62 protein-coding genes and 1 pseudogene (2 of these 63 only partly in view) are annotated in these 54,599 nt (G+C 57.0%); 33 read left to right on the top strand and 30 right to left on the bottom strand.

Going from position 1 to position 54,599, the window contains the following annotated elements; all coding sequences use genetic code 11:
* Positions 1-764, bottom strand: the 5' portion of a protein-coding gene (locus tag ACR0EL_RS00895; protein WP_480497415.1) for a sarcosine oxidase subunit beta family protein. Its footprint begins 481 nt before the window's first position; the window shows 764 of its 1,245 coding nt (coding positions 1-764); its start codon is at positions 762-764; its stop codon lies off the left edge, out of view.
* A 176-nt stretch (positions 765-940) separates the two neighbouring features.
* On the opposite strand from ACR0EL_RS00895, the gene ccmI reads away from it, so the two are divergent.
* From ccmI to ACR0EL_RS00880, 3 genes are read left to right on the top strand one after another with little or no spacing between them, the layout of a single operon-like run.
* Entirely contained in the window at positions 941-2,170 is a 1,230-nt protein-coding gene (gene ccmI / locus ACR0EL_RS00890) for a c-type cytochrome biogenesis protein CcmI (RefSeq protein WP_480497413.1), read from the top strand.
* A complete protein-coding gene (gene ruvX, locus ACR0EL_RS00885; RefSeq protein ID WP_480497411.1) occupies positions 2,167-2,631 on the top strand; it encodes a Holliday junction resolvase RuvX in 465 nt (154 codons plus the stop codon). Before ccmI ends, ruvX begins: the two co-directional genes overlap by 4 nt.
* A gap of 17 nt (positions 2,632-2,648) precedes the next feature.
* On the top strand, positions 2,649-2,882 hold the full coding sequence (locus ACR0EL_RS00880) for a DUF1289 domain-containing protein (RefSeq protein ID WP_353006321.1): 234 nt from the start codon (positions 2,649-2,651) through the stop codon (positions 2,880-2,882).
* Positions 2,883-2,886: 4 nt separating this feature from the next.
* Here ACR0EL_RS00880 and ACR0EL_RS00875 read toward each other — a convergent pair whose 3' ends face one another.
* The 6 genes from ACR0EL_RS00875 to ACR0EL_RS00850 all read right to left on the bottom strand — a co-directional run bounded on the left by ACR0EL_RS00875 (position 2,887) and on the right by ACR0EL_RS00850 (position 7,542).
* On the bottom strand, positions 2,887-3,108 hold the full coding sequence (locus ACR0EL_RS00875; protein ID WP_353006320.1) for a hypothetical protein: 222 nt from the start codon (positions 3,106-3,108) through the stop codon (positions 2,887-2,889).
* Between the two features lie 303 nt (positions 3,109-3,411).
* Entirely contained in the window at positions 3,412-4,140 is a 729-nt protein-coding gene (locus ACR0EL_RS00870) for a SpoIIAA family protein (protein ID WP_353006318.1), read from the bottom strand.
* A 34-nt stretch (positions 4,141-4,174) separates the two neighbouring features.
* Complete coding sequence (locus ACR0EL_RS00865) at positions 4,175-4,960, bottom strand: hypothetical protein (RefSeq protein WP_480497407.1); 786 nt, start codon at positions 4,958-4,960, stop codon at positions 4,175-4,177.
* Positions 4,954-5,778: a sulfite exporter TauE/SafE family protein gene (locus ACR0EL_RS00860; RefSeq protein ID WP_480497405.1), complete on the bottom strand. Its 825-nt coding sequence runs from the start codon at positions 5,776-5,778 to the stop codon at positions 4,954-4,956. The genes ACR0EL_RS00865 and ACR0EL_RS00860 overlap by 7 nt, the downstream gene beginning before the upstream one ends.
* 37 nt (positions 5,779-5,815) lie before the next feature.
* Positions 5,816-6,796: a tRNA dihydrouridine(20/20a) synthase DusA gene (gene dusA / locus ACR0EL_RS00855; protein WP_480498395.1), complete on the bottom strand. Its 981-nt coding sequence runs from the start codon at positions 6,794-6,796 to the stop codon at positions 5,816-5,818.
* 137 nt (positions 6,797-6,933) lie between these two features.
* Positions 6,934-7,542, bottom strand: a complete 609-nt coding sequence (locus ACR0EL_RS00850; protein ID WP_480497403.1) for a TetR/AcrR family transcriptional regulator — start codon at positions 7,540-7,542, stop codon at positions 6,934-6,936.
* Positions 7,543-7,678: 136 nt separating this feature from the next.
* Between ACR0EL_RS00850 and ACR0EL_RS00845 the strand changes: the two genes are divergently transcribed.
* The 7 genes from ACR0EL_RS00845 (at position 7,679) to ACR0EL_RS00815 (ending at position 16,557) form a co-directional block, all read left to right on the top strand.
* Positions 7,679-8,143 (top strand): (2Fe-2S)-binding protein, encoded by a 465-nt coding sequence (locus ACR0EL_RS00845; protein WP_170530716.1) that lies wholly within the window; start codon positions 7,679-7,681, stop codon positions 8,141-8,143.
* Between the two features lie 2 nt (positions 8,144-8,145).
* Positions 8,146-10,332 (top strand): xanthine dehydrogenase family protein molybdopterin-binding subunit, encoded by a 2,187-nt coding sequence (locus tag ACR0EL_RS00840; protein ID WP_480497400.1) that lies wholly within the window; start codon positions 8,146-8,148, stop codon positions 10,330-10,332.
* A 150-nt stretch (positions 10,333-10,482) separates the two neighbouring features.
* A complete protein-coding gene (locus ACR0EL_RS00835; protein ID WP_480497398.1) occupies positions 10,483-11,802 on the top strand; it encodes a glutamine synthetase family protein in 1,320 nt (439 codons plus the stop codon).
* A gap of 60 nt (positions 11,803-11,862) precedes the next feature.
* The gene (locus ACR0EL_RS00830; protein WP_480497396.1) at positions 11,863-12,543 is read left to right on the top strand and encodes a type 1 glutamine amidotransferase; all 681 of its coding nucleotides are present in this window, start codon (positions 11,863-11,865) and stop codon (positions 12,541-12,543) included.
* Entirely contained in the window at positions 12,543-13,901 is a 1,359-nt protein-coding gene (locus tag ACR0EL_RS00825; RefSeq protein ID WP_480497394.1) for a glutamine synthetase family protein, read from the top strand. Before ACR0EL_RS00830 ends, ACR0EL_RS00825 begins: the two co-directional genes overlap by 1 nt.
* A gap of 19 nt (positions 13,902-13,920) precedes the next feature.
* Positions 13,921-15,225 (top strand): NAD(P)/FAD-dependent oxidoreductase, encoded by a 1,305-nt coding sequence (locus tag ACR0EL_RS00820; protein WP_480497391.1) that lies wholly within the window; start codon positions 13,921-13,923, stop codon positions 15,223-15,225.
* 117 nt (positions 15,226-15,342) lie between these two features.
* Positions 15,343-16,557 (top strand): DegT/DnrJ/EryC1/StrS family aminotransferase, encoded by a 1,215-nt coding sequence (locus ACR0EL_RS00815; protein ID WP_480497389.1) that lies wholly within the window; start codon positions 15,343-15,345, stop codon positions 16,555-16,557.
* Positions 16,558-16,605: 48 nt separating this feature from the next.
* On the opposite strand, the gene phaR is transcribed toward ACR0EL_RS00815, so the two are convergent.
* From phaR to ACR0EL_RS00800, 3 genes are all read right to left on the bottom strand, one after another.
* On the bottom strand, positions 16,606-17,157 hold the full coding sequence (phaR, locus tag ACR0EL_RS00810; RefSeq protein ID WP_480497387.1) for a polyhydroxyalkanoate synthesis repressor PhaR: 552 nt from the start codon (positions 17,155-17,157) through the stop codon (positions 16,606-16,608).
* A 136-nt stretch (positions 17,158-17,293) separates the two neighbouring features.
* Positions 17,294-17,740: a phasin family protein gene (locus tag ACR0EL_RS00805; protein ID WP_170530732.1), complete on the bottom strand. Its 447-nt coding sequence runs from the start codon at positions 17,738-17,740 to the stop codon at positions 17,294-17,296.
* Positions 17,741-17,870: 130 nt separating this feature from the next.
* Complete coding sequence (locus ACR0EL_RS00800) at positions 17,871-19,673, bottom strand: PHA/PHB synthase family protein (protein WP_480497385.1); 1,803 nt, start codon at positions 19,671-19,673, stop codon at positions 17,871-17,873.
* A gap of 112 nt (positions 19,674-19,785) precedes the next feature.
* Here ACR0EL_RS00800 and phaZ point away from each other — a divergent pair, with 112 nt between their 5' ends.
* Positions 19,786-21,057 (top strand): polyhydroxyalkanoate depolymerase, encoded by a 1,272-nt coding sequence (gene phaZ, locus ACR0EL_RS00795; protein WP_480497383.1) that lies wholly within the window; start codon positions 19,786-19,788, stop codon positions 21,055-21,057.
* Positions 21,058-21,061: 4 nt separating this feature from the next.
* A complete protein-coding gene (locus ACR0EL_RS00790; RefSeq protein ID WP_480497381.1) occupies positions 21,062-21,646 on the top strand; it encodes a DUF6151 family protein in 585 nt (194 codons plus the stop codon).
* Here ACR0EL_RS00790 and ACR0EL_RS00785 read toward each other — a convergent pair.
* The 5 genes from ACR0EL_RS00785 to ACR0EL_RS00765 form a co-directional block, all read right to left on the bottom strand.
* Positions 21,637-22,353: an alpha/beta fold hydrolase gene (locus ACR0EL_RS00785; RefSeq protein ID WP_480497379.1), complete on the bottom strand. Its 717-nt coding sequence runs from the start codon at positions 22,351-22,353 to the stop codon at positions 21,637-21,639. The two genes, ACR0EL_RS00790 and ACR0EL_RS00785, sit on opposite strands and share 10 nt — an antisense overlap.
* A gap of 85 nt (positions 22,354-22,438) precedes the next feature.
* A complete protein-coding gene (locus ACR0EL_RS00780; RefSeq protein WP_480498393.1) occupies positions 22,439-23,053 on the bottom strand; it encodes a hypothetical protein in 615 nt (204 codons plus the stop codon).
* A gap of 20 nt (positions 23,054-23,073) precedes the next feature.
* Positions 23,074-23,499, bottom strand: a complete 426-nt coding sequence (locus tag ACR0EL_RS00775; RefSeq protein WP_480497377.1) for a VOC family protein — start codon at positions 23,497-23,499, stop codon at positions 23,074-23,076.
* Positions 23,499-24,491 carry an alpha/beta hydrolase gene (locus ACR0EL_RS00770; protein WP_480497375.1) on the bottom strand — a complete coding sequence of 331 codons (993 nt, stop codon included), beginning with the start codon at positions 24,489-24,491 and terminating at the stop codon, positions 23,499-23,501. The genes ACR0EL_RS00775 and ACR0EL_RS00770 overlap by 1 nt, the downstream gene beginning before the upstream one ends.
* Positions 24,491-25,234 (bottom strand): alpha/beta hydrolase, encoded by a 744-nt coding sequence (locus ACR0EL_RS00765; protein ID WP_480497373.1) that lies wholly within the window; start codon positions 25,232-25,234, stop codon positions 24,491-24,493. Before ACR0EL_RS00765 ends, ACR0EL_RS00770 begins: the two co-directional genes overlap by 1 nt.
* Before the next feature lie 125 nt (positions 25,235-25,359).
* Between ACR0EL_RS00765 and ACR0EL_RS00760 the strand changes: the two genes are divergently transcribed.
* The 7 genes from ACR0EL_RS00760 to ACR0EL_RS00730 all read left to right on the top strand — a co-directional run bounded on the left by ACR0EL_RS00760 (position 25,360) and on the right by ACR0EL_RS00730 (position 31,360).
* Positions 25,360-26,103, top strand: coding sequence for an ArsR/SmtB family transcription factor (locus ACR0EL_RS00760; RefSeq protein ID WP_480497371.1), 744 nt, complete (start codon positions 25,360-25,362; stop codon positions 26,101-26,103).
* Complete coding sequence (locus ACR0EL_RS00755; protein WP_480497369.1) at positions 26,103-26,513, top strand: MAPEG family protein; 411 nt, start codon at positions 26,103-26,105, stop codon at positions 26,511-26,513. Before ACR0EL_RS00760 ends, ACR0EL_RS00755 begins: the two co-directional genes overlap by 1 nt.
* 161 nt (positions 26,514-26,674) lie before the next feature.
* Complete coding sequence (thrS, locus tag ACR0EL_RS00750) at positions 26,675-28,633, top strand: threonine--tRNA ligase (RefSeq protein ID WP_480497367.1); 1,959 nt, start codon at positions 26,675-26,677, stop codon at positions 28,631-28,633.
* Positions 28,634-28,854: 221 nt separating this feature from the next.
* Complete coding sequence (locus ACR0EL_RS00745; RefSeq protein WP_170530749.1) at positions 28,855-29,157, top strand: BufA1 family periplasmic bufferin-type metallophore; 303 nt, start codon at positions 28,855-28,857, stop codon at positions 29,155-29,157.
* A 72-nt stretch (positions 29,158-29,229) separates the two neighbouring features.
* Entirely contained in the window at positions 29,230-30,087 is an 858-nt protein-coding gene (gene bufB, locus ACR0EL_RS00740) for an MNIO family bufferin maturase (protein ID WP_480497364.1), read from the top strand.
* A complete protein-coding gene (locus tag ACR0EL_RS00735; protein WP_480497362.1) occupies positions 30,084-30,845 on the top strand; it encodes an HvfC/BufC family peptide modification chaperone in 762 nt (253 codons plus the stop codon). Before bufB ends, ACR0EL_RS00735 begins: the two co-directional genes overlap by 4 nt.
* Positions 30,842-31,360, top strand: coding sequence for a DoxX family protein (locus ACR0EL_RS00730; RefSeq protein ID WP_353006255.1), 519 nt, complete (start codon positions 30,842-30,844; stop codon positions 31,358-31,360). The genes ACR0EL_RS00735 and ACR0EL_RS00730 overlap by 4 nt, the downstream gene beginning before the upstream one ends.
* A gap of 1 nt (position 31,361) precedes the next feature.
* Here ACR0EL_RS00730 and ACR0EL_RS00725 read toward each other — a convergent pair whose 3' ends face one another.
* A complete protein-coding gene (locus ACR0EL_RS00725; protein ID WP_480497360.1) occupies positions 31,362-31,730 on the bottom strand; it encodes a hypothetical protein in 369 nt (122 codons plus the stop codon).
* 41 nt (positions 31,731-31,771) lie between these two features.
* Positions 31,772-32,089 carry an ArsC/Spx/MgsR family protein gene (locus ACR0EL_RS00720; protein ID WP_480497358.1) on the bottom strand — a complete coding sequence of 106 codons (318 nt, stop codon included), beginning with the start codon at positions 32,087-32,089 and terminating at the stop codon, positions 31,772-31,774.
* Positions 32,090-32,303: 214 nt separating this feature from the next.
* Here ACR0EL_RS00720 and ACR0EL_RS00715 point away from each other — a divergent pair, with 214 nt between their 5' ends.
* Positions 32,304-32,510: a cold-shock protein gene (locus ACR0EL_RS00715; protein WP_008758035.1), complete on the top strand. Its 207-nt coding sequence runs from the start codon at positions 32,304-32,306 to the stop codon at positions 32,508-32,510.
* Positions 32,511-32,595: 85 nt separating this feature from the next.
* On the opposite strand, the gene ACR0EL_RS00710 is transcribed toward ACR0EL_RS00715, so the two are convergent.
* The gene (locus tag ACR0EL_RS00710) at positions 32,596-32,904 is read right to left on the bottom strand and encodes a hypothetical protein (RefSeq protein WP_480497356.1); all 309 of its coding nucleotides are present in this window, start codon (positions 32,902-32,904) and stop codon (positions 32,596-32,598) included.
* Positions 32,905-32,960: 56 nt separating this feature from the next.
* Entirely contained in the window at positions 32,961-33,872 is a 912-nt protein-coding gene (thyX, locus tag ACR0EL_RS00705; protein WP_480497354.1) for an FAD-dependent thymidylate synthase, read from the bottom strand.
* A 176-nt stretch (positions 33,873-34,048) separates the two neighbouring features.
* Here thyX and ACR0EL_RS00700 point away from each other — a divergent pair, with 176 nt between their 5' ends.
* Both ACR0EL_RS00700 and ACR0EL_RS00695 read left to right on the top strand, forming a co-directional pair.
* Complete coding sequence (locus ACR0EL_RS00700) at positions 34,049-34,477, top strand: VOC family protein (RefSeq protein ID WP_480497352.1); 429 nt, start codon at positions 34,049-34,051, stop codon at positions 34,475-34,477.
* Positions 34,474-35,277, top strand: coding sequence for a DUF1194 domain-containing protein (locus ACR0EL_RS00695; protein WP_480497350.1), 804 nt, complete (start codon positions 34,474-34,476; stop codon positions 35,275-35,277). The genes ACR0EL_RS00700 and ACR0EL_RS00695 overlap by 4 nt, the downstream gene beginning before the upstream one ends.
* Here the strand turns inward: ACR0EL_RS00695 and ACR0EL_RS00690 are convergent.
* From ACR0EL_RS00690 to ACR0EL_RS00680, 3 genes are all read right to left on the bottom strand, one after another.
* Positions 35,216-35,713, bottom strand: a complete 498-nt coding sequence (locus tag ACR0EL_RS00690; RefSeq protein ID WP_480497348.1) for a MarR family winged helix-turn-helix transcriptional regulator — start codon at positions 35,711-35,713, stop codon at positions 35,216-35,218. The two genes, ACR0EL_RS00695 and ACR0EL_RS00690, sit on opposite strands and share 62 nt — an antisense overlap.
* A 78-nt stretch (positions 35,714-35,791) precedes the next feature.
* The gene (locus ACR0EL_RS00685) at positions 35,792-36,049 is read right to left on the bottom strand and encodes a succinate dehydrogenase assembly factor 2 (protein WP_480497346.1); all 258 of its coding nucleotides are present in this window, start codon (positions 36,047-36,049) and stop codon (positions 35,792-35,794) included.
* Positions 36,046-36,438 carry a helix-turn-helix domain-containing protein gene (locus ACR0EL_RS00680; protein ID WP_480497344.1) on the bottom strand — a complete coding sequence of 131 codons (393 nt, stop codon included), beginning with the start codon at positions 36,436-36,438 and terminating at the stop codon, positions 36,046-36,048. Before ACR0EL_RS00680 ends, ACR0EL_RS00685 begins: the two co-directional genes overlap by 4 nt.
* A gap of 90 nt (positions 36,439-36,528) precedes the next feature.
* Here ACR0EL_RS00680 and ACR0EL_RS00675 point away from each other — a divergent pair, with 90 nt between their 5' ends.
* Both ACR0EL_RS00675 and ACR0EL_RS00670 read left to right on the top strand, forming a co-directional pair.
* Positions 36,529-37,731: a pyridoxal phosphate-dependent aminotransferase gene (locus ACR0EL_RS00675; protein ID WP_480498391.1), complete on the top strand. Its 1,203-nt coding sequence runs from the start codon at positions 36,529-36,531 to the stop codon at positions 37,729-37,731.
* Positions 37,732-37,743: 12 nt separating this feature from the next.
* Positions 37,744-38,145, top strand: coding sequence for a hypothetical protein (locus tag ACR0EL_RS00670; RefSeq protein ID WP_480497342.1), 402 nt, complete (start codon positions 37,744-37,746; stop codon positions 38,143-38,145).
* Positions 38,146-38,148: 3 nt separating this feature from the next.
* Here ACR0EL_RS00670 and ACR0EL_RS00665 read toward each other — a convergent pair whose 3' ends face one another.
* Together ACR0EL_RS00665 and ppk2 are read right to left on the bottom strand one after the other, a co-directional pair.
* On the bottom strand, positions 38,149-39,513 hold the full coding sequence (locus tag ACR0EL_RS00665; RefSeq protein WP_353008353.1) for an MATE family efflux transporter: 1,365 nt from the start codon (positions 39,511-39,513) through the stop codon (positions 38,149-38,151).
* A 122-nt stretch (positions 39,514-39,635) separates the two neighbouring features.
* A complete protein-coding gene (gene ppk2, locus ACR0EL_RS00660; protein WP_480497340.1) occupies positions 39,636-40,556 on the bottom strand; it encodes a polyphosphate kinase 2 in 921 nt (306 codons plus the stop codon).
* 123 nt (positions 40,557-40,679) lie between these two features.
* Between ppk2 and ACR0EL_RS00655 the strand changes: the two genes are divergently transcribed.
* The gene (locus tag ACR0EL_RS00655; protein ID WP_480497338.1) at positions 40,680-41,555 is read left to right on the top strand and encodes an alpha/beta fold hydrolase; all 876 of its coding nucleotides are present in this window, start codon (positions 40,680-40,682) and stop codon (positions 41,553-41,555) included.
* A gap of 4 nt (positions 41,556-41,559) precedes the next feature.
* Here the strand turns inward: ACR0EL_RS00655 and ACR0EL_RS00650 are convergent, their stop codons facing one another.
* Positions 41,560-42,168 (bottom strand): carboxymuconolactone decarboxylase family protein, encoded by a 609-nt coding sequence (locus ACR0EL_RS00650; RefSeq protein ID WP_480497336.1) that lies wholly within the window; start codon positions 42,166-42,168, stop codon positions 41,560-41,562.
* Positions 42,169-42,335: 167 nt separating this feature from the next.
* Between ACR0EL_RS00650 and ACR0EL_RS00645 the strand changes: the two genes are divergently transcribed.
* The 3 genes from ACR0EL_RS00645 (at position 42,336) to ACR0EL_RS00635 (ending at position 46,090) form a co-directional block, all read left to right on the top strand.
* Positions 42,336-43,328: a Hint domain-containing protein gene (locus tag ACR0EL_RS00645; RefSeq protein ID WP_480497335.1), complete on the top strand. Its 993-nt coding sequence runs from the start codon at positions 42,336-42,338 to the stop codon at positions 43,326-43,328.
* Between the two features lie 160 nt (positions 43,329-43,488).
* Entirely contained in the window at positions 43,489-45,447 is a 1,959-nt protein-coding gene (parE, locus tag ACR0EL_RS00640; RefSeq protein ID WP_480497333.1) for a DNA topoisomerase IV subunit B, read from the top strand.
* Positions 45,440-46,090, top strand: a complete 651-nt coding sequence (locus ACR0EL_RS00635) for a hypothetical protein (protein WP_480497331.1) — start codon at positions 45,440-45,442, stop codon at positions 46,088-46,090. Before parE ends, ACR0EL_RS00635 begins: the two co-directional genes overlap by 8 nt.
* Before the next feature lie 105 nt (positions 46,091-46,195).
* Here the strand turns inward: ACR0EL_RS00635 and ACR0EL_RS00630 are convergent, their stop codons facing one another.
* On the bottom strand, positions 46,196-47,035 hold the full coding sequence (locus ACR0EL_RS00630) for an EamA family transporter (protein ID WP_480497329.1): 840 nt from the start codon (positions 47,033-47,035) through the stop codon (positions 46,196-46,198).
* A 187-nt stretch (positions 47,036-47,222) separates the two neighbouring features.
* Between ACR0EL_RS00630 and ACR0EL_RS00625 the strand changes: the two are divergent.
* Positions 47,223-47,969 (top strand): annotated as a pseudogene (locus tag ACR0EL_RS00625) (hypothetical protein); the annotation flags it as partial.
* A gap of 7 nt (positions 47,970-47,976) precedes the next feature.
* Here ACR0EL_RS00625 and ACR0EL_RS00620 read toward each other — a convergent pair.
* A complete protein-coding gene (locus ACR0EL_RS00620) occupies positions 47,977-48,651 on the bottom strand; it encodes a TIGR04283 family arsenosugar biosynthesis glycosyltransferase (RefSeq protein ID WP_480497327.1) in 675 nt (224 codons plus the stop codon).
* 73 nt (positions 48,652-48,724) lie between these two features.
* On the opposite strand from ACR0EL_RS00620, the gene ygfZ reads away from it, so the two are divergent.
* Both ygfZ and ACR0EL_RS00610 read left to right on the top strand, forming a co-directional pair.
* Complete coding sequence (gene ygfZ / locus ACR0EL_RS00615; RefSeq protein ID WP_480497325.1) at positions 48,725-49,462, top strand: CAF17-like 4Fe-4S cluster assembly/insertion protein YgfZ; 738 nt, start codon at positions 48,725-48,727, stop codon at positions 49,460-49,462.
* A 111-nt stretch (positions 49,463-49,573) separates the two neighbouring features.
* Positions 49,574-50,515, top strand: coding sequence for an ABC transporter transmembrane domain-containing protein (locus ACR0EL_RS00610; RefSeq protein ID WP_480497323.1), 942 nt, complete (start codon positions 49,574-49,576; stop codon positions 50,513-50,515).
* A gap of 63 nt (positions 50,516-50,578) precedes the next feature.
* Here the strand turns inward: ACR0EL_RS00610 and efp are convergent, their stop codons facing one another.
* The gene (efp, locus tag ACR0EL_RS00605) at positions 50,579-51,142 is read right to left on the bottom strand and encodes an elongation factor P (RefSeq protein WP_480497321.1); all 564 of its coding nucleotides are present in this window, start codon (positions 51,140-51,142) and stop codon (positions 50,579-50,581) included.
* A gap of 218 nt (positions 51,143-51,360) precedes the next feature.
* Here efp and ACR0EL_RS00600 point away from each other — a divergent pair, with 218 nt between their 5' ends.
* Positions 51,361-51,681, top strand: a complete 321-nt coding sequence (locus tag ACR0EL_RS00600; protein ID WP_008757056.1) for a DUF6280 family protein — start codon at positions 51,361-51,363, stop codon at positions 51,679-51,681.
* A 64-nt stretch (positions 51,682-51,745) separates the two neighbouring features.
* Here the strand turns inward: ACR0EL_RS00600 and ACR0EL_RS00595 are convergent, their stop codons facing one another.
* Positions 51,746-52,315 (bottom strand): cobalamin biosynthesis protein CobQ, encoded by a 570-nt coding sequence (locus tag ACR0EL_RS00595; RefSeq protein WP_480497319.1) that lies wholly within the window; start codon positions 52,313-52,315, stop codon positions 51,746-51,748.
* Positions 52,316-52,374: 59 nt separating this feature from the next.
* Between ACR0EL_RS00595 and ACR0EL_RS00590 the strand changes: the two genes are divergently transcribed.
* Positions 52,375-53,832 carry a cobyric acid synthase gene (locus ACR0EL_RS00590; RefSeq protein ID WP_480497317.1) on the top strand — a complete coding sequence of 486 codons (1,458 nt, stop codon included), beginning with the start codon at positions 52,375-52,377 and terminating at the stop codon, positions 53,830-53,832.
* Between the two features lie 4 nt (positions 53,833-53,836).
* Here the strand turns inward: ACR0EL_RS00590 and ACR0EL_RS00585 are convergent, their stop codons facing one another.
* On the bottom strand, positions 53,837-54,599 hold the 3' portion of the coding sequence (locus ACR0EL_RS00585; RefSeq protein WP_480497315.1) for a hypothetical protein. It continues 74 nt past the right edge of the window; 763 of the gene's 837 nt are visible here — the last part of the coding sequence; its start codon lies off the right edge, out of view; its stop codon occupies positions 53,837-53,839.

Raw genomic sequence — 54,599 nt, 5'->3', positions numbered from 1 at the left:
GCTTCCAGCGGCAGACGGAAACCCGCCATCTCGGCCAGCTGACCGGAATGCCCGGCAACCACGATGCCCAGCTTGTCACAGTCAATAGCACCTTTGGTGGTGTCGACACCAACGACGCGACCGTTTTCCGACCGAACCCCGGTAACCTCGCATTTCTGGATGATGTCCATGCCCATGGCCGAACACGCCCGCGCATAGCCCCAGGCCACAGCATCATGGCGCGCGGTTCCGCCGCGCTCTTGCCACAGCGCCCCCAGAACCGGATAACGCGGACCATCGATATTGATAATCGGCACCAGCTGCTTGACGCGGTCAGGCCCGATCCATTCGGTTTTCACCCCTTGCAGGGCGTTCGCATGCGCCGTGCGCTGATAGCCGCGAATTTCGTGCTGGGTCTGCGCCAGCATCATTACGCCGCGCGGGCTGAACATCACGTTATAGTTCAGGTCCTGGCTCAGATCCTCATACAGGCTGCGCGCCTTTTCATACAAAGCGGCCGATGGGTCCTGCAGATAGTTCGACCGGATGATGGTCGTGTTCCGACCGGTGTTGCCACCACCCAGCCAGCCCTTTTCGATGATCGCGATGTTCTGGATGCCGTAGTTCTTGCCCAGATAGTAGGCCGTCGCCAGACCATGCCCCCCTGCACCGACGATAATCACGTCATAACGTTTCTTGGGTTCAGGGGACCGCCACGCGCGTTCCCATCCTGTGTGATAGCGCAACGCTTCGCGCGCAACAGCAAAGGCTGAATAGTGTTTCATATGCGAATCCATCCGGTTCGGTGATTGGGCGCAGATATGCCTTGAAGCCGCAGAATATCTCTGCCGCACAACGCCGCAATATCGCACTATTGCGACATGTCGTCGATTCGCGGCCATTTGTCCCTTTTGTCAAACGACTGGCAGGTCTAAGTCAGATTAGCTACTTCGGAGGAGCCATGACGTTCTGGGTTCTGATACTGTCCATCGCGCTGCTGATTGCAGCCTTTCTAAGCTACAGCTTGCTCCGTGGTCGCCGCGATGCAGAGCCCGCCGCAGCTTATGACCTTCGTGTCTATCGGGAACAACTGGTGGGCGTTGACCGCGATCTGGCCCGCGGCGTGATCGGCGAGGCAGATGCCGAGAGGGTGCGCACCGAAATCTCTCGCCGTATTCTGGCGGCAGATGCCCAGATGAACAAAAAGACTTCCGAGGTCGGTCCTTCGCGGGTCGTGTCCTTGATTGTGATTGGCGGACTGGCAATGATACTCGTCGGCGGCGCGGCGTTTATGTACCAACGTCTAGGAGCCGTAGGTTTGCCGGATATGCCGCTTCAGGCGCGGATCGAATTGGCGGAAGACGTCCGCGAGAACCGGCCATCGCAAGCCGTCGTCGAAGAAATGACACCTGCGCCTCCACCAAGGCAGTTGGATGAAAGTTATGCCAGCCTTCTCGGTCAGTTACGTGAAACAGTTGCAGCACGCCCGGACGATCTGCAAGGGCAGATGCTGCTGGCACAACATGAAACAAATGCCGGGAATTTTCGCGCGGGGTATGCAGCGCAGCAGCGGGTGATTGAACTGTCAGGCGACGCGGCAACAGCTGACGCTTATGCGGATCTTGCTGAAATGATGATTTTGGCAGCGAATGGTTATGTCTCACCCGAGGCCGAACAGGCCCTTTCGCACGCCCTGGATCGCGATCCGAACCACGGCCCCGCGCGATACTACTCTGGTCAGATGCTGGCACAGATCGGTCGCCCGGACATCGCGTATCGCGTCTGGATCGAAACCTTGCGCGATGCCCCTTCGGGTGCGCCATGGGCCGAGGCGATCCGGGCCCAATTGGATGACCTTGCCTGGCGCGCAGGTGTTTTCAATGCACCCGAAACTGCCCCGGTACCGGGACAATCTGGTCCCAGCCAGGAGGATGTGGCTGCTGCTGCCGATCTTACGCCGGAAGAACGGCAGGAAATGATTCAAGGCATGGTGAACCAACTGTCGGATCGTCTAGCGACGGAGGGCGGTACCCCCGAAGAATGGGCGCGCCTGATCGCTGCACTCGGCGTTCTGGGACAAGCCCAACGCGCCATCGATATCCGCGACGAAGCCGTGAACGTATTTGCTGGCAACACCGCCGCCTTGCAACTGATCGACGCTGCGGCGCTGCAGGCGGGTATTGCCCAATGATCCATGATACGTTCGAAGAATTTGCCGCCACGCTGGCACCGATGACGGCGCTCATGGGTCTGGACTTAGGCGAAAAAACGATCGGCGTTGCCGTGTCAGACCGGATGCGCGGCGTGGCCAGCCCGCTTGAAACCGTGCGGCGCAAAAAGTTCACCCTCGATTCCGCCCGATTGCTTGAGTTGATCGCCGACCGTGAGATCGGTGGCATCATTCTGGGCCTGCCCAAAAACATGGACGGAACCGAAGGTCCTAGGTGCCAATCGACCCGCGCCTTTGCCCGCAACCTGTCGCGTCTGACCGAATGTCCCATCGGGTTCTGGGATGAACGCCTCAGCACGGTTGCGGCAGAAAAGGCACTGTTAGAGGCGGATACGACACGAAAACGTCGCGGACAGGTTATTGATCATGTCGCAGCGGGTTATATCCTTCAAGGAGCGCTCGACAGGTTGCGCTTTTTGTAACGGGTCGGAGACTGCACATGACAAACATGGTTTGGAAACGGAACGAGGTGGAAAGCCCCTGTATCCAGATCTGTGTCGTACACCCGACTGAGCGTATTTGCACCGGCTGCTACCGCACGATTGATGAGATCACCCGCTGGTCCAAGATGGACAGCACAGAGCGCGCGGAAGTCATGGAAGACCTGCCCAACCGCAAGCCGCGTCTTGCGAAACGTCGGGGCGGTCGGGCCGCGCGTCTGAACGGGTTGTAACTCGTCAGTTCGCTGTGTCGTGATGCTCTGGCAGTTTTATACGTGCTGCATCGTGAATTGGATGGCGGCCACGCAATTCCTCGGCAAATAGACCGGCGATCTCGGATTGGCTGGTTTTGAGTTGATCTGGGGTCGTGACCTCATGATCCTCAGCCAGATCACCGGGCAAAGTTTGAACAACGCCGCGTGCGAAAAAGATCTTATTTAAGACAGTCCTGAACGTCATTTCGAGCATCCTTTAGTGAATTAAATAATCAGTGTCGCCGCGGGCAGCGTTCGAGCTGAGAGGGGTCGTGCTCAAGAACGTTTCCGGCGTGAGTGGCAACCCGCGGCGACAGCGCCGAGGTAGCCAGTTCGATCCTCAATTTTACGGGGAAAACTCTCGAATTTTGATCGTTTTTGAGCCAAAAACCGAAATTTCCAACAAATACCCACAAATTCCCTTACGTCACAAAATGACGCCTATCGGCACCAAACACGCCAACAAGCGCACTCCAATGTCGGTGTTCGAATCGTATTTGTGTAGATTTCAGCCAGCAGTCAGCCAGGATTTGGCGTTTTCTACCTCAGCAGAGGGGAAAAACTGCGTGCGAACACCCAGGATATGGCGGGCCACCCGCTGTGCGATATGCTGCCATGCTGCGTCACCAACGATGGCCGCGCGATCCAGCAGGCGGATGTGATTTCGAGCCAGGCGGAAATGTGCAGCCAGTGCCGATAGCCCTTGCCAGCCGTCAAACTCGCGCAGGTCAATCAGCAGCCGAAAACTCTCGCGCTCTTGCAGAACAGTGTCCAGTGCCTTTTCCGCTTTGCTGTATTCGTCGGGGTCCAGCTTGCCCAACAGGCTGATCTGAACACAGGGTCCGCCCAGATCGGTGACATGGATCGATCCCAGAGACTCACGCATCCATCGCCGTGCAGCTTCCAGTTCCGCCATCTCGAACACCTGAGTCGGACAGGGTAGGATCGGGGCGGCCAGACGGATACTGGTTTGCACCCAACCCTGATCGGCCACAACCGCGATCCGGTCAAACCCACGCCAGTGGCTGAGCCCCAGCTTGGTATCGGACCACGCGGCCCCCAGATCATAGCCTTTGAACTCGGGCTGAACGATGACCAGCAATCTGATCGCTTCATGCTCGGCCAAGGCAGCCTCGATCGCAGGAACCAGTGTCTGGGAATAGTCTGCGCTGGTAACTTCACCTGACAGTTCAACTTCTATCAGAGCACCGTCTGAATTCGTGTGAACCGTAATCATGGTTCAAAACCTCCCTCAAAACAATGATCGGAGGTTATGGGGATTCGATCCATTCGGCCACTCCCCCCGGATATTCGGGGCGGAAATAGGCGATCATCCGTCCATCTGGCCCGGCCGAGGCCCCTTCACCCCATGGGGCAACCCCGTGCAGACAGTGGCGGTGCAACAGATAGGCCTCACCCGGTTTGGCAGGCAGAGTGATCCGGGTGCAGGTTTCAAATACAGTGCGGCGTGTGGCCTGATAGATATCGGTGATATCAACCGTGTGCAAAACATCACCCGCGTGGTCCGCCAGCGCATCCCGAAAGGCTGCGCCCATTGCCTTGTGGCTTTCATCCCAAACAACCAATGGCGCAGCATCTTCACTGGCCTCGTTCAGCGGGATGCCCAATATCCACGCATGAGGTTCGTCAATCCGGCGTCGACGATCCCGCCCCATGGGGCGCAATCCATCCACATGGGCCGCATCCCGATTGCGCCTATACCGCGCGGCAGCCTCGCTTTCGCCTCGCCGGGCGCGTGGGTATCCGGGATAAATGACCGAGACCTGACCTCGGTGTAATGGCAACTGGCCAAAGTGATCCTGCAAGAAAGTGGCGGCCTTGCTCGCCAGTGGCGCTGAGTTCCCTACGCGACCCTCAGTATCATTCGGTAGCGCATCGACACCAACAAACCATGTGCCTTCGCAATCCAGCCATTCTGCAAAAGCTGGATCGCGCACCGACTGCTGCGCGGCCGGTAGGGCGTGTTCGACCCAATCAGCCAACACCGGGTCATAGGGGAACTTTACCCATCCCCGTGACCAGAAATCGCCTACCATCCCAGCGCCTTGCGTAACATGTTCAACGCCACCAGCGTCAGAAACACCGCAAAGACACGCTTAAGCGGCTTCGGGTCCATCGCGTGGGCCAGCTTTACCCCCCAGGGCGCTGTGATCATAGTCATCGCTACGACGATGCCGAAGGCGACAAGGTTCACCGCGCCGATCGTCAGCGGCGGGCGATGTTCCGGCGCGATGTCCAGAAACAAAAACCCCAGAACGGATGGTACGGCAATGATCACCCCAAACCCGGCTGCCGTCGCAACGGCCCTGTGGATGGGCGTGTTGTAGAGGCTCATGAGGGGGACACCAAAACTGCCCCCTCCGATCCCCATCAGGACGGACAGAAACCCAACCGAGGGCGAAAGAGCCGCACGTTTGATCCCCTTGGGCATCGCATCGCCCAACCGCCAATCGGATTTTCCCAACCCCAGATAGGCACCGATCACCATGCCCAAGACCCCAAACAACGCCTGCAGCGCCTCGGTTCGTAGGGCCGACGCGACCAGAACGCCGAAAACCGCCCCCACAGCGATCCCCGGGCCCCAACCGCGCAGGATATCCCAATCCACCGCGCCCTTTTTGTTATGGGCCAGGACCGAACGGATAGAGGTGACGATAATTGTGGCCAGCGATGTGGCCAAACACAGTTGCATCAACTGTGGTCCGCCATATCCCAATGTTTGGAAGGCATAGAAGAACGCCGGCACCAACACGATGCCGCCACCTACCCCCAAAAGCCCGGCCAGAACGCCCGCAAACGCTCCGATTACAAGCAAAAGACCCAGCATCTGCGCCAGCAACATGGTATCGGGCATATTTCCCCCAAGAACCGGCAGCGCCGGTGTTTTCCTTCTAAACCTCGGCCAAGGGCGCAACGTGGTCCAAAGCCCGCAGCATCACCTCGGGCCCGGCGCCATCATGCACCGCCCCTTCGGACAAGGCCCGTCGCCACGCCCGGGCCCCCGGACGGCCAGCAAACAGGCCAAGCATATGCCGGGTGATCTGGTGCAAACGGCCCCCATTGGCAAGATGGCGTTCGACATATGGCACCATGTCCTGAACAACTGCAATTGGATCCACCGTCGCGCCGGTCTGGTAAATCCGTATATCCGCCTGAGCCAGAATATCGGTTGGCTGGTGGTAGGCTGCGCGCCCGATCATGACGCCATCCAACCCGGCCTCAAGATGCACCTGCGCCTGATCCAGCGATGTGATCCCACCATTGATCGAGATATGCATATCCGGGAAGTCTGCTTTCATCTGGTGCACCAGATCATAATCAAGCGGAGGGATATCCCGGTTCTCTTTTGGGCTGAGCCCCTGCAACCAGGCCTTTCGGGCGTGGATCGTCACCCGTCCGCAACCTGCCGCGCGGATTTGGGTCAGGAAATCCGGCAGAACCTCTTGAGGCTGTTGATCATCGACCCCGATCCGACACTTGACCGTCACGTCAACATCTACCGATGCCCGCATCGCCGAAACGCATTCCGCTACCCGGCCCGGTTCTTTCATCAAGACCGCACCAAATGTCCCGGATTGCACCCTGTCCGAGGGGCACCCACAGTTCAGATTAATCTCATCATAGCCCGCATCTGCCCCAAGCCGCGCTGCCTTTGCCATCTCATCAGGATCAGAGCCGCCAAGTTGCAGGGCCACCGGGTGTTCTTCGGGGTCGTAGTCGAGCAGATGCAGCGCCCTCCCCCGAACCAGAGCAGGTGCAGTCACCATTTCTGTGTACAACAAGGTCTCACGACTGAGCAGCCGATGCAGATACCGGCAGTGACGATCGGTCCAGTCCATCATCGGCGCAACAGATAGTCGCGCTGCACTCATTGCCTTGCCTGTCACAGCAAAACCCCCGTCTAACTCTGCAGGCCCGGCATTGGAAATACTAGCATGCGCAAGGCCTGCCAGGTCTAACCTGTATTTATCCGGATTGCCATCGGACATCTAATCGGCTCAGAAGGCCCTTAGCTAGGAAGCCCATATCGGCTGATCATCATCTCGACGCTGTTCTCAATTGTCTCGGCCATCTCGGCCTTGCTGAGCACCGAACCACTGAACAGCAAGGGCCAGAACGCACGCGCCTTGATCAGGCCGATGAACTCCTTGCCCGCCTGTTCAGGGTCATCAATATTCAGTTTTCCATCCTCCGCCGCGCCTTTCAGCATGTCGACAAAGGCAGCTGTCTTGTCCAGTTTGCCCTGCGCTTCGGCGGCAAGCATCGGGTTGCGCAAAGTTTCGCTTATCACCATGCGCGACATGGCGATGACCTCGGGCAGCATCAGGATACGCCCCTCGGCCCAGGCCAGCTCTGTCATCTGTTCGCGTATGTCCCGGTCTGAATCGTACTTGATCTCGACCACTTCCGCGAATCTGCTCGATAACTCCACGACAATGGATCGAAAGAGATTTTCCTTGCTTTCAAAATACTTATAAAGTGTACGCTTGGAAACTTCGGCCCGGGCCGAGATGCGATCCATACTGGACGCGGCAAATCCCTTTTCAAGGAATTCGGCTACGGCTGCGTCGATGATCTGCGCGTATTTTGACGCATTCGGCGCGCTGCATTCGTTCATGGCAGAGCTATAGACCCATTGACCTGCGCAGGTCAAACACTACGTAAACTTACCAGTTTACAGGGCGCATTTCCTGTGCCACATGTAAACGCGCCAGTTTACCGATTCAGGTAACAGCCAACAGGAGACGACCCCCATGGCCCTTTCACTAAAACTGAACGGCGAGACCCACACGGTTGACGCCGAACCCGGCACCCCCCTGCTGTGGGTGATCCGGGATGAGCTTAAGCTGACCGGCACCAAATTCGGTTGCGGCGTTGCCTCATGCGGCGCTTGCACTGTTCACGTCAACGGCGAACCTGTCCGGTCGTGCCAGACCTATGTCGAAGATCTGGAGGATGCCGAGATCACCACCATCGAAGCCATCGGCGACGACAAAATCGGCGCGGCCGTGCAACAAGCGTGGGTCGAGCTGGATGTGGTGCAATGCGGATACTGCCAATCCGGTCAAGTGATGTCAGCTGTGGGTCTTTTGTCTGAAAACCCAAAACCCAGTGCTGAAGAAATCGACGAATACATGTGGGGCAATGCCTGCCGCTGCGCCACCTATCAACGCATCCGCGCTGGTGTTCAGCGCGCATCTGAAATTCTGGAGGCCTGATCATGACCATCAACACCTCCCGCCGTGGATTTTTGAAAGGCGCAGCAGCAGCCAGCGCCGTTTTGATTGTCGGTGCCCGCCCTGATGGCGCACTTGCTGCGGCATCCTCGGACAGCGCCCAGCTCAATCCGTTTGTGAAAATAGATGCGGATGGCACCGTGACCGCAATCGTCAAGCATTTTGAGATGGGTCAGGGCCCGGCAACCGGTCTGCCAACCATCATTGCCGAAGAGCTTGGCGTGACGATGGACCAGATCGAATACGAATTCGCCCCCTCTGACCCGCAGGTTTACAACAATCTTCTGTTCGGCCCGTTCCAGGGGACTGGGGGTTCTACTGCGATTGCAAACTCATGGATGCAATACCGTCAGGCAGGTGCCGCCGCGCGCGAGATGCTGATCAATGCTGCCGCCCAAAGCTGGAGCGTCGACCCAAGCGGTGTCACCATCGTGGATGGAATCATCGCCTCTGGTGACAAAACCGCCCCGATTGCAGAATTTGTGGCCGCCGCATCTCAACTGGAGGTGCCTGCAGAGCCCCGCCTGAAAGACCCGTCAGAGTTCCGATTGATCGGCAACGAAAGCGTGCGCCGCAAGGATTCGGCGATCAAGGGCAACGGTCAGGCGAAATTTGCGATGGATGTGCATCTGCCCAACCAGATGGTGGCCATGATCAAGCGGCCAGAGTCGCGCGGTGGAATAGCTTTGGGCTTTGACGACAGCGCATCGAAAGAGATCAAAGGCTATATCAACGCGGCTATTCTACCCAATCAGGCTGGTGTTGCGGTTTATGCCGAAAATACATGGGCCGCGATTCAGGCAAGAGACATGCTTGAGGTCGAATGGGACATGTCAGCGGCAGAAACCCGTGACTCGGACCAAATCAAAGCCGAGATCATGGCCGCGCTGGACGCAGAGCCAGAGTTCAACGTGAACCAGGCGGACGCCGCAGCGGTCGCCGCAGCCATTGATGGCGCGGACACCGTCATCGAACAGTCGTTTTATTTCCCCCTGCTGGCCCATGCACCGATGGAGCCGCTGAACTGCACCATCGAACAGACCGCCGAAGGTGACATCATTTTGCATGATGGCGCGCAGATGCCGACCGGTCCGCACATGGCCTACCAGCAGATCTTCCAACTGCCACCAGAGAAAATCCAGATCAAGACAATGCTGGCGGGCGGATCCTTCGGACGCCGCGCAACGCCGGATGCAGATTATCAGGTCGAGGCTGCGCTGGCCTTTGTGGTCACAGACCGGTCGCGCCCTGTGAAGCTGGTTTGGACGCGTGAGGATGACATCCGCAGCGGATACTATCGCCCGGCCTTTGGCCACAAAGCGCGGGTTGGTTTAGACGCGGATGGCAATATCGTTGGATGGCAGCATCAGGTGGCCGGTCAGTCGATCATGAAGGGAACGCCGTTTGAATCCTTCTCGGTTCATGACGGCGTCGACCACAGCTCGGTCGAGGGTATTGCAGACAGCCCCTACAATATTCCCGGCATGGCGCTCGGTCTGACGGATACGCCCAAAGCAACCTCGGTTCTGTGGTGGCGGTCAGTGGGGCACACTCACACCGGTTACGTCATGGAGGTCATGATGGATCTGGCGGCAAAGGCTGCGGGTCGTGATCCGGTTGAATTCCGTCTTGCTTATCTGTCCGATGCAGGTGACCCAGACCAAGCGCGCAAAGCAGGTGTCTTGAAGCTGGCGGCTGAGAAAGCCAATTGGGGCAATCCTGCTGAAGGACGGGCGCAGGGTATCGCTGTGCACAAATCCTTTGGGTCCTACGCTGCTCAAGTCGTCGAAGTGTCTGGCGACCCTGAATCGGGCATTAAGATCGAAAAGGTGACCTGTGCAGTGGATTGCGGGATTGCGGTTAACCCTGATGTTGTTCGTGCCCAGATGGAAGGTGGCATCGGTTATGGCATCGGTCACGTTATGCGCGGCCAGATCACGCTGACCGGCGGCGCTGTAGATCAATCGAACTTCCCCGACTATGAGCCGCTTAGGATCGGTGATATTGCTGCCATTGATGTCCATATCGTGCCATCAGCCGAAGCCCCCACCGGGGTGGGTGAGCCAGGAACGCCCCCAGCCGCGCCTGCTTTGGCCAATGCGATCAACACTCTGTCCGGCGTTCAGATTGCGGCGCATCCGATGACAGAGGACGGCATCAGCTTCGTCTGATCTAGTGGATCCCATAACGCAAATTGCGCCGCCCCTTTGGGCGGCGTTTTTCTTTGCAGGATACTCCACATGAATAATTTGATCAAATTTCGTGACTTCGAGGGCCTGCTCCGATACATCTCAGTCAATCGGAAGAACGGAACCTTAAAAATGGACCTGAGTATTTTGCATAATTTTCGCGTCGCGGCCTGCGATCTGAACGGTCAGATGCGCGGCAAACGGGTTCCACCAAGTTATGCGGACAAGCTGTCGAAGGGTGCGGTGCGGATGCCGTTCTCGGCCCTGAATGTGGACCTGTGGGGCGCGGATATCGAAGGCAGCCCCTTGGTGTTTGAAAGCGGCGATGCAGATGGCGTTTTGCTGCCAACGGAACGGGGACCTGTCCCGATCCCATGGCTGGGCGCGGAAACAGCATTGGTTCCGATGTGCCTTTACGACGATGCCGGTACTCCGTTCGCGGGCGACCCACGGCATGCCCTGTCGGCCACACTGTCCCGTTACGCCCAGCGCGGTTGGTCGGTGGTTGCCGCGACTGAACTAGAGTTCACCCTGCTGGACGCTTCCGGCCCTCAACCTCAACCACCGCTGAACCCAATAACCGGCCGTCGCCTGACGGATGAAGCGGTGTTGTCGGTCGCAGAAATGGATGCGTTCGAGGCGTTCTTCACCGAACTCTATGATGGTTGCGCCACGATGGGCATTCCGGCTCAAACCGCCATATCCGAAAGCGGCATCGGCCAGTTCGAGATCAACCTGAACCATCAGGATGCGATGCGCTGTGCAGATGATACATGGCTTTTCAAGACGTTGACGCGCGGCTTGGCCCGCAAACACGGGTTTGCCGCGACATTCATGGCGAAACCTTATGCTAATGATGCGGGAAACGGGATGCATGTGCATTTCTCGGTCATCGATGCCGATGGGCGAAACGTTTTTGATGATGGTAGCCCCGAAGGCACCGACCTGTTGCGATCTGCCGTTGCGGGCTGTCTGGCGGCCATGCCAGCCAGTAGCCTGATTTTCGCACCACACGGCAATTCCTATGCACGACTGGTGCCCGGTGCACATGCACCCACTGGCGCAAGCTGGGCCTATGAAAACAGAACAGCGGCAATCCGTATACCGGGGGGCGCGCCGGCCGCCCGGCGTATCGAACATCGTGTTGCCGGCGGTGATATCAACCCTTACCTGATGCTGACCGCCGTACTGGGTGCTGCGCTGATCGGGATCGAAGATGATATGAAGCCGCCCGCCCCGATCACCGGGAATGCCTATGAGGTGGACGGGCTGCCGCAGCTTGCGAGCAGTTGGTCCGGAGCCATTGACCAATTCGAGGCCGACCCAATCATGACCCGCCTGTTCCCACTTGAGTTGATACGCAACATGGCACTGACAAAACGGCAAGAGATCGCGCGCTTTGCAGATCGTCCTGAAGACCAACATTGGCTGAGTTATCTCGAAGCTGTCTGACCCCCCTTGCCCGGCGTTCGTGACTAGGGTATTTCTGAATTTGATCAAATTCGGTGACTTATGAAAATCGGTATTCTACAAACCGGCCACACCCCCGACGTGCTTAAAGACGAATTCGGAGACTACGACTCGTTATTTCCCGCCCTCCTGAAAGGCTATGGGCTGGAGTTCGAAACCTTCGCCGTTGTGGACGAGATATTTCCGGACAGCGCGGATGAGGCCGACGGGTGGTTGATCACAGGGTCCAAATATGGCGCCTATGAGGACCTGCCGTGGATCCCTCGGCTTGAAGAGTTGATCCGCCAAATCCACCAAAGCGGCAAACCCATGGTCGGCGTTTGTTTTGGTCATCAGATCATCGCACAAGCCCTCGGCGGCAAGGTCGAGAAATTCGAAGGCGGGTGGTCCGTGGGACGAACCGAATATGACTTTGACGGAGAAAAGGTCTGGTTAAACGCCTGGCATCAGGATCAGGTGGTTGCTCTACCCGATGGTGCCCAGGTGACTGGCCACAGTGACTTCTGCCAGAATGCAATGCTGCAATATGGCGATCAGATATGGACCGTTCAGGCACATCCCGAGTTCTCCAACGACTTTGTAACCGGACTAATGCGCACGCGCGGCAAGGGTGTGGTACCCGATGATCTGATGCAGGCCGCTGCGAACCGGCAATCGGCACCAGATCACAACGATCAGATCGCGCGTCTTATGGCAAATTTCCTAAAGAAAGCGAGGGCCTGATGGCCGATTGGACAGATGCACTGCCTCAGGCAGCACAAGCTTACATCGAAGGGCATCGGCTGGACGAGGTTGAATGCATCATTTCCGATTTGCCCGGCATCGCGCGCGGCAAGGCGGTTCCCGCGTCGAAGTTTGCGCGGCAATCCTATTTCCACCTGCCCGACAGTATCTTTTATCAGACAATCACCGGGGATTGGGGAGAAGCTGCGGGTGAAGACGGGTTCATCGAACGGGACATGATCCTGAAACCTGACTTCTCGACTGCGTCTGCTGCGCCTTGGACCGGGGATTGGACATTGCAGGTGATCCACGACGCCTATGACCGGGATGGCGAGCCGATCCCGTTCAGCCCCCGCAACGTGTTGAAACGTGTCGTACAGCTCTACCATGACAAAGGGTGGAAACCCGTTGTTGCCCCCGAGATGGAGTTCTTTCTGGTTGCCCCAAACGTGGACCCGGCGCAGGGGATCAAGCCGATGATGGGCCGCTCAGGCCGCCCGGCAGCAGCACGTCAGGCCTATTCAATGACCGCCGTCGATGAATTCGGCCCGGTGATTGATGACATTTACGACTTTGCCGAACATCAGGGGTTCGAGATTGACGGTATCACCCAGGAAGGTGGCGCCGGTCAGCTCGAGATCAACCTGCGCCATGGTGATCCGGTCAAACTGGCGGATGAGGTGTTCTATTTCAAACGCCTGATCCGCGAGGCAGCGCTGCGACACAATTGTTTTGCCACGTTCATGGCCAAACCGATCGAGGATGAGCCCGGTTCGGCCATGCATATCCACCATTCGATCATTGAGATGGAGACAGGGCAAAACATCTTCTCGGGTCCGCAAGGCGGCGAGACGGATGCGTTTTATCACTATATCGCGGGACTGCAGAACCATTTGCCCGCAGGTCTGGCCGTGATGGCGCCTTACGTGAATTCCTATCGGCGCTATGTCAAAGACCATGCCGCGCCGATCAATCTGGAATGGGCACGTGACAATCGCACCACGGGAATCCGCGTGCCCCTGTCCGGCCCCGAAGCACGGCGGGTTGAAAACCGCATCGCAGGCATGGATTGCAACCCCTATCTGGGCATCGCGCTGTCGCTGGCCTGCGGCTATCTGGGCCTGACACAGCAGGAACGCCCCCGCCGTCAGTTCTATGGCGATGCGTATGAAGGCGATGGCGATATCCCTCAGGTCATGGGCAATGCGCTGGATCTGTTTGATGAGGCCACGGAACTGCACAAGGTTCTCGGCCCCGAATTCGCCCGCGTCTATGGCATCGTGAAACGGGCTGAATACGAGGAATTCCTGCAGGTGATCTCTCCTTGGGAGCGTGAGCATCTGTTGCTGAACGTCTGAACCAGCGGAGCCGGTCGCTATGAACCTTCTGTATTCCAACGACCGCAAGGCTGAATACCCGGCAAGCTGGTATACCGCGACGGCCAACACCATAGCGCCGTTCCCTGCGTTCGAAGGCGAAACCCGCGCAGACGTCTGTATCGTCGGCGGCGGCTATACTGGCTTGTCAGCCGCGCTGCACTTAGCCGAGGCCGGGCTGGATGTCGTGCTGCTCGAAGCGCACCGCGTCGGGTTCGGGGCTTCGGGTCGCAATGGCGGGCAGTTGGGCAGCGCCCAGCGCATGGATCAGGAAAGTCTGGAACGGTTGGTCGGGCAGGATGATGCCAGCAAGCTGTGGGATCTGGCCGAAGACGCGAAGGATTTGGTCAAATCCCTGATCGCCAAGCACCAGATCGATTGCGATTTGAAACCCGGTGTGGCTGACCTTGGGTTGTCGGTCCCGGACCAGAAAGAACTGCACGCCCATGCCGAGCATCTGTCGAACAACTATGGCTACGATCAGCTGGAGCTTCTGGATGAGGCCGCGGGACATGCGCTGTGCCCTTCTCCTACTTACAAAGGTGGATATCTGGACAAGGGCGCCGCGCATTTGCATCCGCTGAACTATGCGCTTGGGCTGGCACAGGCAGCGCATAATGCAGGTGCGCGCATTCACGAAGGAACTGAGGTTCTGGGGATCCAAGAGGGCGATTCAGTGGTCGTGCGCACCGAAAACGGGACGGTACGCGCCGAGCATCTTATTTTGGCCTGCAACGGCTATCTTGGCGCGCTGAACCGGCAGGTCGCATCGCGGGTCATGCCGATCAACAACTTCATTGCAGCGACAGAACCGCTTGGCGATGACGCCGCCCGCGTTTTGACCCGTAATGTCGCCGTAGCGGATACGAAATTCGTGGTGAACTACTTCCGCCTGAGCGCAGATCGGCGACTTTTGTTTGGCGGCGGTGAAAGCTATGGCTATCGCTTCCCATCCGATATCGCCGCCAAAGTGCGCAAGCCGATGGTTGAGATTTTCCCGCATTTGAAAGATGTGAAGATCGACTATGCCTGGGGTGGCACTTTGGCGATTACAATGCGCCGAATGCCATATCTTGCGCGACTTGCCCCCAACATTCTTTCGGCATCGGGATATTCCGGCCACGGCGTTGGCACCGCAACGCATGCGGGGCAGCTTATGGCCTTGGCCGTTCAAGGGCAGGCCGAAGGGTTTGATACCATGTCCCGCGTTCCAGCCCTGCCCTTTCCGGGCGGTCCGGCCCTGCGTAGCCCGCTACTGGTACTGGCGATGACCTGGTTTGCGATGCGGGATCGCCTGGGCCTCTGACACCCGTTTTTGATTGCGACAGTTTGGTGAAATTTTGCCGATCCATCGATTGGGGGCTTGGCACGACCCGCCTGCTTGATTTAAATAAACGAAAGTTAGAATTCGGGAATTCCAAATATGACGCTGCCCCCCAACGTCCATGACGCCGAACCCATCCCCGCCGCCGCACGAGACGCCATCGACGCCCTGATGCAGTCGGGTGATCTGTTTCGGTACACCGCGCCGCAAGACGCGCCAGTTGCCCTGTTGGAGGCTGAGTTCGCGGCCCTGCTGGGTACCAAATACGCGCTTGCAGTCTCCTCTTGCTCGGCTGCGTTGTTCCTGTCGTTGAAGGCGCTGGACCTGCCGCGGGATGCGCGGGTGCTGATCCCGGGCTTTACCTTTGCCGCTGTTCCATCCTCGGTCGTGCATGCAGACTGTATTCCGGTTCTGTGTGAGGTGGGCGAGAACTACCGTATCGATATGGATGATTTCGCGGCCAAACTGAACGATGCACAAGCGGTTATCATCAGCCATATGCGCGGCCACACCTCGGATATGGACGCGATCATGGAACTTTGTGATGCGCGCGACATACCGGTGATCGAAGACGCGGCGCATTCGCTGGGTACCACCTGGCATGGCCGGAACATTGGCACCATTGGTAAGATCGGGTGCTTTTCGTTCCAGTCCTACAAAATGATAAACGCCGGCGAAGGCGGTATTTTGATCACAGATGACGCTGATCTGGTCGCACGCGCTGTGATCATGTCGGGCGCCTATGAACACAACTGGAAAAAGCACAAAACCCCACGCGGCGACAACTCACCTGAGCTTGAGCAGGCCTTTGCCCGCTGGCAGAACCAACTGCCGCTTTATAATCTGCGGATGAGCAACCTGAGCGCCGCCGTGATCCGCCCGCAAATCCCTGAGCTGGCGCGCCGGGTCCAGGATGGTTTGGCGAACCATGACTATGTGGCGCAACGTCTGAACAACTCACCCTATATCGACGTCCCTGCCCCACTGTCGCCGGAACGCCGTGCGCCGGATTCGATCCAGTTCAATCTGGTCGGCATGGATGAGGCTGAAATCCGGGCCTTCGCGGCTGCGTCTGAGGCACGTGGTGTCAAGGTTCAGGTCTTTGGCCTGAGCGAAGACAACGCCCGTGCCTTCTGGAACTGGCAGTTCCTGCCCGAAAAGTTCGACCTGCCGCAGACACGCGACATGTTAATGAAAGCTTGCGATGTGCGCCTGCCCGTACGCCTGACGCGTGATGAATTGGACGTGATCGCCGATATCCTGCTGGCTTCAGTTGGTGAAGTTACAGGTCCGGTTCCGGTATATGGAACCTGACATGAAAAAGGCCCGCGCAAAGCGGGCCAACTTTTCCATGGTCCAAGATCAGTTCAGTTTGGACAGCTTGTTCTGCAACTCGGCCAGCTGCTTTTTGATATCGTCCAGATCTTCGTTTGCTTCGGGCTTTTTCTCTTCTTGATCCGGCCCGGACCAGCCGCCGGATAAGCCACCTGTCATGGCCTTCAAAAACGCCTGTTGCTGCGCCTGCAATGCGTCGAACCCCGGCATCTGCGACATCGGGTTCATCGCGTTCATGTTTTCCATCATTTTGCTTTGACTTTCGCGCAACATCTCGAACGAGCTTTGCAGGAACTGAGGCATCATGCCCCCGCCCGGCACCATATAACTGCGCACCAGGTCATTCAGCACATTCACCGGCAGAACATTCTCCCCCCGGCTTTCGTGTTCGGCAATGATTTGCAGAAGATACTGCCGCGTCAGGTCGTCACCGGTTTTCAGGTCGATGATCTGAACTTCGCGCCCGTCCCGGATAAAACCTGCTATGTCCTCTAGCGTCACGTAGTCGCTGGTCTCGGTGTTATACAGCCTGCGGCTGGCGTAGCGCTTTATCAGCAGCGGTTTTTCGTTGTCCGACACCTAGTACCCTCCCCAAGGATGATGCGTTGCAGCACAGGTTATGCGAGTGCAGCACAAAAAGAAAGGGCAGGTCAATGGACCTGCCCAACGCGAATGCACCTTTTGGGAGGAATAAGGTGCGCGTATCGCGAAGCTCTTACTTGGCGGCTGCGGCTTTCTTGGCGGCAGTCGTCACGTCGTTGGTTGCTTTCTTGACAGCTGCGGTTGCTTCTTCAGCAGCATCTTTGCCAGCAGCCATCAGCAGCTCAACGGTTTCGGTCTGAACTTTTTTCGCGATTTCAGCGAAAGCGGCCAGGTTTTCAGCTGCAACTTCAGCCGACGCGCTTGCGAAATCGGTTGCCGCTTTGGCGTAGTCAGCAGGCTCTGCCTTGGCTTTCGACATCTCGGTCATCTTGGCCAGGGTGTCCTTGGTCCATTTGTTCGAGATCTCAGCCGATTTTTCAGCCGCTTCCAGAGCAACGCCCGACAGCTTTTCGTTCAGTGAAGCGGTCGATTTGAATGCGCCTTCCAGCGCGGTGGTGTCCACAGGGAACGCGCCCATCATGTCTTTCATGATCGCGGAAAAGTCTTGAGTCTTTGCCATCGTTCTAATCCTTTTGCTGAGCCGGGCCCACCCCGGCTTTCGTCAGCTTGATGACAATATGGTTTCTGCATTGCAGCATTGCAAGTTTTTTCTTGCTGCAATGCAGAAAAACTGTAGTTTCAAAATGAAATCAGATGTTTGGATTGGCGACTACATAGGTCCCGGGAGCCGGTGCAAGGCTTGGATGGGTCGAATCGCCTGTCTCCCGAGCTGGCACCTGTTTGCCCGACCGCTTCTTCAGCCAAGCCTCCCATATGGGCCACCAAGATCCTTCGTTGAAATCCGCCTCTTTCAGCCAGGTGTCTGCATCTGATTTCAGATCGGGGTTTGTGTAATGGCCATACTTCTTCTTGCTGGGCGGGTTCACGATCCCTGCTATATGGCCGGATTCCGAGACAACAAAGGTCTTTGAACGCGACCCCATCTTTTGCACACCGCGATAGCAGTCTTTCCAGGCGGCGATATGATCAGTTTCGCAGGTGATGGCCATCAAAGGGACATCCACATCGGCCAGCGTCAGCTTGTGACCCAAAAGTTCGATCCCGTCCGAGGCAAATTCGTTGCGTTGGCACAGGCCGCGCAGATAATCGACCGCCATCTTCGCTGGCAAGTTCGCACCATCGCCATTCCAAAACAGCAAATCGAAGGCCGGAGGTACCTCACCCATCATATAGCTACGGATGGCCGGACCATAGACCAGATCACGCGAGCGCAGGAATGACATCGTGCGCCCCATGATCCACGATCGCAGCACGCCCTCTTTTGTTACCTCTTCTTCGATCCCGTCGATGAAGTCATTTTGCAGAAACGGTGTGAACTCTCCCTGTTCCGAGAAATCCGTCAGCGCGGTGAAAAGCGTTGCCGATTTTATCGACTTATCGCCCCGTTGTTTCATCAAGGCCAATGTCAGGCTGAGCGTCGTGCCCGCAATGCAGTAGCCAATCGCGTTGACCTGCTTGACCTTGCAGATCTGCTTTGCGACCTCGATGGCAGCCAGGAAACCGTCCTGAATGTAATCCTCCATCCCAGTTTCGGCGTAGCTTGGATTCGGGTTGACCCAGCTGACAACAAACAGGGTATAACCCTGTTCCGTGATCCATTTGATCAGGCTGTTCTGGGCCTTCAGGTCAAGAATATAAAACTTGTTGATCCAGGGTGGGAACAACACAATCGGTGTTTCATGCACCGTTTCGGTTGCAGGCTTGTATTGGATCAGCTCCATCATGCGATTGCGATAGATCACGTCACCTGGAGTAGTCGCCAGATTGCCGCCAACCTCAAACGCGTTTTCATCGGCCAGCTTGACCACCAGCTCGCCATCGTTTGCTTCGAGGTCTGACACCAGGTTTTCCAACCCGTCGATGAGCGACTGGCCCTCGGTTTCCACCGCCTTTTGCAAGGCATCCGGGTTTGTCGCCAGAAAATTGGTCGGCGCCATCATGTCGATGATCTGTTGCGAGAAATAGCTGAGGCGCCGCTTGTCCTTGGCGTCCAGATCATCAACCGAAGCCACCGCCTGAGTGATGGCCTGTGCGTTGGTCTGGTACTGCTGGCGGATGAGGCGGAAATAGGGGTTGGTGTCCCACATCGGATTGGAAAAACGTTTGTCGGCGGGCGCGTCATGTTCGTCATCCACCTCACCGGTGGTCAACGCTTGCTGCGCTTCGGCAAAGTTCAGAACCGATTTGCCCCAATACTCAATCTGCTGCTCCAGCAGCTTGGCGGGGTTTTGCCAGGCCTCGGCGAAATAGACAGTTGCTGCTCGTGCGAAAAGCTCTTGATTCGGACCGTCCAGCGCAGAGGTATGTGGCTTTTTCGACGCCATAACTTCAACAAGCCGCTTGGATAGAGTTTCGACCTTTTCCATATTTTCTTTAAGTCGTTCAATATGTTCTTCAGTCGCTTCGGGCATTTGGTCTTCGCTTGTTGTCATTTTAACAATTCCCCCCTAACCTCGCTGCTATGCAGAATAACGTCGTGGGTGTCGGGGGACAAAGCGGCGAATGGTCCGAACCGAACAGCCTTAGACTCTGGAGGCCGCTTCCATGCGCTACATGATGACCTACGACTTGATGGAGACCATGCGCAACACGAACCAATGGCTTGGTTCGACTGCCAGCGCGATGGCGTCCTACCCGTTGTTTTCGATGGTTCCAAACCCGGCCTTCAGCTGGATGGCCGCCTGGGGCGAGGTGACCGAGCGCACCTTCCAGCGCATGGTTGTCAAACCCGACTGGGGCATTCGTACGTTTACCTGCGAAGACGGCAAAGATCATCTTGTTGATGTTACCACAGTTCTGGAACGTCCTTTTGGCGATCTCATCCATTTCAAGGTAAATGGACGAGAAATGCAACCGCGCAAGGTTTTGCTTGTGGCTCCGATGTCCGGGCACTACGCGACGTTGCTGCGCTCGACCGTCAAAAGCCTGCTTGTAAATTGCGAAGTTTATATCACTGACTGGCATAACGCGCGCGACATTCCTGTGTCTGCAGGCAAGTTCGATGTCGAGGATTACACGCTATATCTTGTCGATTTCATGAAAGAGCTGGGACCAGACACCCATGTTGTTGCTGTTTGTCAGCCCGCTCCTCTGACCTTGGCCGCAACCGCCTATCTGGCCGAGGTCGAACCTAAGGCGCAGCCCAGCACCCTGACACTGATCGGCGGTCCGGTTGACCCAGATGCGACACCGACTGATGTCACAGATTTCGGTCGCCGCGTGACAATGGGCCAGTTGGAAGAAACCATGATCCAACGGGTTGGTTTCAAATACAAAGGTGTAGGCCGCATGGTCTATCCCGGCCTGCTGCAGCTGGCTTCTTTCATGTCGATGAATGCCGAGCGGCACTCTAAGGCGTTTTCAGACCAGATCCAGCGCGTGATCCGGGATGAGGCGTCAGATCATGATGCTCATAATCGGTTCTACGATGAGTATCTGGCCGTCATGGATATGACCGCCGAGTTCTACCTATCCACAGTGGAACGTATCTTCAAAGGGCGTGAAATTGCGCGCAACGAATTCGTTGTAGCAGGCCACAAAGTCGACATTAGTAAGATCACCGATGTCGCGGTCAAAACCGTCGAAGGCGCGAATGATGATATCTCGGCCCCGGGCCAATGCATTGCCGCGCTTGATCTGTGCACTGGCCTGTCGGACAGCAAAAAGGCCAGCCATGTTGAGCCGAATGCGGGCCATTACGGCATTTTCGCCGGCCGCAGCTGGCGCGACAATATTCGCCCGCTTGTGATTGATTTCATGAACGAAAACAGCCGCAAGCCGCTACGCCGGGCGGCGAACCGAAACAAAGTGGCCTAAGACGATGGGCGAGAGCGATCAATCCGGTCTCGCGTTCTCTTGCACCTGCGGTCAGGTAACAGGGCGTATCAAGCCTCAGGGTCTTAAACATGGTTCGCATGCCATGTGCTTTTGCGCCGATTGCCGCGCAGGACAGTTGTATTTCAAACAACCCGACCCAGCGCCCGGCCCTGTTGAGGTGTTTCAGATTGCCCCTGACGAGCTCACCTTTGAGACAGGCAGTGAAAATCTGGCCGCGATAAGGCTGAGCCCCAATGGTATGCTGCGGTGGTATGCGACATGCTGCAACGCACCGCTGGCGGCAACGTCGAACACGCCGAAATTCCCATTTGTCGGGTTCATTGCAGCCCGTTTCAGCGACACTACGGCCCTGGGCCCCATCACAACACGGGCCTACATCCCCACATCGGGTGGCAAACACAAGCACGAAGGCATTCGCGCGGCAATTGTTGCAATGCTCAAACGTGTTGCCAAATCGCGCCTGTCCGGAAAGTGGAAGCAAACACCATTCTTTGACGCCGCAACCGGTGAGCCGGTGGTCAGCCCCAAACTGGTCGACAAATCCGAACGCGACGCTCTTTACCCGTAGCTGGGTCTTGGGTTGAAGTTCAGCCAGCCCTGCAGGGCTGCATTCAGCATATCCGGGTTTTCCAACGTCGGTAGGTGACCGGCACGTTCAATCATCTGCAATTGAGCTTCGGGGATCATCTCGGCCATAAACTCATGCTTACGCGCCGGGATAAGTGTATCATGTGTTCCGCCAAGGATCAGACCCGGAACTTTGACCCGGCAAAGGATGCTCTGCTGATCCGGTCGTCGTTGCAAGGCCCGCATTTGACGCACAAATACATCGGGGCCCAGATCGATAGCCATGGCAAAGAGTTGATGCAAAATCGGGATACGTTGCGGCCCGGGGGCCAGCGCATCCGACCCGATCACCTTGCGCATCACTTCTTCCAACCGCCCGGCTTGCGCACCAATGATCAACTCTTCGCGTGCGGCGGCCATCTGTGGCGTGTCGGACTGCGCATCGGTCGAAATCAGGCAGAGGCGTGACACCCGATCCGCCGCGCGCCTTACGATCTCAAGCGCGACAACACCGCCCAGACCTAGCCCCGCCAGGGCAAATCGATGCGGCAGCTGATCGAGCAGGCCAGATGCGATCTCTTCGATCCTTTCGCCTGATGAAATCGGTGCAAACATCACAGCCCGATCACGCGACAGCGCGTCGATCTGAGGATGAAACAATCGGGCGTCACACATAAAACCGGGTAGAAATACCAGCGGCTCGATCACGCGGGGCCTCCATCAGTTCGGGTTTCCGAACCCCTTCTTTTTCTTCTCAGGATGAGAGTTTTATCCGGCCCCGGCAAGCAGAAACTTACGGGTAGCGGATACCGCGATAAGCCGGGAAATCGGCGTATCGGGCCTGTCTGGCCGTTTGGCTTTCGCCCGGCTCGGCCCCGGGGCGTAACAAACACCCCCGCGGTGCGATGTAGCTGTCGATCCGGCGTACCGGCTCGGGCCGCCAAACTAGATTGAAGGCGCAGAGCTTGGGAAAGAACCAGATTTCGGAATACTCTAGGTGATCATGCATCCACCAGGCAAGATCGCGCCAATCCCGGCCTTGCTCATATTGATCCGCGAACCACGGAATCACAATCGACGCCCCCGCGATGCGCGCGTCTCCAACGCCTCGATCCCAGATGTGACATTCCAAAGGGTTATCATTGCGCGCGCAATTCAGCCGGTTTTCGTTACCGAACTGGTTCAACGACGGCGAACGATAGCCCGAGCGGACGGCAACACGCCCGAATGTCTCTTCAAGCGGGTCCAGCAAAGTCTGGCAAAAGGCCCGGCCAGTCTCGATCGCAAGATCAGGGTTTTCGGGGATGTTCTGGTGTTGGTGGAAATTCCCGATCTCGGAATATAGAAAATCCCGCATGAAAAAGTGCCGGGACAGGCGCACGCGGCCAAGCGTTTCAAGGCTCCACATGCTACCCGGTTTGCGCATCCTCAGTATCCTGCCCAGCGAAAGGCCCCGTCCGAGCGAAGCGTGGAAAAGGGGTTGAAAGCAACCTCCCAGATCGTTCCGTCCGGAGTGCGGAAATAGCCGTGATGCCCACCCCAAAATACATCCGATGCGGGTTTCAGGACCGTAGCGCCTGCCGCCTCGGCATCGCGCAGAACCTGCGCCACGTCTTCTTTCTGTCGGCAATTATAGCTCAGCGTGATCGCGCCGCGGTTCAAACTGTCTTTGGCGACGCCGATCTCATCGGCCAATGCGGACAAAGGGTATAGACCAAGCGTTTGACTGATCAGATCAAAGACGATCACACCGTCCGGGCTGTCAACACGTTTCCAGCCCATCGCCTCATAAAATGTTGCCGCAGCTTCAGGGTCTTCGACCCCGACAGTGATTAGGCTGACGCGCTGTTCCATCACTCCACGCCCTGGGTTTTCAACCAGTCCAAAATACCAGAAACTGCCGCGTCAGTCTGCCCCGCCGACATCAATCGCCCGGCGACCACATGAGACATCGGATCATCCCCCTCACCCATTGTGACCAGCTGCACCGTTGCATCAGCCCCCCAGCTCTGCGCCACTTTGTGTGTCCGATCCGGGCGGACGACTTGATCGTCATCTGAAAACCAGAACAAGGCCGGTACCTGCGCACCTTCGAAATCCAGCGCATAGATCGTGTCTACTAGTACTGTCATGGGCACGACAGCGACCCAAGGGTAAACCGAGGACCAGTATTTGTTTTTCTCGGGGTCCGGGCCGGATACGTCCCGTTCCTCTCCCATCAGCAGAGGCAACCAGGACCGGGCCCATGGCAGGCCAGGAATAAAGGCGACCGGTGTATTCACGCCAAAGTTTGGCGAGACGAAGACCATTCCAACCACGTCTGTGCTGAGGTCTGGGTCAAGCGCGGCTGCTGCGACCAGTGTTCCACCGGTTGAGGTAGACATGACCACAACTTTGTCACCCACGGCCCGTGCGGCGGCCAACCCTTCGGCCAGATCCTGCATCCAGCCCGAGGCTGTTGCCTCACCCATCGCGGCACCATTGCGCCCGTGACCTTGCAGACGGGTATAAACCAGATTGGCACCCAACGCATCCGCGACCCTGTCGGGGACTGGTCTGATTTCTTCGGAACTGGCCGAAAAGCCATGCACATACAGAACCGAATAAGGCGTGCGTTGTTCTTCGTAACCGTCCTTCCAGATCACACGCTTTTCAACACCGGGCACGATGTCATCAAAGGCGGATTCGATGCTTTCAAAGTAAACCTGCACCCCTTCTCCGAATCTGGCGTTGTCGAAGCGCGGATGAAGATCGACCTCTTCACGCGGACCGAACCAATAGACCAGAGCACCAACTACGATCAGCGCCAGCAGAAACCGCCCCAGGTACAATCCAAACTTCCGCATCAGCCTTCTCCCATCACGTCCAGAATTGCACGCTCGATCAATGACAGGCACATGTCATCGGAGAATCTGTGGTCGGCATCTTTCACCAACAGCAGTCGCATATCAGGCCCTGAGGCATGATCCAGCAAGCGCACCGCCGTTTCAGTCGATACAGCGGTATCCGCAGTGCCCTGCAGAAAACGTGTTGGGAAAGGCAGATCCAGTGCTTCTCTCAGCACAAGATTCTGACGCCCGTCGTCAATCAGGCGCTTTGTGATGATGTATGGCTCCATATAGTCCGACGGCAACTCAACCTGGCCAACTGTTTCCAACGCTGCCTTCTGCGCATCTGTAAATGACGCCCAATACCCATCTTCCGTAAAATCCGGAGCGGCGGCGATTGTGACCATCCCCACGATACGACCTGCGAGCGTTTTGGCGAGCAACAAGGCCTGCCAGCCCCCCATGGAAGAACCCACGATGATCAAAGGCCCCTGCGTCAGCGCGGACACTGCGGCAACTGTATCTTCGTGCCAATCGCCGATGCTGCCTTCGGCAAACGCACCGGAACTTTCGCCATGACCCGAATAGTCAAACCGTAAGAATGCTTGCCCGCGCGCTTTGGCCCAAGCCTCTAGATGAACGGCTTTTGTGCCTTCTTTGTCTGATTTTAGACCTGACAAAAACACGATGGTCGGGCCTTGGCCTTCGCTCAGATCATAAGCGATCCGTCGCCCCTGATCGGTTGTCAAAAAAGCGCTCATCTTGCCGCCCTTCATATTTCGATTTGTGACACCCTAGCCCGCGCGGGCTGGGAGTTTAAACCTGATTTCAGATTTTTTATGTTACCATATTGTCACGTGACTATAGAATCACATATAAGACAAATATGGACATGCTATTCAAAGCTCTGAACGACCCCGCTCGCCGAGAGATTCTGGACCTGCTGCGACAGGAAGATGGTCAATCTCTGTCGCAGTTAGAGGCACATTTCGACATGACCCGCTTTGGCGTCATGAAGCATCTGAAACTACTGGAAGATGCCGGGCTGGTCCTGACCCGCAAACATGGACGGTTCAAGTATCACTATCTGAACCCCCTGCCCCTGCAGGACATGCTGGACCGTTGGGTCGCCCCTTTTCTTCAACCTCAAGCCAGCGCGGTCAGTGCGCTGAAACTCAAATTGGAAACGGAGACTCGTATGGGAAAACCAGATTTTATGATGCAGACCTTTATCCGCTGCACTCAGGACGCGCTGTGGGATGCATTAACCAAACCCGATCAGATGGCAGCCTACCACTTCCTGTGCAACGAAGTACGCGGAGAGGTCTCACCTGGTGCAACAGTGCATTTCATTACCCCTGACGGCAATGAGATGCTGCGGCAGATGACGCAAAAGCTGGACCCAAAAACCCGGATCGAGATGGGGTTCGAGCCTCTGTTCATGGGCCCCGACGCCCCGCAATCGACAATGGTTTATCTGATCGAACCACAAGGTGATGTCTGCAAGTTGACCATCGAACACTATGACCTTGCCGCTGGTCAGGAAGGCTTTGCCGAAGGTTGGGCGCGCCTGGCAGCCTCACTCAAGAGCTGGCTGGAGACCGGTGACGCTCTGAAGGAGAGCGCATAATGGCTGAGTTTCCAACTGAACTGGGCGTACTGACATGCCTGATGCTGCTCGCTGTTTCCATGTGGATTCCATACGTGGTTGGCGTTTCGACCGACCCCTCGGGCGAGGAAGCCTTTGCCCGACCTGCACAGATCCCAAACCTGCGCCCTTGGGTGCAAAGGGCACATCGCGCGCAGTTGAATCTGCTCGAACAGGGTATGCCGTTTGCCGTTTTGGTTCTGATCGTTAACACACTGGACGGCTTTACGGTGCTGACCTATTGGGCTGCTATTGTGTTTTTCTGGGTGCGCGTCCTACACGCCATCGGCATGATCACGGGTATTGCGCGCATGCCTTTGCGGCCCATTCTGTTCACAGCTGGATGGGTGTGCTGCTTGATCATGGGCTACGCGGTTTTTGCTGCCGTCTGAACATCCTGAAACCGTGCCACGCAATCCTTTGGTTGCGTGGTGCTTTTCGCATTTGCATTCAAAGCGGTTGACTTCACGCCGCGCCAGTAGCAAATAGCCAAAACACCATAACCCGCAACCGGGCGTTCAGTGGGCGCCAAACCGACGAGGAGAGCCAGACCATGGCCCTGGATTCAAAATCCGTCTCACTTATCTTCCCTGATGGCAATGCACGATCCTATGACGCAGGTGTCACGCCCGCACAGGTGGCTGCCGATATCTCGACTTCTTTGGCCAAGAAAGCGATCTCGGCCACCGTCGATGGTCAGCACTGGGACCTGCAATGGCCCATCGAAACCGACGCGCAGATCGCCATCCACACCATGAAGGATGAGGCACAAGCCAATGAGCTGATCCGTCATGATCTGGCCCATATCATGGCGCGCGCAGTGCAGGAAATCTGGCCCGACACCAAGGTCACCATCGGCCCGGTGATTGACAACGGCTGGTACTACGACTTCGACCGCGCTGAGCCTTTCACGCCAGAAGACCTGGGCCTGATCGAGAAAAAGATGAAGGAAATCGTTAACAAGCGCGACCCCGTGACCACAGAGGTCTGGGACCGTCAGCGCGCGATTGATTTCTACACCGAGAACAACGAGCCTTATAAGGTCGAGCTTATCGACGCCATTCCGGGTGACGAGCCGCTGCGCATGTATTGGCATGGCGACTGGCAGGACCTGTGCCGCGGCCCACACCTGCAGCATACCGGTCAGGTGCCGGGCGATGCGTTCAAGCTGATGTCCATCGCGGGCGCTTACTGGCGCGGCGACAGCGACCGTGCAATGTTGCAGCGTATCTATGGCGTGGCCTTCACCGGCAAGGAAAAGCTGAAGGCTCACCTGCATATGCTAGAGGAGGCAGCCAAGCGCGACCACCGCAAGCTGGGCCGCGAGATGGACCTGTTCCACATGCAGGAAGAGGCCCCCGGTCAGATATTCTGGCATCCCAACGGTTGGACCATATACACTCAGCTGCAGGACTACATGCGCCGCAAACAGCGCTCCGATGGTTATCGCGAGATCAATACGCCCCAGGTTGTGGACCGCAAGCTGTGGGAAGCCTCGGGCCATTGGGAAAAGTATCAGGAACACATGTTCATCGTGGAAGTCGAAGAGGAACATGCCAAGGAAAAGGCGATCAACGCGCTCAAACCGATGAATTGCCCGTGCCATGTGCAGGTGTTCAATCAGGGCCTCAAATCCTATCGCGACCTGCCGCTTCGCCTCGCTGAATTTGGCTCGTGCTCACGCTATGAACCTTCGGGAGCGCTGCACGGGATCATGCGGGTGCGCGGGTTCACGCAAGATGACGCCCACATCTTCTGCACCGAAGATCAGATCGAGGCGGAATGTGCGAAGTTCATCAACTTCCTCGCCAGCGTCTACAAGGACCTCGGCTTTGAACAGTTCGAGATCAAGTTTGCCACCCGCCCGGAAAAGCGCGTCGGCAGCGACGAAAGCTGGGATCACGTCGAAGGCGCGCTGGAAGCCGCGATCAAGGCGACCGGCCGTGACTTTACGTTGGAACCCGGCGATGGTGCGTTTTACGGACCCAAACTCGATTTCTATCTGACGGACGCGATTGGCAGGGTCTGGCAGTGCGGCACATTCCAAGTCGATCCGAACCTACCCGAACGGTTGGGAGCAACGTATGTCGCCGCGGATGGCAGCAAGCAGCGACCTTATATGCTGCATCGCGCCTGTCTCGGTTCGTTCGAACGGTTCGTTGGCATCATGATCGAAGAACACGCAGGCAAGCTGCCGTTCTGGTTGGCCCCCCGACAGGTCGTTGTCGCCTCGATCACCTCCAATGCAGACGAGTATGTGAACGAGGTTGTGGCACAGCTTCAATCCGCTGGTGTCAGGGCCGAGGCGGATATCCGCAACGAGAAGATCAACTACAAGGTACGCGAACATTCGGTCGGAAAGGTGCCAGTGATTCTGGCGGTTGGTCATCGCGAAGTCGAGGACCGCACCGTCAGTGTTCGACGTCTTGGTGAAAAACAAACGCAGGTTCAGCCGCTTGAGGCTGTAACAAATGAGTTGTCGCAGGCCGCAACCCCACCCGACCTGCTGTAACATTCGGCACCATCTCGCCGGCAATCCGACCCCCGCACAGGGGTCGGATTGAAACACTCTATCCTTTTCCCTTCAAAAACAGTAGATTACCTTACAAGGGTGCGCCCCGCGCCCTGACGCGCTTGTGAGACACGGGCTCGTGAATTTAACAATAGCCAACTTGCCCTTACCTTTGTCATTGTCACAAGCAGACATACCCAGTCATCAAGAGGATTTCCGAGATGTCGAACACAGCAAAGTCCCTGGTTATCGCAACCGCAGTCGCAGCCGCCGTATCGGGTGCAGCAACCACCGCAACAGCCCAAGCCAAAGAAAAATGCTATGGCGTTTCGCTGGCCGGTCAGAATGACTGCGCAGCAGGCCCCGGCACCACATGCGCGGGCACCTCAACCGTTGACTATCAGGGCAACGCCTGGACCCTGGTTGACGCAGGCACCTGCGGCGATATCGAACTGCCTGCAGAGGCAGACGGCACACCGCGCAAAGGTTCGCTGGAAGAGCTGAAGCGCGACCTGCCGGCATAAGCGTCGAGCAAACGACTTTAAGGGGGCGGGCACCTTCGCCCGCCCTTTTCTTCGATCAGAAGGAGCGTGCAAATGCTGGATGATGCCCTCAGATCCAATCGTCTGCCCGCAGCGCCAGGTGTTGGTTACAAACCACAGCATTTTTCGCAAATACTGGAGCACGCCCAACCCGTCGCATGGCTTGAAGTTCATGCCGAAAACTACATGGGAGATGGCGGTCGCCCATTGGCTCAACTGCGCCATCTTGCAGAACAATTTCCGATCTCCGTTCACGGCGTTGGCTTGTCCATCGGTGGCGAAGGCCCGCTGGACCCCGATCATCTGGCCCGGCTGAAACATCTTGTCGGCTGGTTGAACCCGGCCAGCTTCTCCGAGCATTTGGCCTGGTCGACCCATGACAGCCATTTCTTCAACGACTTGCTGCCTCTGCCCTATACGGATGCGACACTGGCGCGGGTCTGTGCCCATATCGATCAGGTGCAAGAGACAGTCGGTCGTCAGATGCTGCTGGAGAATCCCTCCAGCTATCTGGCGTTCGAAGAAAGCACATGGTCGGAACCCGATTTCCTGCACGAGATCGCCAAGCGTACAGGCTGTGGCTTGTTGCTGGATGTGAACAACGTCTTTGTCTCGGCCACCAATCTGGATTTCTCACCCCAAGGTTACATCGATGCCTACCCGCTGGATCAGGTAGGCGAAATTCACCTGGGTGGGCATGATGAGGACGAAGATGACCATGGACATCCCTTGCTGATCGACAGCCATGGGCGCGAGGTTGTGGACCCGGTTTGGGCGCTGCTGGACCATGTGCTGGAACGGTCGGGACCCAAACCTGTTTTGGTTGAGTGGGATACAGATGTCCCCGATTGGCCGGTGCTGCGCGCGGAAGCTGAACGCGCGCAATCCGCATTGGAGCGGGTTCCTGCATGAGCGTTTCGCAAACCGAATTTCACGCGGCCTTACTGGATGCGAAAGCACCAGTTCCCCAGGGTTTGAAGGACGGAGACGATCAACCAGCGGGTCGTCGGTTCAGCGTCTATCGTAACAATGTCGCTGTATCGCTGACCGAGGCGATGCATCAGGCATTTCCTGTTATCACCAAGCTGCTTGGCACCCAGAATATGGACGGGCTGTCCGGGATCTTTCTGCGCCTGCACCCTCCAACCTCGCCACTGATGATGTTTTATGGTGAGGCGTTTCCCGACTTTCTGGCCAACATGCCACAACTGTCTCATCTGGCCTACCTGCCCGATGTGGCCAAGTTAGAATTGGCCTTGCGTCAGTCCTACCACGCCGCAGACAGCCAACCTGCGCCCGCGAATGCACTGGCTGTCTCACCCGAAGAGATCATGCGCGCCCGGTTGGAATTCGCACCTTGGATGCAGGTCATCCGGTCGGATTGGCCTATTCATGCGATCTGGCGCTTCAACACTGAGGCTGACGCGCCCAAGCCCTCAACCGGGGCCGAGGATGTGCTGATCACCCGACCAGAGTACGATCCGGCCCCTCACCTGCTGCCGCAGGGCGGCGCGGATTGGATTGCCCACATGCAATCAGGGAACAAAATCGGCGAAGCGTTCGAAAAAGCAGCCGCTGACACTCTGGACTTTGATCTTGGACCCACGCTGGCACTGCTGTTGCAAGGCAGAGCCATAACTTCTGTGACTATCGAAAGGCTGGAAACATGACTGCCCTGATCTCAATTCACAACAACGTTCTGGGCAAGGCGGACCATGCGTCCGGCTGGCTGACACCCACGCTTGCGCGGCTAGTTTTTATCGCTGTGCTGCTGGTCTACTATTGGAATTCGGCCATGCTAAAGATCGATGGGTCGATCTTTTCACCGTCCAGTGGCGCGTTCGGGCAGATATTCCCCAAAGCAGCCGAAGCCGTTCTGTGGGACGTCACGCAGATGACCTTGTACCAACGTGTCGTGGTTTTCCTTGGCACCGTGGCCGAGTTTGTTCTGCCCGCCTTGTTGCTGGTCGGCCTGTTCACGCGTTTGGCTGCCCTGGGCATGATTGGCTTTGTCTGGGTTCAGACGCTGGTCGATGTGACCGGCCATGGCGTGAAACTGGGCAGCCTTTTCAACGCAGCCCCGGACATTCTGGACCAGCGAGTTTTGTGGACCTTCCTGTTTCTCGTGATCGTGCTCAACGGCGCGGGCCCTCTGTCGCTCGATCGCCTGTTGAAGCTGAAATGAGCTAGAAATGCGCCTTGGGTTCGTCCGGTTTTCCAGCGGCGAGCCCAAGCACCCCGGCAACACCGGCAAACGCAATCGGGAACATGGTGAAAACACCAAACCCAAACGCATAATACATCCCGGCCGACGATACTAACAGCAAGACACCCGCGACCAGAGCACGCGCATGGGCCATCGCGCCCCCTGCAATCGCCAGCAAAGGCGCAAGGATCGAGGCCGTTTGGATCATACCGGGGTTATCGACCTGCTCGGCAATGCCTTCAATATCGCCGAAATGCTTGATCGCCTCGACATACCCGTACCCAAAGAACCCAACAATCATCCCGATCAAACCGGCGATGACACCCAAAATCATTGCGGCGTTTCGCATAAACTATCCTCGCAGTTGCGTCAGATCAGATAAGCATCCGATCAGGCGACGCCAAGCGTTGACCGCGTTTCAGCTGTCCAACCCAACGTCAACGAACCATCTTTTTCAATCAGTGGACGTTTCATCAGGGTCGGATGTTCTTTCAACAACTCCATTGCGGGGCGGGAACGCTGCGCATCCTCCAAACCACGCCAGGTTGTCGAACGGGTATTGAGCAAAGCCTCGCCGAACGTGGCAAGAGCCTGCGACAACAGATTTTCCGGAACGCCATCTGCGCGCACATCCACAAACTCAGCATTAGGAATTGATTTCAAGGCCTTGCGGCACGTGTCACAATTTTTTAGCCCATAAAGACGCATGTTTGTCCTGCTTCGGTATTTGTTTCAATTTTAGGCGAACCAACCGGTTTCCAGCGGTTATTCTTGATTTTTTACTTCACCGTGCAATGTTGAAAAAGGTGAAACATGCAAAATCAGCTGTCGTCAGCATTGGAAACAGCCTGCTTTTGCGGTTCTGCCAACCACCGCCCCACCTATTTGTGGGACAATGCGAAAGTAGAAGGAGACACGGGAGATGCCAACTGGCACCGTGAAATGGTTCAATACCACCAAAGGCTATGGGTTTATTGCCCCCGACGAAGGGGGCAAAGATGTGTTTGTGCATATCTCGGCCGTAGAACGGTCCGGCCTGACCGGACTCGCAGACAATCAGAAAGTCTCGTACGAGTTGCAGGACGGACGTGACGGCCGCCAGATGGCAGCTGATTTGAAACCGTTGTAACGACGCCCCCGCCCCGCGCGGGGTTTTCCAATTAAGGTTGGCGGCCAATTTCCGGCCGTCACCCGCCCCCTATCCGGCAAATGCCCTATCCCCGTGCTGGCTTATCCCCAGCGTGCGAATGCCAGTCTTGTCCCATCGCAACGATGCAGGAAGTTCCGGTGGCATAGGTCACGACCATGGTCCAGTCGCCCAGATCACTGCTCCAGACCTCCATAATCTGTTCAGGCCCGCGCATACCCGTTGCCACACGCTCGGACCGAAATTGCCCCTTGAGTTTCTCATGCAGCCGTTGGGTCGGCTCGCATAACACTTCGGCAATCGGGGATTTGGCCTGAGCGGGCACAGCCAGCGAAAAGGTAAGGCCCAAAACGGAAAGAAACGAAGCACGGGTCATGAAATCAAAGTAACAGTTTCATGACGGTCTGTATAGACAACCGCTATGCTTTTGAATCAGTCTTCCTTGATGATGGCCTCAAATTCACGCCATTCCCGCGCTGTCATGCCAGAGCTTTCCTGAGTGACGCTTTCGCCAGCCAGCATCCGGCGCAGGCTGTCCACCATCTGAGCGGACAGGTTCACCGCGCCAAGGCGGTAATCTTCGAAGGCCCGATAAGCGAATGGCACCCAATCGGCCACGATCTTGCACATGGTATCGGCATAAACCCGGATCTCATACTGTGCATGCGGATCGGCGCGCAGGCGCAGGAAATGGAACAGGTTGTGCAGATCAACCTTCCAGTACCACTGCGTATAGATGTTGGCCGGCAAGTTCATCCGCGCCAATTCACGCGCCAACCCCTGCTGGCCGTCCTGGCTAATCATCGCCTCATAATTGTCATAGCAGCGGGTGCTGTCGGCCTTGAGCATTTCCAGAACCCGTGCGGCCTCTTCCCCTTCCAGAGTTGATCCGCGGCCTTGATTATTCACTTCTGACTGCGCGGCGACATGCTCGGGCGCGGGGATGTAAAACTCACGATCCAGAATAGAATAGCGCGCCGAGTATTCGTTCACATTCGCGGTCCTGTGGCGAATCCACTGACGGGCCACAAAGACCGGAAGTTTGACGTGCAGCTTGACCTCGCACATCTCAAACGGAGTCGAATGCCAATGCCGCATCAGATAGCGGATCAGACCTTCGTCATTCTGAACCGACTTCGTGCCCTTGCCATAAGACACGCGCGCCGCCTGACAGATAGCCGCATCATCGCCCATATAATCGATAACACGCACAAACCCGTGATCCAGCACCTGATGCGCAGTATACAGGTGATCTTCCATCCCCGTTACAACGACACGGCGTGTTTGATGCGATTGCGCGCGCTGCGCTTCGATCTCGGCCTGTTGGTCGGCAGACAGGGGCATGAAAACTTCCTTTCGATACTGAGTCGCCTGCCACTATATATCGACAGGTCATCCGCTGGAACCGCAGGATATGGCCTGATGCACGGTTTTTCGGAATTGTGTTCTCCGCCCCCTCGACACGTCCCGGCAGCGCGCTAAGCTGAGAGCGAACTTATTCAAAAAGAAGGATTGCCGAGATGGGGCTGACATATCTTCACACCATGGTTCGCGTGAAGGATCTTGAGAAATCCATGGCGTTCTATGAACTGCTTGGCCTGAAGGAAACCCGCCGGTACGAAAGCGAACAGGGCCGGTTCACCCTCATTTTCTTGGCACCGCCGGGGCAAGAAGATCGACCGATTGAGCTGACTTACAATTGGGATGGTGACGACGCATTGCCGAGCGACAGCCGCCACTTTGGCCACCTCGCCTACGGCGTCGACGATATCTATGCGACCTGCCAGCATCTTCAGGACAATGGGGTGGTCATCAACCGTCCGCCGCGTGACGGGCGCATGGCTTTTGTCCGCTCGCCGGACAATATCTCGGTTGAGTTGCTGCAAAACGGCGACGCGTTGGACCCAGCAGAGCCCTGGGCCAGCATGGAAAGTACCGGGCACTGGTGATCAGCACCCTTATAGCACTAGGTCTGGCCGTCCTGGCCAGCCCTGTTCAGGCAGAGCCCTGCCGTCTGGCGCTGGCGTTGGCGCTGGATATCTCTGTTTCGGTGGATGAGGCAGAAGACGCTCTGCAACGGCAAGGCTTGGCGGCCGCCCTACTCGCCCCCGAGGTTCATGACGCCTTCTTTTCGTCGCCGATGCCGGTCGCGCTTTCAGTCTATGAATGGAGTGGGCGGTCCGTCCAACATATCATCATGGATTGGCGGATGATCGAAAACAGTGGCGATGTTCTGGCCGCCGCAACACAAATCAGTCAATCCCAGCGGTCGGACACCCAATCCGCCACTGCGATGGGATACGCATTGGCCTTTGGCGCCGCCTTGTTGGAACGGGCACCCACTTGCCTATTCAAGACCATTGATCTGTCGGGGGACGGATCGAACAATGACGGCTATGGCCCACAAAACGCCTATCGGCACTTCCCATTCAGTGATGTCGTGGTCAACGGGCTGGTCATCAATGCAGCAGATTTTGAAGGCGAGCTGTTCCTGATCCCGTTCTTCGAAAACAATGTTTTGCACGGGCCGGGCGCGTTTCTGGAAGTAGCGCAGGGTTTCGAGGATTTCGAGCGCGCTATGCGCAGAAAGCTGGAACGCGAGCTCAGCGGTTTACAACTCGGAGGTCTTCCTTCGACTAACCCAGCACATGATCTGACGCACCCTCCAGAAAACAAATCTTCGCGTATCAGTAGATATAGCGAATCTGGTCCGTCCAGTACCGCTCAACCCGGCGCAGTGATCCAGTAATATCTTCGATCCCCTCTTGCGCCAGCACACCACGGCTTTGCAACCCGTCCGCATGGCGCGCAAAAAGCTCAGATACGATATCCCGGATTTCCCGACCGCGTGGCGTTAGCCGCACCCGGACAGAGCGACGGTCGATTTCGCATCTCTGGTGGTGCATATACCCCATTTCAACCAGTTTCTTCAGATTGTAGCTGACATTGCTGCCCTGATAGTATCCACGGCTTTTCAACTCGCCCGCCGTCACTTCATGATCGCCGATATTGAACAATAGCAGCGCCTGAACGGCGTTGATTTCCAGCACCCCGACCCGCTCGAACTCATCCTTGATCACGTCCAAAAGCAGCCGGTGCAGCCGTTCGACAAGCGCCAACGCCTCAAGGTAGCTATTCATGAACCCTTTGGCGCCCGATGCCGAGACCTGCAATTCCATACTCATCCGACCCTCCGATTCAGTCGCGTTCTTTCCGCCACGATGAACCGAAATCCCGAAAAATCAGTTAAGCTGAAATTATCCTTACTTTTGAAAGGTCTGAGCGATGTCAGCGATCAAGTCGGACAGCGCGTCTGGAGGAGAAACCTGCCCAGTCACCCATTGATACAAGTCCTGATCGTTTTCGTTCAGTAAGGCGTCATATTGATCCAGACCCGCCACATCCATCTTGTCCAGATTACGATCAGCATAGGCTGACAGGATCAAATCCATCTCTTTGATACCCCGCCGCATCGACCGCATTTTCATGCGTTTGATGCGAATATCGCGCGCCTCGGTCATTGGCCTGATTCCAGCATCAGCCGCAGCTTTTTTTCCAGCCGCGCGGCGCGTTCCGAACAGGCGCGCATTTCGCCGCGAATTGCGCGCAGCTCGGCGACGGCTCCGGCAATATCCAGATTATTGCTATCTGCATCTACGGGCGCGTCCATGCCTTCGCCTTCGCCAGTCAGCAACCATCTGATCGACACGTTCACCATGCCCGCCATCATCGACAGACGGTTTGCGCGCGGCTCGGACAGGTCATTTTCCCAATCAACAATCGTCGATTTCTTGACACCCAGCCTCCGGGCCAGTTCCGCCTGGTTCATCCCAGCAGCCTCTCGCGCGCCGGCCAACCGATCCCCAAATGTCGCCGCGTCTGGTCCAAACCAATCGTATTCGTCGCTCATTCAGGTCTCCGCTTTCCGATTTCATATCGCTTGATCGTCCTTCGGGCGCACCCTATGACAGTCAGGCTGAACATACAAACCGAGGCCGCCATGAGTTTCCTGTCTGCGACATTGTCCCGCGTCAAACCTTCCCCAACGATTGCGATGACAGCCAAGGCGGCCGAGCTGAAAGCCGCCGGGCGTGACATCATCGGCCTGAGCGCAGGTGAGCCGGATTTCGACACACCCCAAAACATCAAGGACGCCGCTGTTGCGGCCATAGCGGCGGGCAAAACGAAATACACCGCACCTGACGGCATCCCCGAGTTGAAACAGGCCGTCTGCGCCAAGATGAAACGTGATCACGGGCTCGACTACACTCCCGCACAGGTTTCGGTGGGTACGGGTGGCAAACAGACGTTGTATAACGCGCTGATGGCAACCCTGAACGAGGGGGATGAGGTCGTCATTCCTGCCCCCTACTGGGTCAGCTATCCAGATATGGTTCTGCTGGCGGGCGGAACTCCGGTGATTGCGGAAACTTCGCTTCAGACAAATTTCAAGCTGACTGCCGATCAACTTGAGGCTGCGATTACACCCAAAACAAAATGGCTGATCTTCAACTCTCCGTCGAACCCGACTGGTGCGGGCTACAGCCACGCGGAGTTGAAAGAGCTTACCGATGTCCTGTTGCGTCACCCTCATGTCTGGGTGATGACCGATGATATGTACGAACATCTAGCCTATGACGGGTTTGAATTCTGCACTCCTGCACAAGTCGAGCCTAAGCTTTACGACCGCACGCTTACCTGCAATGGCGTGTCCAAGGCCTATGCTATGACAGGGTGGCGGATCGGCTATGCCGCCGGGCCCGAGGCCCTGATCGCGGCGATGCGCAAGGTACAGTCGCAATCCACCTCGAACCCCTGTTCGATCAGCCAATGGGCCGCGGTCGAGGCGTTGAACGGTACACAGGATTTCCTGGCCCCCAATAACGTGACCTTCAAACGCCGCCGCGATCTGGTTGTCGATATGCTGAACGCCATCGACGGCATCAGTTGCCCCACCCCGGAAGGTGCCTTTTATGTTTACCCGTCCATCGCGGGCCTGATCGGCAAGACAACCCCTGCCGGTACGGTGATTGAAAACGACGAAGCCTTTGCAACAGCTCTGCTGGAAGGGGCCGACGTCGCGGTGGTGTTTGGCGCGGCATTTGGCCTGTCACCCAATTTCCGGGTCAGCTACGCGACCTCAGATGAGGCCTTGAAAGAGGCCTGCACCCGCATTCAGCGCTTTTGCGCGGCTCTGACCTGAACGGAGACCTTCATGACGGCCGAACTGCCCGAATACTACTTTCGTGTCCGCGAGAATGGTGCGGCTGTGTTCAAGGTCGACACCGAAAACCGCCAGCGGCGGATTGAGATGGACCAGATCGCGGTGATCAACATCCGCAACGGCGAGGTTAAGCCACATGGTCAGCGTAACCTGACCGATACGGACAAGGCTGAGATCACACGATGGATGGAGGATCGCAAGGCCCTTCTGGCCCAGCGTGACATAGATGATATTCACCGGGCGGTTGATTATCTGAACGTGACTACTCAATGGGCACAATCCAAAGCCACCGACGAGCAATTGGACGACGTCACTGACCGGCTATTGATGGCGATGCACGATCTGCGATCTGTACTGGTTCGGAAAAAGGCCGATCGACTGGAAAAGGACTAACAGTTACTCAGCCGGAACACCCACTTCACGCACGGATCGCATCCAGAACCGCGCCATCAGCAGTATAGCTGCACATGCGAGCCCCAGAACCAAACCCATCCAAACGCCAATGCCATCCATGCCTCGGACAAAACCAAAGTAATAGGAAGATGGCAGGCCAACGACCCAGTAGCTCAGCCCGGCCATGACCATAGGAACCTTGGCGTCCTGCAAGCCACGCAGCAGGCCCAGCGCAATGACCTGAGCGCCATCGACCAGTTGAAACAGCGCTGCCATGGCGAGCAACCCAGTTCCGATGGCCAGGATCTGGCCACGCTGCGGGTCATCAGATTCCATAAACAGCGAAATTAAAGGCTCGGCACAGGTGAGGAACAGGATGACCGTCAAAACGGACATAACCAGTGACATGATGGTCACTGCGATGGCACCTTTTTCAAGATGCGCACGATCTCGCCGCCCCAGAGCATTGCCAGCCCGAATGGTAGCCGCGTTCGATAGACCCAGATGCACCATGAAAGTGGCCGATGCGAGGTTCAACGCAATCCCATGCGCCGCCAGAGGCACCTGGCCTAGCCATCCCATCATGACCGCCGAAGTGGCGAACAGTGTGACCTCGGCCAGCGTTGTCAATCCGATCGGTACGCCAAGACGCAGAACGCTTCCAAACATCTCCCAATCCGGGCGCCAGAAGCGCTGGAACAGGTTGTATTGAGGCAAAACGTAAACCGCATAGGCAACAACCGCGACCAGCGACACAATCTGAGTGACCACTGATGCAATGGCCGCGCCCATCACCCCAAGCTCTGGCGCGCCCCAGTTCCCGAAAATCAAGGCATAGTTGGTCACGCCATTCACAAGGGCAGCAACAACCGTGATCCACAGGACGATCTGGGTGCGTTCCAACGCCGCAAGGTAGGATTTGAGCACCATGACCAACAGCGCCGGGAACAGGCCCCACCCTGCCACACGCAGGTATTGTGCCGCTGTTTCTGCTACTTGTGGCTCTTGTCTCAAAGCGATCAGGATCGGATAGGACCACCACAGCAACGGCATAACAAGCGCCGCATAGAGCAATGACAACCACAAGCCCATGCGCGTCGAACGGCGGATGCTGGTTTCATCCTCTTCCGCTGCGGCTGTTGCAACCATCGGCATCACCGCCCAGCCAAACCCGGCCCCAAACAGGAACAGAACAAAGAAATAGCTGCTGGCCAGTGTCACCGCCGCTAGGGCCTCGACCCCGTACCAGCCCAGCATGACAGTATCGGTCAAACCGATCGCAAACTGTGCCAGATGCCCGCCGATCAACGGCAAGCCCAGCACAGCGATGGCCTTGAAATGGGCCGGATATGTCATCACCTTGTTCATCCGACCAGCCATATGCGCGGCCCGAAGCCGGGGCAAGAGCGGATCAGATAAATATCGTCATGAGACTTATTCGCTGACGTATGGCTGTGGGCTTCACAACCTCAAAACTCAATTCTGTAAGTTCACGTGCTGGGATGCAGCGAGGCGCCCAGTATATGTTCGGACTGGTGAATCACGTGATGGGCCTGCCCGACGATTAGCGGGTCAGGCTCACCAACGATCGCTTCGTTTTTCTCGGGGTAGTCAAGCGACGCCAGAAAGTGGCGCATGCAATTCAGTCGCGCGCGTTTCTTGTCATTCGATTTGACGATGGTCCAGGGCGCATCGGCAGTGTCTGTATAGAAGAACATCGCCTCTTTGGCCTCGGTATAGTCGTCCCATTTGTTCAGGCTGGCCTTGTCGATGGGCGACAATTTCCACTGTTTCAACGGATCGGTTTCACGGCTTTTGAACCGGCGCTGTTGTTCTTCCTGCGTGACCGAGAACCAGTATTTGTACAGCTGAATACCCGACCGGACCAGCATCCGCTCCAGATCCGGTGTCTGGCGCATGAATTCAAGGTATTCATTGGGCGAGCAGAACCCCATCACACGCTCAACCCCGGCCCGGTTGTACCAAGACCGATCATAGAACACCATTTCCCCGACCGTCGGCAACTCCTGGACATAGCGTTGATAGTACCACTGACCTTTTTCTTCCCAGGTGGGTTTGTTCAATGCCACAACACGCGCCTGCCGCGGGTTCAAATGCTCCATGAACCGCTTGATTGTCCCGCCTTTGCCAGCCGCATCGCGCCCTTCAAATAGCAGTACGAATCGCTGCCCCGTCTCCTGCGCCCAAAGCTGTACTTTCAGCAGCTCCGCCTGCAACAAAGCCTTCTGCGCCTCGTAGTCCTTACGCGCCATCTTGTGTGCGTAGGGATATCTGCCGCTTTCAAACGCCAGGCGGATTTTATCGTGACAGGGCTGAGCAGTTTCCTGATCAGGCTTTGGCACGATTTTGACAGAAGATTGCTTTTCTTCGCGTGCTGCTACAGCGTCCATGTAGTGTTTCCTTTCCCTCGTTGTTCCCGCACGGCTAGCAGAAAGCGTCGAATTGCGCTTTGATCGGCATCAAATAGATGTGAGGAAAACCCATCATATCGCTGTTCAACAATTGGGGTAGAAATGGACACGGAATTCGCGGACCTGAACGGCCACCCCTTCCTATTGCGTCACTGGGGCGAAAGCGACAAACCACCATTGCTGATGTTGCATGGGTTTCCGGAATACGGCGGGGCTTGGAGCGATCTGGCCCCGCACCTATCCCACCGCTTTCATTGCATCGCCCCAGACCAGCGCGGTTACGGGCAAAGCTGGTGTCCCGAGGGTGTTGGCAACTACACCTTGTCCCTGTTGGTGTCAGATATGGCGACTTTGATCGAACAGCTTGGCGGGCCGGTCTGTGTGATGGGCCATGATTGGGGTGCGTCGGTGGCCTATGGGGTGGCGATGTTCCGACCCGATCTGGTCAGCCGGCTGATTATCGCAAACGGCGTCCACCCCGTGCCGTTCCAACGCGCCATGGCGGCAGGTGGCGCGCAATCTAAAGCCTCAGCCTATATCAACGACCTACGTGCGCCCGACGCAGCGCAGCGGTTTTCCGCAGATAACTTTGCGCGCCTGGAACGTTTCTTTCGGTTCGGCATGGGGCTCGACTGGTTATCTGATGCGCGGATGCAGGACTATCGCACAGAATGGGCGCGGCCCGGTCGGCTTGAGGCTATGCTGAACTGGTATCGCGCCTCACCGCTTGTGGTCGCTGACCCCGGAAAACCACGCACTGACTTGCCCGAACTGCCCCTGGATCGCTTACAGGTGCGATGTCCACATCTGTTGCTTTGGGGATCGGATGACAAAGCGCTGTTACCCGAAGCCACGGCCGGGCTCGAGGCTTTTGCCCCTGACCTGACCCGCATCGATATCCCCGGCACCGATCACTGGCTGCATCACCAGAGGCCCAAGGTTGTTGCCCGAGCCATACTGGATTGGATCGCGGACTGAGCCCCTAGATATGGCCCCAATCTTCGGGATCATCCGAGTTGTTTGGAGATAACCCGAGTACATCGCCATCGGTCGAGCAGCCCAGCCCCAAAACCGTCCGGTTGGCGTAGGAGAAATAGGAACAGACCTGATTGATTTCTAGGATTTCACCATCCTCCCATCCGGCATCGCGCAGGGCAATCACATCCGCTTCTACCATGGACCCCGGCGCTTCGGTCAGTTTCCGGGCATAGTGCATCGCAGCAATCTGAGCCGTGTCCAAAGGCGCCTCTTCGACGCGCCGCGCCTCAATCGCGGCACGGATAGCGTCCCCGCGCGGCGTATCGCGCAACAGTCGCTGCAAACCGCTGAAATGATGTTCAACGCAATAACCACAGCGATTGAGAGAACTGACCCAAACGCCCAAAACCTCAAGAAACCACTTTGGAACCGTGTTTCCGGAATGATGCAACACGCTCTTGTAGATCGCCATATGGCCTTCCATCGAATGCGGGCGCAGGGAATGCACCATCATGATGTTATCCACATTGTTGTTCGGTCCGGTCACCCGGTCATAGAGTTTTCGCAGCCGCCCTGTGGCCTGCTCAAACGGTACGGTTTTGATCCAGCTCATATTCGCCCTGCCTCATTGGTTTCCCGGTTAGGGTATTCGTAAATCACTGAGTTATCGAGAGAAACCGGAAATCACTGCACTAGTTTTCAACCTTATTATGTTTTGCACCTATTTGGTGTATGATGAATTTATACTTTCATTAAAGTTGTTCATCGCGAGTAAATCAGATGAAATTTGTCACGATACTCGAAATTAATGCCGACCCGCTGAGCTCGACCAATGTTACCGTCCTGAACGCGTTTCAAGTAGCAGTCATCGACAATGATGACACCTTGGAGGATCCCGACGCCGATGGCGGCGCGCAGTTGGATGTTTCAGGCGTCCCTGGCTTTATAGGCAACTCGACCAACTTTCAGACCTTCGAGACCTATAGTGGCACCGTCAGCGGTTCACCCGTCACGTTCACGCTGCTTCAGTTTTCGAATCCACAATACATCATCGTCACATCTGGCAACGCAAATGTCGGCGATACAATCGCAAACACCAACAACACCATCGTCACCGCTCCGCCCGTTGACTACGACACACTGCCCTCCTTTGTCTGCTTTACTGCTGGGTCTTTGATCCTGACCCCATCCGGCGAACAGCGCATTGAAACCCTCAGGCCCGGGGACCCCGTCATCGTCGCAGACGGCAGCAGCCGTCCTGTGCGCTGGATCGGTCGGCGGCATCTCTCCTCGGCTGAGTTGAGGCAATCCCCAAGATTCTGCCCGATCCGCATAGGCAAAGACAGTTTATCGCCGGGATGCCCTGCACGCGACCTACTGGTTTCACCGCAGCATCGGATCGTCGTGTCCTCTCATCAGATGCAGCTGTATTTTGGCGATAGGGTGATGCTTGCGCCGGCCAAAGGACTTGTTGACGGGCAATCTGTTACGCAGGATCCGCCAGATCAGGACGTCGAGTATATCCATATCCTGTTTGACAAACATGAGCTGGTGCAGGTCGAAGGCCTTTGGTCCGAAACCTTTTTCCCCGGGGACACCAGCCTGGATGCGATGGCCCGCGAAACCAAGCGAGAGCTTCTTGAACTGTTTCCCGAACTGATGTCCCGCGGTGGGCCATTCGGCGAAACGGTCCTTCCGGTTTTGAAACCGCGGGAAGTGCAGATGTTGCACCCCACACTTCGTGCCCCCGCCGGAAATCCCGTCGCCTTCTAACGGTTTAACTTGCACGGTCCACGAACGCGGCCCTGTTGCTGCAAAACGGCATGACAGGGCAATTGAGGCGCGCAAATTGCACACAACACCTCGTGGCCCTCTTCCCCCGAACCACATCCCCTGCCATAATGGGGGAAACTCAAGAACAAGAGCAGCACCCATGCCCGACGACCTGTTGACGCCCGAAGCAACCACCACCTATGACGCCTCCTCGATCGAGGTGCTGGAAGGGCTGGAACCTGTTCGCAAACGCCCCGGTATGTATATCGGCGGGACCGATGAGCGCGCGTTGCACCATATGGTGGCTGAAATCCTCGACAATTCGATGGACGAAGCGGTCGCAGGCCATGCCAACCGGATCGAGGTTGAACTGCACGCAGACTACGCCCTGACCGTGCGCGACAACGGGCGCGGCATTCCGATCGATCCGCACCCCAAGTTTCCGGACAAATCCGCCCTTGAGGTCATCCTGTGCACCCTGCACGCGGGCGGCAAATTCTCGGGCAAGGCCTATCAGACCTCGGGCGGTCTGCACGGCGTGGGTGCATCGGTGGTGAATGCTCTGTCGGATTCGATGGTCGTGCAGGTGGCGCGGGACAAGACGCTGTTTGAACAACGCTTTTCACGCGGCATTCCCCTTGGCCCCGTCGAAAAGGTCGGCGCGGCCCCCAACCGGCGCGGCACGACCGTAACCTTCCATGCCGATGCCGACATCTTCGGCCATCACAAGTTCAAACCAGCCCGCCTGTTCAAATCCATCCGTTCCAAGGCCTACCTGTTCTCAGGCGTCGAAATCCGCTGGAAATCCCACATCGACGACGGAGAAACCCCGACCGAGGCGACCTTCCACTTCCCCGGCGGGCTTTCGGATTACCTGAAGGAGACGATGAACGGCTCGTCCACCTATGCCGAGCAGCCCTTTGCGGGCACCGTGGACTTTCGGGAAAAATTCGGCACCCCCGGCAAGGTCGAATGGGCGATCAACTGGACACCGTCGCGCGACGGGTTCATCCAGTCCTACTGTAACACCGTGCCAACGCCCGAGGGTGGCACCCATGTTGCGGGGTTCTGGGCGGCGGTCCTCAAGGGGATCAAGGCTTACGGTGAGCTGATCAACAACAAGAAGGCCGGACAGATCACACGCGACGATCTGATCACCGGCGGCTGCGCGCTGGTCTCCTGCTTCATCTCCGAACCGGAATTTGTGGGCCAGACCAAAGACCGTCTGGCCACGGTCGAGGCACAACGGCTGGTCGAGAATTCTGTCCGCGACCATTTCGATAACTGGCTGGCCGCGGACACGAAATCCGCCGGCGCGATCCTGGATTTCCTCATCCTGAGGGCTGAGGAACGCCTGCGCCGACGGGCCGAGAAGGAAACACAACGCAAGTCCGCCACTAAGAAACTTCGTCTCCCCGGCAAGTTGGTGGACTGTAGTAGTTCAACACGCGACGGAACGGAATTATTCATCGTCGAGGGCGATTCTGCGGGCGGATCTGCAAAAATGGGTCGCGACCGAAAAACGCAGGCCCTGCTGCCCCTGCGCGGCAAGATCCTGAACGTGCTGGGTGCGGCCAGTTCGAAACTGGGTACCAATGCCGAAATCAACGACCTGACCCAAGCGCTGGGTGTGGGCCTTGGCACCAAGTTCAACGTCGACGACCTGCGCTATGACAAGATCATCATCATGACCGATGCGGACGTGGACGGCGCGCATATCGCCTCGCTGCTGATGACGTTCTTCTTCACCCAGATGCGGCCCATGATCGACGCAGGCCACCTGTATCTGGCCTGCCCGCCTCTGTACCGCCTGACGCAAGGCGCTAAGCGCGTCTACTGTCTGGACGAGGCCGAGCGCGACGAGTGGCTGGAAAAAGGTCTGGGCGGCAAGGGCAAAATCGACGTATCTCGCTTCAAAGGTCTGGGCGAAATGGACGCCAAGGATCTGAAAGAGACCACGATGGACCCGGCCTCGCGCAAACTGATCCGCGTCACGATTGACGAGGACGAACCCGGCGAAACCGGCGATCTGGTCGAGCGCTTGATGGGTAAAAAGCCCGAACTGCGGTTCCAATATATTCAAGAGAACGCGCGGTTTGTGGAGGAGTTGGATGTTTGATTATCGCAAACACTTGCGATGGTTTTATACTATAGCTGCTATCTTGGCATTCATACCCGATTTTGCCCAGAGTGAAGAAACAGACAACAGCATCTTTGAGGAGTTCCCAAGTTGCGAAGCATACATCTCCTTTTTGAATGGTGAAGATGTAGCCCCAACTCCAGATTGCTATTCGATTTCTAGTTTTCTCATATCGAATAGTCACATGGGTGCGAGCGAGTTCATCAAAGAGGCTCTCAAACAATACTCTCAAAATAGTGGTATATCTTATATGTTTCGTTATCTTGATAAGTTACGCACACGAGACTACTCGCTCGCTTACTTTTGGGCTGACAATGCCGACCGCCAAGTTTACGCGTCGCTCTTGCGCTCAGGAGATTATTCCAGGGCCGACTACTATGCTTCCGCCCTGCAGAAGGCTAAATACGATCTAATTGAAATCTTTTGTCAAAACACCCTGCAATGTCCGGAACTGTCGAGGATAGATTTTGCAGCCAATAACCCTTTTGAAAATCAAACAATATTCAAAGGCCACAGTGCCAGAAAGCTCTTGGCATGTTTAGTACGGACGGATGGCTTTACTGTACCGATTGAAGAGGTCGTTTTGTCGAAGAGATATCTCGGCTGCCTACGAAGCATGTGATCAAGAGTAGGATGGGTTTTTACATCCATTAAGATTGCCGCATCAAGAAGAGTATAAACACCCATCCTACATTCCCGTAGGCCGGACTTCAGCCCGACATTCCCCTCACACCGCCAGCCCGATAAGCGCCACCCCGCCCGCCATCAGCACCGCAGCCCCCAACCGGCGCATCCAGTTGCCCTCGTGCAAAAACACGAACCCAATCAACGCCGCAAAAATCACCGAGGTTTCGCGCAAGGCCGACACGGCCCCCAAAGGCGCGAAGTTCTTGGCGTAGAGCACCAGACCGTAGGCCGTCATCGATACCAGCCCGCCAAGGATGCCGATCATCCAGACCTTGGCGGGCAGCGCCGCCAGCGTGTCTCGCTTGCGCACCCCGACAAACCCCGCGATGAACAGGTGCAGGAACGCGCCCCAGGCCCAGTAGCTGAGCGTATTGCCCGACAGCCGCACACCGATCCCATCGACCACCGAATAGATCGAGATGCAGAACCCCGTGCCCAGCGCAAAGCCCAGCGCGCTGCGCCCAACGCCGGATCGCAGGGCGCTCCAGCTACTCAGCTGGATGCCCAGCGCGATCAGGGCGATCCCACCCCAGGCTTGCAGGGGCAGAACCTCACCCACCAGCACCATAGCCCAGAGCGAGACCAGCGCGGGCACGATGCCGCGTGCGATGGGGTAAACGACGCTGAGGTCGCCGTGCTGATAGGCTTTGCCCAGCATGAAGTAGTAACCGAAATGCACGACGGTCGAGAGCGCAATGTAGACGAAGCTCTCAGCGCTCGGTAGCGGCAACAACAGGATCATCACTGAGGCCGGGATCACATGCCCAAACGCCACAAGGCCCAGCGTCGTCGTCCGGTCTGCCGCCGTTTTGACGATGGCATTCCAGACCGCATGCAGCAAAGCCGCCGTGAGGATGATGAGGATGACGAACAGGGTCACGCTTGTGCCTTCCGCGCTGTGTCTTGGCCCTGATTGGGTCAACTACGCAGGTTGCACAGGAGGCGTTCAATCTCAATCCGGAATTCGATCCCGTTTGGTTTTGAATGTGCACTTGCGTTTCGCATCTTCGAAACAACTGCGCGTGATCCCGGTTGCATGGAACATCGCAGCGCCTAAACTTGGGGTCATGAACTTCGTGGCCGATAACCAACTACCACTTCTGATCCTGTTCTTTGTGCTGGGGTTGGTCGGAACCGGATTTCTGTTCCGAAAACCCGCAGGTCACCGGGCGTGGAAACTGGCTGATCTGGTCTGGGTCGTGCTAGGCGGTATCGGCGCTCTGGTCGCTGTTCTGGCGGGCCTTTATACCGCCGATAGCTCTCGGCTGGATCGCCAGATTGATGTGGCCTATGCGGCCTCATCCGCCTTTGATCGCGATGCGGCGCGCTTCAGGTTGCGGTTCTGCGATCCGGCCTATGACCCCGACACGGGCGTTCTATGCGAAAAGGTCGAGTTTCTGTCGGCTTCCACCGCCAGCAATGCCGATCTACCCCTTTTTATCGAGGTCACAAATGAGGTCGCTCCGCTGCAAGGGCTGCATTTCCTGTTTGGGCGGCAAGAGAAGGATGAGATGGAGCAGATGTCAGCCAAGGCGGATGCGTTCAACATCGATCAGTTCCTGGTTTTCACATCATTGGACGACGACACACAGACCGCGATTGACAACATGCGCCGCAAAGTGCCTGCGATTGCGGGAGACTACCTGATCCTCGCCCAGAGCTATGATGATCTGATCGAGCAGGTCGCCAAGCTCAAGGACGAGTGGGAGTATTTGCAGTCCAACGCGCATATTCTGGTGCTCCAGATCGTTGCGTTGTGTCTGGTCAGCTTTGCCGCGCCCTTCAGGCTGGGCAAGTCAATTGTCGAACTGCGCACTTCCTTTAGCGCCGATACGACTGGGCAAGATGTTCCGGATCAGCCCCAAGAAGATAGCGCATCAAGGTCCACAGATTCCGAGCCCCCCGTCGCAGCCAGCCCGTCCGTTCATAACGCTCCGCACTCGTGACGGCGCGGGCCTCCAGCAGCGTGATCCGAGGCAGCGCGCGCGCAAGGGCCACGTCCTCCATCAATGGCTGGTCCTTATAGCCCCCGGCACGCAGATAGACATCGCGCGGAACCAACAAACCCTGATCGCCATAAGGCAAGCTGAACAAGCCGCTGCGCAGGTTGGCCCAACCGGCGACCCAGCGCGGGGCCAATCCCTTGGCGCGAAATGACAGCCGAAACGCCGCCGGGGATTGTAAAGCCAGATGGTCCGCCACGGGTTTTGTCCAACCTGGTTCCAGCACAGTATCGGCGTGTAAGATCAGTACCCAATCACCCTTGGCTAGGGCACAGCCACGCCGTAACTGTCCCCCGCGCGAGGCGGACCCGTCGACCAGCTCTGCCCCGGCTTCTTCAGCGATCTGCGGTGTCAGATCGGTCGAGCCACCATCGCTGATGATCAACTCGCGGATCAGGCCCGCATGCAGCCCCTCCATCAGGGCCTGCAAACAAGCGGGCAGCGTTGGTTCTGCATTCAATGTCGGGATCACGATGCTGATCGGCGCGGGCACAGCTGATAACCTCTGGTCTTGGCAGCAGAACTTCCTATATCACGAGGCCAGAGCAAATGACGAGGACCCTGCCATGCCCAATCGCCGCATCCTGCGCCTGACCGGCTCGGACACCGAGAGTTTTTTGCAGGACCTGATCACCAACGATATTGGCGGACTGGAGGCCGGACTGGTCTATGCGGCACTACTGAACCCTCAAGGTAAATATCTGGCCGATTTCTTTCTGAAACGGGACGCCGAAGCCGTGCTATTGGATGTGGCCGAGGTGCTGGGGGACGGGCTGACAAAACGGCTGGGCATGTACAAATTGCGCGCAGATGTGGCGATTGAGCCCGCGGGCTTGAACCTCCAACGTGGCACGGGGCCTGCGCCCGAAGGTGCCCTCCCAGATCCGCGCCATGCGGACATGGGCTGGCGCGCTTATTCCGACAGGCCCGAAGGTGATGACGGGACCAACTGGGATGCCATCCGTGTACGACATTGTATTCCCGAAAGCGGGATAGAACTGCATCCCGACAGCTACATCCTTGAGTCGCGCTTCGAAGACCTGAACGGCGTGGATTTCAAAAAAGGCTGCTATGTCGGGCAGGAAGTTACCGCCCGGATGAAACACAAGACCGAGCTGCGCAAAGGACTGTGCCGAGTTCAGGTTGAAGGCAGCGCGCCAGCAGGAACCGAGATCAAAGCTGACGGGAAACCGGCGGGGACTCTGTTCACACAATCCGGGGCACATGGGATCGCCCATCTGCGCTTCGATCGTGCCAAAGGCGAAATGCGTGCCGAAGACGCAGTGATCACACGCGCCGACTAGATCCCCGCTGTTGCCGATCCGTTACGCTTGAACGCGGCCCCGCTGCGGATAGGTTTGATCTGCTGTCCCGCACTGCCAAACTGAGGGCGCCGTAACCATCCGGGTGCCGTCATGCTAAAGCTCTACACCGCAATCTGGCGCGCCAGCGCCGGACGGCAGATTATTCTAATCGTACTGTCACTGGCCGTTGCTGCACTGGCCGCGGTTCCACTTGAGTTTCAGCGTGACATCATCAACCACCTGACCTCGACCGATGTCGGGATCGAGCGGCTGGTTCTGTTGGGCCTTGGGATGATGGGTGTCATCCTTCTGAGCCTCGCGCTGAAATGGGTCTTGGGGTACCGCGCCGGAACTCTGGGCGAGGACCTGATCCGCCTGATCCGCCAGCGCCTTCTGTGGCGTTCGACTGATTTGAATTCATCAGGTGAAACCGTCCGCAAGGGTGCAATGAGCACCGCGATATCGGCCGAGGCCGAGGAGCTCGGGAAATTTGCAGGTGGTGCGTTCTCGGATCCAGTGGTGCAGATCGGCACCCTGATCAGCGTGATCGGCTATATCTCTTCTACCCAACCAGGGCTTGGAATGATTGCGTTTTCGATGATCGTGCCACAAATCGTTATCGTCTTGATGTCGCAACGAAAAGTGAACGTCTTTGTCGCTGAACGTGTCCGTGTTCTGCGACAGGCCACTGACACTCTGACCGCTGATGATTTGAAAGCGGCCGAACACGATATCAACGCGATGTTTGACGATATATATGAAACGCGGCGGCGAATGTTTCTTTGGAAACTGTCAGCCAAATTTCTTCTGAGCGTCATCAACGGTGCAGGTACTGTTGGCGTTCTGATGTTGGGCGGCTGGTTGGTGCTTCAAGGCCGAACCGATGTGGGCACCGTGGTGGCCGCCACCAGTGGGCTCAGCCGAATTCAGGGGCCAACGTCATTCCTGATCGCCTTCTACCGGCAAGTTAGTGCGAACCGTATCAAGTATGAGCTGATGCTTGAGTTATTCGGCCCTGACCCGTCGCGCTATCGTCGGATACACAAACCATAAGAAAAGACCGCGCAGCGGGTGCTTGCACGGTCTTTTGAAATCCATGGACCGCTTGATGCAGTGTTACGCGCGTTCGGAGTATTCCATGGTCTCGGTGTTGACGATGATCATCTCATCCTGCCCGATAAAGGGCGGCACCATGACCTTGACGCCATTGTCCAGGATTGCTGGTTTGAACGAGTTGGCAGCGGTCTGGCCTTTGACCACAGGCTCGGTTTCAACGATCTTGCAGGTCACCTTTTGCGGCAGCGTCGCGTTCAACGCCTCGCTTTCATAAAATTCGACAACAATTGTCATGCCGTCCTGCAGAAACGGACGCCGTTCGCCCAGCAGCTCAGCTGGCAATTCGATCTGTTCATATGTCTCGGCATCCATGAACACCAGCATGCCATCGGACTCGTACAGGAACTGCTGATCCTTCTGCTCAAGGCGCACGCGTTCGACCTTATCCGCAGAACGGAACCGTTCGTTCAACTTGGACCCATTGCGCAAGTTGCGCAGCTCGACCTGAGCAAAAGCGCCGCCTTTACCGGGCTTTACGTGGTCCACCTTTACAGCTGCCCACAGCCCGTCGTTATGCTCAAGCACGTTGCCGGGGCGAATTTCGTTCCCATTTATCTTGGGCATTACATATTTCCTTCACAAACGGTTGATGCGTCAGTTGCCGTCCCTATATCTGGCAGGGCCAACCCTGACAAGACAACGACACTTAGTGCTGCACCTGCAGCAAGCTATGCACATGACGCAACGCAACTATGCATTTTAGCTGTATCCGAATCGCAGCTAATAGGTCATAAGGACCGTCACGCCGAAAATGCAAGAGCAAGAACAACAAGGAAGACGAGATGAGAGATTTCGTTGACGGCACTGCCTTTAACAATGAGCAAGGCAATCGTGCTCGCAAACTTTTTGCAGCCGTTGTGTTGGCTGCGCTTGATGATGCTATCGCCGACGACAAGAAATACGGCAATGGCCCCGAACAGATCGCCCGTTGGGCCCGTTCGCGTGATGGGCGCGAAGTCCTATCTTGTGCCGGTATCGACCCCAACGAGCGGGTTGTCGGTGGCTTGATGGAGTTCGTCGGTCGTGGCGTGCGCACCTCTGTGGCGCTGTCCCGCGAAGAGAGCGAGCGTCGCAACGCCGCTCAGCAGGCCGAAGCAGCCTGAACCTGCAAATTGCCGGTTTGAAAAGACGCGCCCCTGTCACCGGGGCGCGTTTTTCTTTGTGTGGTCAGAAAAACCGCAACCATTGCCAAGCGGTCCAGAACTCAGCGCCCAGCAAAACAGTAAAAAATACCTTGGCCGTGATCGAAAGGCCCCGGCGCCACAAAACCGCGTAGGCGGCTGCGCAGATCAGGGTCGAGATAGGCACAACCCAGAATGCGTGATGCGTACTGTCCCAATAACTGACTGGGCTGTGAAAGACCCAGTCGCTGAGAGGCCAGAATTGCGGACGCCCATCGCCAGCGTGAAGCAGGAAATCTGTTGCCAGATGCAGCAATCCAGCAGAAGCCATCACAATCAGAAATGACCAGCCTCGCCACACGCCCAGTATCAAAGCCAGCCCCCAAAGAATAAACGAATTGTCGATCGCAAAGATCGTCTGCCAAGTGGATGAGAAATAAAGCTGATCAAAGACGGCATTTGGCGGGATACCCAGAATATAGAGTGATGTACCCGCCATCAGATAAAGCGACAGATCCGGCAGCAACGACCCCAGCAAGGCGGCCCCCAGAATGCGCCCATGTGCGGGCCGAGCAAAAACGGCGGCGCCGATCAAAAGATGCGCGGGCGTGTTCATCCAGGGCTTTCCCTTCGGCGTCAAATCAGGTCATCTGCACGCCAGCATAGGAGACGACCATGGTTCGTGCCATCATGATTCAGGGTACCGGCAGCAATGTCGGAAAATCGGTTCTCGTGGCCGGGCTGGCGCGCGCTTATACGCGGCGTGGGTTGAGAGTTGCTCCGTTCAAACCGCAGAATATGTCGAACAATGCTGCGGTGACCGAGAACGGGGGTGAGATCGGTCGGGCCCAGGCGCTGCAAGCGCGGGCTGCGAAACGCGCCACGCATACGGATATGAACCCGATCCTGCTGAAACCCGAAACCGACACCGGTGCTCAGATCATCGTGCAGGGGCAGCGCGCTGGAACCATGAAGGCCGGGGATTATCGCAAGGACAAATCCAAACTTTTGGGCGCTGCTTTAGAAAGCTTCGACCGGCTGTGCGGGGATGCTGATCTGGTCCTGATCGAAGGGGCCGGCAGCCCAGCCGAGACCAACCTGCGCACGGGCGACATCGCCAATATGGGCTTTGCCTGTGCGGCGGGTGTTCCTGTGGTTCTGGTCGGTGACATCCACCGGGGTGGCGTGATCGCGCAGATCGTTGGTACCCAGGCCGTACTGGATGACGACGATCTGGCGATGATCAAAGGATTTGCCGTGAACCGGTTCAAGGGCGATGTGTCTCTTTTTGATGAAGGGCGCGATGACATTGCGGAACGCACTGGTTGGCCCTGTTTGGGCGTTGTCCCGTGGTTTCACGATGCGTGGAAACTGCCCGCCGAAGACATGATGGACATTCGATCCCATACCGGCGGCGCCTGTAAGGTTGTGGTTCCTCAACTTGAGAGGATGGCCAATTTCGACGATCTGGACCCGTTATCCGCAGAACCCGGCGTGAGCGTCGAGATCATCCCCGCTGGCCGCCCCCTGCCCGGCGATGCCGACCTTGTGTTGCTGCCAGGCAGCAAATCTACCATCGGCGACCTGAAATATTTCAGGGCTCAGGGGTGGGATATCGACCTGCTGGCGCATGTCCGTCGTGGCGGACATGTTCTGGGCCTGTGTGGCGGCTATCAGATGTTGGGTAAAACCATCGCCGACCCTGATGGCGTAGACGGTCACCCGGGTACCGTTGAAGGGCTTGGCCTGCTGTATGTCGACACAGTCATGGCAGGCACGAAACATGTGACCCTGACCGAAGCCGTTGCCCTGCCCAACCGTGCGCCTGTCAGCGGGTATGAGATTCACATGGGTCGTACCGAAGGCCCGGATTGCGCGCGTGCCTGGCTGGAAGTCGCCGGCCGACCTGAAGGAGCCGCCAGCGTAAACGGTCGTATTCTGGGCAGCTACCTGCACGGCATATTCTCATCCGATGCGTTCCGCGCCCAATATCTGGCAACATTGGGCGTGAAATCTGAGAATGCGTATGAGGACGGGGTTGAGCAAACGCTTGATGCGTTGGCCGATCATCTGGAACAGACCATGGATTTAGACCAGTTGCTGAAACTGGCGCATGCGCCAAAGCGCACCTGAGCGGCTATTCCAGTTCCTGCGCAGCCAATGCGCGATAAATCTCACGCCGCACCATTTTGCGGACATTGCGCGTGATCCGTTCGCCCAACGCGCCTTTTAGCTCTTCCCGGACAACCTCGGCGATCATTGAACGCAGCGCTTCTTCGTCAACTGACAGTTCCCGAAGCTGCGCAGTCTCCTGTTCCGCAGACTCGGTCACTGGCACAGCCTCGGCAGAGCGGATAAATGTGGCGGGCTGCGCCTCATCATTTTCTAACTCTTCTTGTCGAGGCGTTTCGACAACTGGTTCTTCTTCGTCGGAAGCAACTTGATCGCTTTGGGGCAGCTCATCTTCTGGCTGTTCTTCCAGCGAGGCTTGCCCATCACCTTCAGCAAATGCCGTACCCGTATCCCAGGACAGGCTTTGATTCGGTGTACCTGAATAGGCGTCATCACTGTCGCCGTCAGGCTCCCACTGATCTTCAGTACGGGCAATGGCAGCTTCCAGCGCTTCAATCTTGGCACTCAGGCTGAGTGTCGGGTCGTCCGACTGCTCATCCATCGCCACTTCGCGGGGGGCTTCCTGATCGGCGCCCGCATCATCTCGCACGATGTCGCACGCGCGCAGCAGCATTGGTTTCGCCGAAACCTCGGCACTATATTCGGGTTCCAGTTTCAGCGGGGCGGTTTCAGCCGCAGCGGGTTTTGAGATGCGCAACGCATCCGTTAACACCAAACGACCGGGTTTGCGCGCCTTGGCGCTTTGATCAGCCCCCTTGCCCGCTTTA

The sequence above is a fragment of the Ruegeria sp. AH12 genome, assembly GCF_056541465.1.
This window is presented reverse-complemented; position numbering and strand designations above follow the sequence as displayed.

Bases quoted from the DNA above. Each gene is read 5' to 3' on its own strand.
- ACR0EL_RS00815 (WP_480497389.1), top strand. From the start codon at position 15,343: ATGACGCTGCCCCCCAACGTCCATGACGCCGAACCCATCCCCGCCGCC.
- ACR0EL_RS00700 (WP_480497352.1), top strand. From the start codon at position 34,049: ATGGGGCTGACATATCTTCACACCATGGTTCGCGTGAAGGATCTTGAG.
- ACR0EL_RS00680 (WP_480497344.1), bottom strand. From the start codon at position 36,438: ATGAGCGACGAATACGATTGGTTTGGACCAGACGCGGCGACATTTGGG.
- ACR0EL_RS00780 (WP_480498393.1), bottom strand. From the start codon at position 23,053: ATGTGGAGCCTTGAAACGCTTGGCCGCGTGCGCCTGTCCCGGCACTTT.
- ACR0EL_RS00665 (WP_353008353.1), bottom strand. From the start codon at position 39,513: ATGAACAAGGTGATGACATATCCGGCCCATTTCAAGGCCATCGCTGTG.
- ACR0EL_RS00865 (WP_480497407.1), bottom strand. From the start codon at position 4,960: ATGGTAGGCGATTTCTGGTCACGGGGATGGGTAAAGTTCCCCTATGAC.
- ACR0EL_RS00690 (WP_480497348.1), bottom strand. From the start codon at position 35,713: ATGAGTATGGAATTGCAGGTCTCGGCATCGGGCGCCAAAGGGTTCATG.
- ACR0EL_RS00720 (WP_480497358.1), bottom strand. From the start codon at position 32,089: ATGCGTCTTTATGGGCTAAAAAATTGTGACACGTGCCGCAAGGCCTTG.
- thrS (WP_480497367.1), top strand. From the start codon at position 26,675: ATGGCCCTGGATTCAAAATCCGTCTCACTTATCTTCCCTGATGGCAAT.
- ACR0EL_RS00825 (WP_480497394.1), top strand. From the start codon at position 12,543: ATGGCCGATTGGACAGATGCACTGCCTCAGGCAGCACAAGCTTACATC.
- ACR0EL_RS00850 (WP_480497403.1), bottom strand. From the start codon at position 7,542: ATGAACGAATGCAGCGCGCCGAATGCGTCAAAATACGCGCAGATCATC.
- ACR0EL_RS00685 (WP_480497346.1), bottom strand. From the start codon at position 36,049: ATGACCGAGGCGCGCGATATTCGCATCAAACGCATGAAAATGCGGTCG.
- ACR0EL_RS00675 (WP_480498391.1), top strand. From the start codon at position 36,529: ATGAGTTTCCTGTCTGCGACATTGTCCCGCGTCAAACCTTCCCCAACG.
- ACR0EL_RS00765 (WP_480497373.1), bottom strand. From the start codon at position 25,234: ATGAGCGCTTTTTTGACAACCGATCAGGGGCGACGGATCGCTTATGAT.
- ACR0EL_RS00835 (WP_480497398.1), top strand. From the start codon at position 10,483: ATGGACCTGAGTATTTTGCATAATTTTCGCGTCGCGGCCTGCGATCTG.
- ACR0EL_RS00595 (WP_480497319.1), bottom strand. From the start codon at position 52,315: ATGAACACGCCCGCGCATCTTTTGATCGGCGCCGCCGTTTTTGCTCGG.
- ACR0EL_RS00600 (WP_008757056.1), top strand. From the start codon at position 51,361: ATGAGAGATTTCGTTGACGGCACTGCCTTTAACAATGAGCAAGGCAAT.
- ACR0EL_RS00650 (WP_480497336.1), bottom strand. From the start codon at position 42,168: ATGAGCTGGATCAAAACCGTACCGTTTGAGCAGGCCACAGGGCGGCTG.
- ACR0EL_RS00655 (WP_480497338.1), top strand. From the start codon at position 40,680: ATGGACACGGAATTCGCGGACCTGAACGGCCACCCCTTCCTATTGCGT.
- ACR0EL_RS00845 (WP_170530716.1), top strand. From the start codon at position 7,679: ATGGCCCTTTCACTAAAACTGAACGGCGAGACCCACACGGTTGACGCC.
- thyX (WP_480497354.1), bottom strand. From the start codon at position 33,872: ATGCCCCTGTCTGCCGACCAACAGGCCGAGATCGAAGCGCAGCGCGCG.
- ACR0EL_RS00590 (WP_480497317.1), top strand. From the start codon at position 52,375: ATGGTTCGTGCCATCATGATTCAGGGTACCGGCAGCAATGTCGGAAAA.
- bufB (WP_480497364.1), top strand. From the start codon at position 29,230: ATGCTGGATGATGCCCTCAGATCCAATCGTCTGCCCGCAGCGCCAGGT.
- ACR0EL_RS00710 (WP_480497356.1), bottom strand. From the start codon at position 32,904: ATGACCCGTGCTTCGTTTCTTTCCGTTTTGGGCCTTACCTTTTCGCTG.
- ppk2 (WP_480497340.1), bottom strand. From the start codon at position 40,556: ATGGACGCTGTAGCAGCACGCGAAGAAAAGCAATCTTCTGTCAAAATC.
- ACR0EL_RS00800 (WP_480497385.1), bottom strand. From the start codon at position 19,673: ATGACAACAAGCGAAGACCAAATGCCCGAAGCGACTGAAGAACATATT.
- dusA (WP_480498395.1), bottom strand. From the start codon at position 6,796: ATGAGTGCAGCGCGACTATCTGTTGCGCCGATGATGGACTGGACCGAT.
- ACR0EL_RS00805 (WP_170530732.1), bottom strand. From the start codon at position 17,740: ATGGCAAAGACTCAAGACTTTTCCGCGATCATGAAAGACATGATGGGC.
- ACR0EL_RS00870 (WP_353006318.1), bottom strand. From the start codon at position 4,140: ATGATTACGGTTCACACGAATTCAGACGGTGCTCTGATAGAAGTTGAA.
- ACR0EL_RS00645 (WP_480497335.1), top strand. From the start codon at position 42,336: ATGAAATTTGTCACGATACTCGAAATTAATGCCGACCCGCTGAGCTCG.
- ACR0EL_RS00840 (WP_480497400.1), top strand. From the start codon at position 8,146: ATGACCATCAACACCTCCCGCCGTGGATTTTTGAAAGGCGCAGCAGCA.
- efp (WP_480497321.1), bottom strand. From the start codon at position 51,142: ATGCCCAAGATAAATGGGAACGAAATTCGCCCCGGCAACGTGCTTGAG.
- ACR0EL_RS00725 (WP_480497360.1), bottom strand. From the start codon at position 31,730: ATGCGAAACGCCGCAATGATTTTGGGTGTCATCGCCGGTTTGATCGGG.
- ACR0EL_RS00670 (WP_480497342.1), top strand. From the start codon at position 37,744: ATGACGGCCGAACTGCCCGAATACTACTTTCGTGTCCGCGAGAATGGT.
- ACR0EL_RS00760 (WP_480497371.1), top strand. From the start codon at position 25,360: ATGGACATGCTATTCAAAGCTCTGAACGACCCCGCTCGCCGAGAGATT.
- ACR0EL_RS00715 (WP_008758035.1), top strand. From the start codon at position 32,304: ATGCCAACTGGCACCGTGAAATGGTTCAATACCACCAAAGGCTATGGG.
- ACR0EL_RS00790 (WP_480497381.1), top strand. From the start codon at position 21,062: ATGGGCGAGAGCGATCAATCCGGTCTCGCGTTCTCTTGCACCTGCGGT.
- ACR0EL_RS00775 (WP_480497377.1), bottom strand. From the start codon at position 23,499: ATGGAACAGCGCGTCAGCCTAATCACTGTCGGGGTCGAAGACCCTGAA.
- ACR0EL_RS00730 (WP_353006255.1), top strand. From the start codon at position 30,842: ATGACTGCCCTGATCTCAATTCACAACAACGTTCTGGGCAAGGCGGAC.
- ACR0EL_RS00860 (WP_480497405.1), bottom strand. From the start codon at position 5,778: ATGCCCGATACCATGTTGCTGGCGCAGATGCTGGGTCTTTTGCTTGTA.
- ACR0EL_RS00880 (WP_353006321.1), top strand. From the start codon at position 2,649: ATGACAAACATGGTTTGGAAACGGAACGAGGTGGAAAGCCCCTGTATC.
- phaZ (WP_480497383.1), top strand. From the start codon at position 19,786: ATGCGCTACATGATGACCTACGACTTGATGGAGACCATGCGCAACACG.
- ACR0EL_RS00735 (WP_480497362.1), top strand. From the start codon at position 30,084: ATGAGCGTTTCGCAAACCGAATTTCACGCGGCCTTACTGGATGCGAAA.
- ygfZ (WP_480497325.1), top strand. From the start codon at position 48,725: ATGCCCAATCGCCGCATCCTGCGCCTGACCGGCTCGGACACCGAGAGT.
- ACR0EL_RS00635 (WP_480497331.1), top strand. From the start codon at position 45,440: ATGTTTGATTATCGCAAACACTTGCGATGGTTTTATACTATAGCTGCT.
- ACR0EL_RS00770 (WP_480497375.1), bottom strand. From the start codon at position 24,491: ATGCGGAAGTTTGGATTGTACCTGGGGCGGTTTCTGCTGGCGCTGATC.
- ACR0EL_RS00875 (WP_353006320.1), bottom strand. From the start codon at position 3,108: ATGACGTTCAGGACTGTCTTAAATAAGATCTTTTTCGCACGCGGCGTT.
- ccmI (WP_480497413.1), top strand. From the start codon at position 941: ATGACGTTCTGGGTTCTGATACTGTCCATCGCGCTGCTGATTGCAGCC.
- ACR0EL_RS00745 (WP_170530749.1), top strand. From the start codon at position 28,855: ATGTCGAACACAGCAAAGTCCCTGGTTATCGCAACCGCAGTCGCAGCC.
- ACR0EL_RS00755 (WP_480497369.1), top strand. From the start codon at position 26,103: ATGGCTGAGTTTCCAACTGAACTGGGCGTACTGACATGCCTGATGCTG.
- ACR0EL_RS00830 (WP_480497396.1), top strand. From the start codon at position 11,863: ATGAAAATCGGTATTCTACAAACCGGCCACACCCCCGACGTGCTTAAA.
- ACR0EL_RS00610 (WP_480497323.1), top strand. From the start codon at position 49,574: ATGCTAAAGCTCTACACCGCAATCTGGCGCGCCAGCGCCGGACGGCAG.
- parE (WP_480497333.1), top strand. From the start codon at position 43,489: ATGCCCGACGACCTGTTGACGCCCGAAGCAACCACCACCTATGACGCC.
- ACR0EL_RS00820 (WP_480497391.1), top strand. From the start codon at position 13,921: ATGAACCTTCTGTATTCCAACGACCGCAAGGCTGAATACCCGGCAAGC.
- ruvX (WP_480497411.1), top strand. From the start codon at position 2,167: ATGATCCATGATACGTTCGAAGAATTTGCCGCCACGCTGGCACCGATG.